This window comes from Candidatus Roseilinea sp. NK_OTU-006 (assembly GCF_012931985.1).
Taxonomy (GTDB): domain Bacteria; phylum Chloroflexota; class Anaerolineae; order J036; family Brachytrichaceae; genus JAAFGM01.
The window spans coordinates 1-57,671 of sequence record NZ_JAAFGM010000022.1 but is presented as its reverse complement, the minus strand read 5'-3'; the positions used below and the strand labels follow the sequence as shown (position 1 = coordinate 57,671).

52 protein-coding genes, 2 tRNA genes and 1 riboswitch (1 of these 55 running past the window's edge) are annotated in these 57,671 nt (G+C 64.0%); of the genes, 27 read left to right on the top strand and 27 right to left on the bottom strand.

The genetic code is table 11. From position 1 onward, the window contains the following. The 4 genes from fusA to GXH28_RS11370 form a co-directional block, all read right to left on the bottom strand. On the bottom strand, positions 1-1,610 hold the 5' portion of the coding sequence (fusA, locus tag GXH28_RS11385) for an elongation factor G (protein WP_169239148.1). Its footprint begins 487 nt before the window's first position; 1,610 of the gene's 2,097 nt are visible here — the first part of the coding sequence; its start codon is at positions 1,608-1,610; the stop codon falls past the left edge of the window. 117 nt (positions 1,611-1,727) lie between these two features. Then, the gene (rpsG, locus tag GXH28_RS11380; protein ID WP_169239147.1) at positions 1,728-2,198 is read right to left on the bottom strand and encodes a 30S ribosomal protein S7; all 471 of its coding nucleotides are present in this window, start codon (positions 2,196-2,198) and stop codon (positions 1,728-1,730) included. Positions 2,199-2,253: 55 nt separating this feature from the next. After that, positions 2,254-2,712, bottom strand: a complete 459-nt coding sequence (gene rpsL, locus GXH28_RS11375; protein WP_169239146.1) for a 30S ribosomal protein S12 — start codon at positions 2,710-2,712, stop codon at positions 2,254-2,256. A gap of 889 nt (positions 2,713-3,601) precedes the next feature. Then, positions 3,602-4,570 carry a carbohydrate kinase family protein gene (locus GXH28_RS11370; RefSeq protein ID WP_169239145.1) on the bottom strand — a complete coding sequence of 323 codons (969 nt, stop codon included), beginning with the start codon at positions 4,568-4,570 and terminating at the stop codon, positions 3,602-3,604. Positions 4,571-4,665: 95 nt separating this feature from the next. Between GXH28_RS11370 and GXH28_RS11365 the strand changes: the two genes are divergently transcribed. Next, positions 4,666-5,739, top strand: coding sequence for an LCP family protein (locus GXH28_RS11365; protein WP_169239144.1), 1,074 nt, complete (start codon positions 4,666-4,668; stop codon positions 5,737-5,739). Positions 5,740-5,898: 159 nt separating this feature from the next. On the opposite strand, the gene GXH28_RS11360 is transcribed toward GXH28_RS11365, so the two are convergent. Continuing rightward, a complete protein-coding gene (locus GXH28_RS11360) occupies positions 5,899-7,122 on the bottom strand; it encodes an MFS transporter (RefSeq protein ID WP_169239143.1) in 1,224 nt (407 codons plus the stop codon). A gap of 6 nt (positions 7,123-7,128) precedes the next feature. After that, on the bottom strand, positions 7,129-7,983 hold the full coding sequence (locus tag GXH28_RS11355; protein ID WP_169239142.1) for an aminotransferase class IV: 855 nt from the start codon (positions 7,981-7,983) through the stop codon (positions 7,129-7,131). Between the two features lie 31 nt (positions 7,984-8,014). Here GXH28_RS11355 and GXH28_RS11350 point away from each other — a divergent pair, with 31 nt between their 5' ends. Together GXH28_RS11350 and GXH28_RS11345 are read left to right on the top strand one after the other, a co-directional pair. Continuing rightward, complete coding sequence (locus GXH28_RS11350) at positions 8,015-8,650, top strand: phosphatase PAP2 family protein (protein WP_169239141.1); 636 nt, start codon at positions 8,015-8,017, stop codon at positions 8,648-8,650. Positions 8,651-8,662: 12 nt separating this feature from the next. Further along, positions 8,663-9,694, top strand: coding sequence for a polyprenyl synthetase family protein (locus GXH28_RS11345; RefSeq protein WP_169239140.1), 1,032 nt, complete (start codon positions 8,663-8,665; stop codon positions 9,692-9,694). A 1-nt stretch (position 9,695) separates the two neighbouring features. Here the strand turns inward: GXH28_RS11345 and GXH28_RS11340 are convergent, their stop codons facing one another. Further along, a complete protein-coding gene (locus tag GXH28_RS11340; protein ID WP_169239139.1) occupies positions 9,696-10,121 on the bottom strand; it encodes a GNAT family N-acetyltransferase in 426 nt (141 codons plus the stop codon). A 63-nt stretch (positions 10,122-10,184) separates the two neighbouring features. On the opposite strand from GXH28_RS11340, the gene GXH28_RS11335 reads away from it, so the two are divergent. From GXH28_RS11335 to GXH28_RS11320, 4 genes are all read left to right on the top strand, one after another. Next, positions 10,185-10,988 (top strand): alpha/beta fold hydrolase, encoded by an 804-nt coding sequence (locus GXH28_RS11335; RefSeq protein WP_169239138.1) that lies wholly within the window; start codon positions 10,185-10,187, stop codon positions 10,986-10,988. Next, a complete protein-coding gene (locus tag GXH28_RS11330; protein ID WP_169239137.1) occupies positions 10,985-12,433 on the top strand; it encodes an FAD-linked oxidase C-terminal domain-containing protein in 1,449 nt (482 codons plus the stop codon). The genes GXH28_RS11335 and GXH28_RS11330 overlap by 4 nt, the downstream gene beginning before the upstream one ends. A 314-nt stretch (positions 12,434-12,747) precedes the next feature. Further along, positions 12,748-13,863 carry an FAD-binding protein gene (locus GXH28_RS11325; RefSeq protein WP_169239136.1) on the top strand — a complete coding sequence of 372 codons (1,116 nt, stop codon included), beginning with the start codon at positions 12,748-12,750 and terminating at the stop codon, positions 13,861-13,863. Further along, on the top strand, positions 13,841-15,106 hold the full coding sequence (locus GXH28_RS11320) for a (Fe-S)-binding protein (RefSeq protein WP_169239135.1): 1,266 nt from the start codon (positions 13,841-13,843) through the stop codon (positions 15,104-15,106). Before GXH28_RS11325 ends, GXH28_RS11320 begins: the two co-directional genes overlap by 23 nt. A gap of 10 nt (positions 15,107-15,116) precedes the next feature. Here the strand turns inward: GXH28_RS11320 and GXH28_RS11315 are convergent, their stop codons facing one another. Continuing rightward, positions 15,117-16,997: a RecQ family ATP-dependent DNA helicase gene (locus GXH28_RS11315; protein WP_169239134.1), complete on the bottom strand. Its 1,881-nt coding sequence runs from the start codon at positions 16,995-16,997 to the stop codon at positions 15,117-15,119. Positions 16,998-17,087: 90 nt separating this feature from the next. Here GXH28_RS11315 and msrP point away from each other — a divergent pair, with 90 nt between their 5' ends. Both msrP and GXH28_RS11305 read left to right on the top strand, forming a co-directional pair. Then, positions 17,088-18,062: a protein-methionine-sulfoxide reductase catalytic subunit MsrP gene (gene msrP / locus GXH28_RS11310; RefSeq protein WP_169239133.1), complete on the top strand. Its 975-nt coding sequence runs from the start codon at positions 17,088-17,090 to the stop codon at positions 18,060-18,062. An 80-nt stretch (positions 18,063-18,142) separates the two neighbouring features. Beyond that, positions 18,143-18,862 carry a sulfite oxidase heme-binding subunit YedZ gene (locus GXH28_RS11305; protein ID WP_169239132.1) on the top strand — a complete coding sequence of 240 codons (720 nt, stop codon included), beginning with the start codon at positions 18,143-18,145 and terminating at the stop codon, positions 18,860-18,862. A gap of 121 nt (positions 18,863-18,983) precedes the next feature. On the opposite strand, the gene GXH28_RS11300 is transcribed toward GXH28_RS11305, so the two are convergent. Continuing rightward, on the bottom strand, positions 18,984-19,841 hold the full coding sequence (locus GXH28_RS11300) for a sugar phosphate isomerase/epimerase family protein (RefSeq protein WP_169239131.1): 858 nt from the start codon (positions 19,839-19,841) through the stop codon (positions 18,984-18,986). Between the two features lie 152 nt (positions 19,842-19,993). On the opposite strand from GXH28_RS11300, the gene GXH28_RS11295 reads away from it, so the two are divergent. Beyond that, positions 19,994-20,899, top strand: a complete 906-nt coding sequence (locus GXH28_RS11295; RefSeq protein ID WP_169239130.1) for a DnaJ C-terminal domain-containing protein — start codon at positions 19,994-19,996, stop codon at positions 20,897-20,899. A 24-nt stretch (positions 20,900-20,923) separates the two neighbouring features. Here the strand turns inward: GXH28_RS11295 and GXH28_RS11290 are convergent, their stop codons facing one another. Next, positions 20,924-21,835 (bottom strand): GNAT family N-acetyltransferase, encoded by a 912-nt coding sequence (locus GXH28_RS11290; RefSeq protein WP_169239129.1) that lies wholly within the window; start codon positions 21,833-21,835, stop codon positions 20,924-20,926. 99 nt (positions 21,836-21,934) lie between these two features. Between GXH28_RS11290 and GXH28_RS11285 the strand changes: the two genes are divergently transcribed. Then, positions 21,935-22,585: a bifunctional 4-hydroxy-2-oxoglutarate aldolase/2-dehydro-3-deoxy-phosphogluconate aldolase gene (locus GXH28_RS11285; protein ID WP_169239128.1), complete on the top strand. Its 651-nt coding sequence runs from the start codon at positions 21,935-21,937 to the stop codon at positions 22,583-22,585. Positions 22,586-22,600: 15 nt separating this feature from the next. After that, positions 22,601-23,851: an MFS transporter gene (locus GXH28_RS11280; protein WP_169239127.1), complete on the top strand. Its 1,251-nt coding sequence runs from the start codon at positions 22,601-22,603 to the stop codon at positions 23,849-23,851. An 86-nt stretch (positions 23,852-23,937) separates the two neighbouring features. Here the strand turns inward: GXH28_RS11280 and GXH28_RS11275 are convergent, their stop codons facing one another. The 6 genes from GXH28_RS11275 to GXH28_RS11250 form a co-directional block, all read right to left on the bottom strand. Further along, positions 23,938-24,951, bottom strand: coding sequence for an aldo/keto reductase (locus GXH28_RS11275; RefSeq protein ID WP_169239126.1), 1,014 nt, complete (start codon positions 24,949-24,951; stop codon positions 23,938-23,940). 11 nt (positions 24,952-24,962) lie between these two features. Next, positions 24,963-25,796, bottom strand: a complete 834-nt coding sequence (locus GXH28_RS11270) for a transporter substrate-binding domain-containing protein (protein WP_206156819.1) — start codon at positions 25,794-25,796, stop codon at positions 24,963-24,965. Between the two features lie 20 nt (positions 25,797-25,816). Beyond that, the gene (locus GXH28_RS11265; RefSeq protein ID WP_240550348.1) at positions 25,817-26,530 is read right to left on the bottom strand and encodes a L,D-transpeptidase; all 714 of its coding nucleotides are present in this window, start codon (positions 26,528-26,530) and stop codon (positions 25,817-25,819) included. Positions 26,531-26,609: 79 nt separating this feature from the next. Beyond that, positions 26,610-27,491 (bottom strand): N-acetylmuramoyl-L-alanine amidase family protein, encoded by an 882-nt coding sequence (locus GXH28_RS11260; RefSeq protein ID WP_169239124.1) that lies wholly within the window; start codon positions 27,489-27,491, stop codon positions 26,610-26,612. Next, complete coding sequence (locus tag GXH28_RS11255; protein WP_169239123.1) at positions 27,488-28,327, bottom strand: GNAT family N-acetyltransferase; 840 nt, start codon at positions 28,325-28,327, stop codon at positions 27,488-27,490. The genes GXH28_RS11260 and GXH28_RS11255 overlap by 4 nt, the downstream gene beginning before the upstream one ends. Positions 28,328-28,367: 40 nt before the next feature. Beyond that, the gene (locus GXH28_RS11250) at positions 28,368-29,588 is read right to left on the bottom strand and encodes a hypothetical protein (protein ID WP_169239122.1); all 1,221 of its coding nucleotides are present in this window, start codon (positions 29,586-29,588) and stop codon (positions 28,368-28,370) included. Between the two features lie 98 nt (positions 29,589-29,686). Beyond that, positions 29,687-29,847: riboswitch (SAM riboswitch) on the top strand. A gap of 161 nt (positions 29,848-30,008) precedes the next feature. On the opposite strand from GXH28_RS11250, the gene GXH28_RS11245 reads away from it, so the two are divergent. The 4 genes from GXH28_RS11245 to GXH28_RS11230 all read left to right on the top strand — a co-directional run bounded on the left by GXH28_RS11245 (position 30,009) and on the right by GXH28_RS11230 (position 33,330). Next, entirely contained in the window at positions 30,009-31,337 is a 1,329-nt protein-coding gene (locus GXH28_RS11245; RefSeq protein WP_169239121.1) for an O-acetylhomoserine aminocarboxypropyltransferase/cysteine synthase family protein, read from the top strand. A gap of 74 nt (positions 31,338-31,411) precedes the next feature. After that, a complete protein-coding gene (metX, locus tag GXH28_RS11240) occupies positions 31,412-32,524 on the top strand; it encodes a homoserine O-acetyltransferase MetX (protein WP_320447954.1) in 1,113 nt (370 codons plus the stop codon). A gap of 115 nt (positions 32,525-32,639) precedes the next feature. After that, positions 32,640-33,233 (top strand): methionine biosynthesis protein MetW, encoded by a 594-nt coding sequence (locus GXH28_RS11235; RefSeq protein WP_169239120.1) that lies wholly within the window; start codon positions 32,640-32,642, stop codon positions 33,231-33,233. Between the two features lie 23 nt (positions 33,234-33,256). Further along, a tRNA-Asp gene (locus GXH28_RS11230) sits at positions 33,257-33,330 on the top strand. A 141-nt stretch (positions 33,331-33,471) separates the two neighbouring features. On the opposite strand, the gene nikC is transcribed toward GXH28_RS11230, so the two are convergent. The 5 genes from nikC to GXH28_RS11205 all read right to left on the bottom strand — a co-directional run bounded on the left by nikC (position 33,472) and on the right by GXH28_RS11205 (position 38,630). Beyond that, positions 33,472-34,302, bottom strand: coding sequence for a nickel transporter permease (gene nikC / locus GXH28_RS11225; protein WP_169239119.1), 831 nt, complete (start codon positions 34,300-34,302; stop codon positions 33,472-33,474). Continuing rightward, complete coding sequence (locus tag GXH28_RS11220) at positions 34,299-35,309, bottom strand: ABC transporter permease (RefSeq protein WP_169239118.1); 1,011 nt, start codon at positions 35,307-35,309, stop codon at positions 34,299-34,301. The genes nikC and GXH28_RS11220 overlap by 4 nt, the downstream gene beginning before the upstream one ends. Next, positions 35,306-36,964 carry an ABC transporter substrate-binding protein gene (locus GXH28_RS11215; protein WP_169239117.1) on the bottom strand — a complete coding sequence of 553 codons (1,659 nt, stop codon included), beginning with the start codon at positions 36,962-36,964 and terminating at the stop codon, positions 35,306-35,308. Before GXH28_RS11215 ends, GXH28_RS11220 begins: the two co-directional genes overlap by 4 nt. Before the next feature lie 312 nt (positions 36,965-37,276). Then, positions 37,277-37,349, bottom strand: a tRNA-Glu gene (locus GXH28_RS11210). A gap of 15 nt (positions 37,350-37,364) precedes the next feature. Next, the gene (locus GXH28_RS11205; protein ID WP_169239116.1) at positions 37,365-38,630 is read right to left on the bottom strand and encodes a CCA tRNA nucleotidyltransferase; all 1,266 of its coding nucleotides are present in this window, start codon (positions 38,628-38,630) and stop codon (positions 37,365-37,367) included. 16 nt (positions 38,631-38,646) lie between these two features. Between GXH28_RS11205 and GXH28_RS11200 the strand changes: the two genes are divergently transcribed. Continuing rightward, entirely contained in the window at positions 38,647-38,832 is a 186-nt protein-coding gene (locus GXH28_RS11200) for a hypothetical protein (RefSeq protein ID WP_169239115.1), read from the top strand. On the opposite strand, the gene GXH28_RS11195 is transcribed toward GXH28_RS11200, so the two are convergent. Continuing rightward, positions 38,813-40,072 (bottom strand): alanyl-tRNA editing protein, encoded by a 1,260-nt coding sequence (locus GXH28_RS11195; RefSeq protein WP_169239114.1) that lies wholly within the window; start codon positions 40,070-40,072, stop codon positions 38,813-38,815. The two genes, GXH28_RS11200 and GXH28_RS11195, sit on opposite strands and share 20 nt — an antisense overlap. Positions 40,073-40,186: 114 nt before the next feature. Between GXH28_RS11195 and GXH28_RS11190 the strand changes: the two genes are divergently transcribed. Together GXH28_RS11190 and GXH28_RS11185 are read left to right on the top strand one after the other, a co-directional pair. Beyond that, entirely contained in the window at positions 40,187-40,537 is a 351-nt protein-coding gene (locus GXH28_RS11190; protein ID WP_169239113.1) for a hypothetical protein, read from the top strand. Between the two features lie 58 nt (positions 40,538-40,595). Beyond that, the gene (locus GXH28_RS11185) at positions 40,596-41,510 is read left to right on the top strand and encodes a phosphohydrolase (protein ID WP_169239112.1); all 915 of its coding nucleotides are present in this window, start codon (positions 40,596-40,598) and stop codon (positions 41,508-41,510) included. Positions 41,511-41,587: 77 nt separating this feature from the next. Here the strand turns inward: GXH28_RS11185 and GXH28_RS11180 are convergent, their stop codons facing one another. Both GXH28_RS11180 and obgE read right to left on the bottom strand, forming a co-directional pair. Further along, a complete protein-coding gene (locus tag GXH28_RS11180; RefSeq protein ID WP_169239111.1) occupies positions 41,588-42,709 on the bottom strand; it encodes a trans-sulfuration enzyme family protein in 1,122 nt (373 codons plus the stop codon). 48 nt (positions 42,710-42,757) lie between these two features. After that, positions 42,758-44,089, bottom strand: a complete 1,332-nt coding sequence (gene obgE, locus GXH28_RS11175) for a GTPase ObgE (protein WP_240550347.1) — start codon at positions 44,087-44,089, stop codon at positions 42,758-42,760. Positions 44,090-44,330: 241 nt separating this feature from the next. Here obgE and GXH28_RS11170 point away from each other — a divergent pair, with 241 nt between their 5' ends. The 3 genes from GXH28_RS11170 to GXH28_RS11160 all read left to right on the top strand — a co-directional run bounded on the left by GXH28_RS11170 (position 44,331) and on the right by GXH28_RS11160 (position 46,850). Beyond that, on the top strand, positions 44,331-44,801 hold the full coding sequence (locus GXH28_RS11170; RefSeq protein ID WP_169239110.1) for a DUF454 family protein: 471 nt from the start codon (positions 44,331-44,333) through the stop codon (positions 44,799-44,801). Between the two features lie 5 nt (positions 44,802-44,806). Next, positions 44,807-46,435, top strand: a complete 1,629-nt coding sequence (locus GXH28_RS11165; protein WP_169239109.1) for a hypothetical protein — start codon at positions 44,807-44,809, stop codon at positions 46,433-46,435. Between the two features lie 154 nt (positions 46,436-46,589). After that, entirely contained in the window at positions 46,590-46,850 is a 261-nt protein-coding gene (locus GXH28_RS11160; RefSeq protein ID WP_169239149.1) for a stage V sporulation protein S, read from the top strand. Between the two features lie 165 nt (positions 46,851-47,015). Here GXH28_RS11160 and ilvD read toward each other — a convergent pair whose 3' ends face one another. Further along, on the bottom strand, positions 47,016-48,713 hold the full coding sequence (ilvD, locus tag GXH28_RS11155) for a dihydroxy-acid dehydratase (RefSeq protein WP_169239108.1): 1,698 nt from the start codon (positions 48,711-48,713) through the stop codon (positions 47,016-47,018). Positions 48,714-48,860: 147 nt separating this feature from the next. Here ilvD and GXH28_RS11150 point away from each other — a divergent pair, with 147 nt between their 5' ends. Together GXH28_RS11150 and argJ are read left to right on the top strand one after the other, a co-directional pair. Then, complete coding sequence (locus tag GXH28_RS11150; protein WP_169239107.1) at positions 48,861-49,934, top strand: Gfo/Idh/MocA family protein; 1,074 nt, start codon at positions 48,861-48,863, stop codon at positions 49,932-49,934. A 75-nt stretch (positions 49,935-50,009) separates the two neighbouring features. Beyond that, positions 50,010-51,206 carry a bifunctional glutamate N-acetyltransferase/amino-acid acetyltransferase ArgJ gene (argJ, locus tag GXH28_RS11145; RefSeq protein ID WP_169239106.1) on the top strand — a complete coding sequence of 399 codons (1,197 nt, stop codon included), beginning with the start codon at positions 50,010-50,012 and terminating at the stop codon, positions 51,204-51,206. A gap of 63 nt (positions 51,207-51,269) precedes the next feature. Here the strand turns inward: argJ and GXH28_RS11140 are convergent, their stop codons facing one another. Continuing rightward, positions 51,270-52,715, bottom strand: coding sequence for an NADP-dependent isocitrate dehydrogenase (locus GXH28_RS11140; RefSeq protein WP_320447953.1), 1,446 nt, complete (start codon positions 52,713-52,715; stop codon positions 51,270-51,272). A gap of 256 nt (positions 52,716-52,971) precedes the next feature. On the opposite strand from GXH28_RS11140, the gene icd reads away from it, so the two are divergent. The 3 genes from icd to GXH28_RS11125 are packed head-to-tail and all read left to right on the top strand — an operon-like array spanning position 52,972 to position 57,456. Next, complete coding sequence (icd, locus tag GXH28_RS11135; RefSeq protein ID WP_169239104.1) at positions 52,972-54,384, top strand: NADP-dependent isocitrate dehydrogenase; 1,413 nt, start codon at positions 52,972-52,974, stop codon at positions 54,382-54,384. Further along, positions 54,385-56,340, top strand: a complete 1,956-nt coding sequence (locus GXH28_RS11130; RefSeq protein WP_169239103.1) for a S9 family peptidase — start codon at positions 54,385-54,387, stop codon at positions 56,338-56,340. 6 nt (positions 56,341-56,346) lie between these two features. Beyond that, on the top strand, positions 56,347-57,456 hold the full coding sequence (locus GXH28_RS11125) for an epoxyqueuosine reductase (RefSeq protein ID WP_169239102.1): 1,110 nt from the start codon (positions 56,347-56,349) through the stop codon (positions 57,454-57,456). Between the two features lie 9 nt (positions 57,457-57,465). Here the strand turns inward: GXH28_RS11125 and GXH28_RS11120 are convergent. Then, positions 57,466-57,671, bottom strand: a 206-nt coding sequence (locus GXH28_RS11120) for a transposase (RefSeq protein ID WP_169239101.1), incomplete at its 5' end; no start/stop codon positions are given.

Below are 57,671 nucleotides of genomic sequence, written 5' to 3'. Positions count from 1 at the left end.
TATTCCTTAGGAATCGCGCCGCCGACGATCTCATTCAGGAAGATAAAGCCCTTCCCCTTTTCGCTAGGCTCGATCTCAATGGCGACATCACCATACTGGCCTTTACCTCCCGACTGGCGCTTGAACACGGTGCGCTGCTTGGCCGGGCGCGTAATCGTCTCGCGATAGGCCACCATGGGGCGACCGACGCGCACATCTACGTTGTATTCGCGCTTCATGCGATCCACGATCACCTCCAGGTGCAGCTCCCCCATGCCCGCCAGCGTGGTTTGTCCGGTTTCCTCGTCGGTCGCCACGTGCAACGTGGGATCCTCATCGCTCAACGCCTTGAGCGCTTTGCTCAGCCGATCCTGGTCGGCGACGGTCTTCGGCTCAATTGCCAATTTCACCACAGGCTCCGGGAAGGAGATCGCCTCGAGCAACACCGGATTGTTCGGATCGCACAAGGTATCGCCGGTAATCGCCTCTTTCAGCCCCTGCGACACGCCGATGTTGCCGGCAGTCACTTCCGTGATCGGCTCGCGCTTATTCGCGTGCATCTGATAGAGGCGCGCCATGCGCTCGGTCTTCCCTTTTGTCGAGTTCAGCACCGTATCGCCCTGGTTGACCCTGCCGCTGTAGACGCGGAAGAACGAAAGTTTGCCCATGCCCGTCGGGTCGGTGATGACCTTGAACACCAGGGCGGCGAAGGGCTCCTTCGGGTCGGCGCGACGAATGACCGTTTCGCCGGTCTTAGGGTTGATGGCCTCTTGGGGCGGGATGTCCAGCGGCGACGGCAGATAGTCGCACACCGCATCCAGGACCAGTTGAACCCCCTTGTTCTTTAAGGCTGAGCCACAGAAGACCGGGAAAAATTTGCGCGCGATGGTGCCGCGGCGAATTGCCGACTTCAGCTCGTCAATGGTCGGCGTTTCGCCGGCGAGATACTTCTCCAGCAACCCGTCATCAGCCTCCGCAACCGTCTCGATCAGCTTTTCGCGCGCCGCGCGCGCCGCCTCGAGATACGCCGCCGGCACTTCATGCGCAACCACCTGAGCGCCTTTCTCGCCCTCGAAGGTGTAATACTTCATCTCGATCAGGTCAATGACGCCGCTGAAGTCGGCTTCGATGCCAACGGGTATCTGCATGACCAGCGGCTTGGCAGCGAGGCGATCCACGATCATCTGCACGCAGCGCTCCAGGCTGGCGCCCGTGCGGTCGAGCTTGTTGACGAAACAGATGCGGGGAACGCCGTATTTGTCAGCTTGACGCCACACCGTCTCCGACTGCGGCTCGACGCCGGCGACGCCATCAAACACGACCACGCCACCATCGAGCACGCGCAAGCTGCGCTGTACTTCGGCGGTGAAGTCAATGTGCCCAGGCGTGTCAATCAGGTTGATCTGATAATCCCGCCAATAACATACAGTGGCAGCCGCCGTGATGGTGATGCCGCGCTCTTGCTCTTGCTCCATGTAGTCCATGGTCGCAGCGCCTTCATGCACCTCACCGATCTTGTAGGTCCGGCCGGTGTAGTACAGGATGCGCTCAGACGTGGTCGTTTTGCCCGCGTCAATATGCGCAATGATCCCAATATTCCGAACTTTCTCGAGTGGATATTCCTTAGCCATCGCAACCCCGGTTCTCGTCCTGAGCCTTCAAACTCTCACCTGCGTGATTTTCTGATCCTTCAAACCATTACCTGGCTCAAGCCCAAAACCCCGAACACAAACTCGCATGCCGACGGGTCACCAACGGAAGTGCGCAAAAGCGCGGTTGGCTTCCGCTGCTTTGTGTGTTTCCTCACGCCGCTTAATCGCATTGCCGGTGTTGTTAGCCGCGTCCAACAACTCGGCTGCCAGCTTCTCGGCCATGGACTTGCCCGGCCGCTCGCGCGCGGCATGGATCAACCAGCGCATGGCCAAGCTCTCCTGCCTGTAAGGGTTGACTTCGACCGGCACTTGCAAGGTCGCGCCGCCTACGCGCCGCGGCTTCACCTCAACGGCGGGCAACAGATTTTTGATTGCCTCCTCGAAGACCTGAATGGCCGGCTTCTTGGCGCGATCCTCGACGATCGCGAAGCTGGTATAGACAATGCGCTGCGCCGTGCTCTTCTTGCCGCGCATCATGATCCGATTGATCAGCCGCTGCACACGCTCGCTGCCATACTTGATGTCCGGCGGCACAACTCGCTTCGGAGGTGAATTTCGTCTTGGCATATCTCCTCGAATAAAGCTTTTGCTTCTCTCGTGAGCCAAACCGGCGATCGCGCAGCTACTTCTTGCCGCCTTTGCCGGCTGCAGGCGTCGCGCCAGCCTTGGGCCGCTTGGCGCCATACTTCGAGCGCCCCTGCGCCCGCTTTTCGACACCTTCCGCATCGAGTGCCCCGCGCACGATGTGGTAGCGCACCCCCGGCAAGTCCTTCACGCGGCCGCCCCGCACGAGCACAACGGAGTGCTCTTGCAGTTTGTGGCCCTCACCCGGAATGTAAGCCGTCACTTCCGCGCCGTTACTCAGGCGCACGCGCGCAACCTTGCGCAACGCCGAATTCGGCTTCTTGGGCGTTTGCGTACGCACCACGGTACACACGCCGCGCTTTTGCGGCGCGCCCTTCGGCTGAATCGTCCGCTTACCACCCTTTAGCGAGTTCGTCGTGAACTGTAGCTGCGGCGCTTTGCTTTGCGAGCGCTTCGGTTTGCGGCCCTTGCGAACCAATTGGTTGATCGTCGGCATGCTCTTCTTAACGATTTGAATTTAACGATTTGAATCCAGATTACTTCCGTCGAGCGTCATCGCCCGGACTCCGTTCAGGCGACAAGAGAGGCTACTGCGTGCTACAGTAGCCTCTCGCTTCATTCAATTTGGGCTAGCGCGTGCTTTCGCACCTAACCAGCAATCCAGCCTTAGAATTATACATAGCAGCGGATTTGTGTCAATGTTTCTGAAAGCCGGCGTGCTGTCTCGGTTAACGTGGGCGAGTTTGAGCAAACGCCTCCCTGATAGGCGCGAGGCGGTCTCTAGGCCGGTTGCACGAACGACCACCCCATCGCCCGCTCCGGTCCTGCCACGCACTTTACCCCGCGCATCCTCACCAGGCGCCGCCGAATCCGCCTAATCATCCGCTCAACACGATGGTTCGTCGCCGGCGCCTCCGCCCGCCTTCGATCCAGCACATACCGCTCCCACCGATTCGACAGCCGCAGCGCGCTCTGCGCCAGCGCCCCGCGCTGCCGACGCCCCAACGGTCCGACGATGCGCTCATCCAAGGCTTCGCCGCCGTCGGGCGCGTTTGCACCCTCGCCCAGACTTGCTGCGCCGGCGTCAAGCCGGACTCGTCAAGCTCGCGCCCCAGGGCTGCCGGCGCCCACCCCACCCACTGCAGCATGGGAAAGGCACACACCTGATGCTTCTCACCACCAACGACTAGCCGCACGGGCGCGCCGATGGACGTTGCGTCGGCTCTTGCCCAACCCAAACTGGGCCTGGGTAGGTGAAGTCAAGACCAGGCGGATGCCCACGGGGCCGAGCACGGTCAAGCCGATACACTTCTACGAAAGTTGCTCTTCATCTTGCTTCTCGTGAAGGATGATGAAGAGGAGTCCGAGGAAAGTTGAGCTGATTGCTAAGAAACGTATGAGGTCACGCCGGCGCAGACGGCAGCAACCTCCGCTGCTGTCGGGCACTGCCGGCCGCTGCCGAGCTTCTGCACCTTCGCTGCGCCGACACAATTGGCAAACTCCGCCGCTCTGCGCACGTCACGATGCTTCAGCCAGGCCACGGCAAAACCAGCCGCAAAGGCATCGCCCGCCGCGGTCGTATCGCGCACCGGCACGGGGATGCCCGGGACGACATATTCGCCGTCCATTGTGAAGACGATGCATCCTGCGCCGCCCCGCTTGATGACGACGTGACGCGTCCCTTGCGCCAGCATCCACCGCGCTGCGCCCGCCTGAGTGCGTTCGCCGGTGAAGCGCATCGCTTCATCCGCGGTCAACAAGCTCACCTCGCTCAGCCGGACAATCTCGAGCGCTGCCTCGCGCGCGCCGGTTTCGGAGACGATCGGGCCGAGGTCGTTCATCACCGGCACGCCGGCTTCGGCCGCGAGGCGCGTCGCTTCAACGGCAGAACCCGCCACGCGCCGCTCGTGCAATGCGTAGCCCGGCATGAAGAACAGATCGGCGCTCCGAATCAATGCGACCGAACGCGCATCCAGCGCGAACGGAGGGCCCATCCCATCGCGAACGAGAAAGACGTGCTGGGCGGCGTCATCCACGATCACCAGCACCAGCACATTCACGCTGCCGGTGCCGCGTTGCGCGTAGCTCACATCCACACCTTCGGCCTGCAGCGTGTCATACACAGCCTGGCCGTAGGCGTCCTCGCCGACCGCGCCAAAGGCGACGGCCCGCGCGCCCAGGCGCGCAGCGGTGATGAGGAAATTGCCGGCGCCGCCCGGCTCAACGCTGATGGCATGAATGCGTTGCACGCGCTCAGGCTCAATCGGCAAGCGCTCAACGGCCATCACCAGATCAGTCACCAAATCGCCATAACACACGACCAGCGGGGCATTGGGTTGCGACACTTCGGACATAGACGCGCATCGTAGAGGATTCACCCGCCCGGCGCAAGGGAGGCGTATACAACCGGTTCGGGCGAGGTGGTATATTGAATCTAAACCAGCGAACGATGCCACGCAAACCCCTCGTCATTGGATTCATCGTCCTCGGCCTGATCGCAACCGCGATCGGCGCCAGCTTCTACGCCTACCGGCGCGCCTACGAATACTTCGCCAACGAACTGCCCATTTTGCCGGAGATCCTCAGCCAACCCCGGCCGGTAAGCATCGCCACGCCCAGCGCCTCGCAAGACGAGATCATCGTGTTGCCGAAGGCCTGGGACGGCAAAGAGCGGGTGAACATCTTGCTGTTGGGCATTGACCAGCGCGCCGGCGAAAGCGAGCGCGCCTATCGCACCGACACCATAATCGTATTCACGCTCGATCCGATGGCGATGGAAGCCGGCATTCTATCTATCCCGCGCGACATCTGGGTGCCGATCCCGGGAGAGTTCGAACAGCCGAACTACCGCATCAACCAGGCGAACTTCCTGGGCGATGCCTACGACTATCCCGGCGGCGGCATCGCCTTGGCGCGCAAGACGGTTGAGAACTTCCTGGGCATCCCGATCCACTTCGTCGCGCGCATCAACTTCACCGCCTTCGAAAACTTCATAGATCGTATCGGCGGCATCACGATTGACGTACCCGAGCCGATCTATGACCCTCAGTATCCGACGGAAGACTACGGCGTGGAGGTGTTCTCGCTACCGGCCGGCCTGCAGACGATGGACGGCGCCACCGCGCTGAAATACGCGCGCACGCGCCATTCGCACAACGGTGACTTCGACCGCGCCCGCCGCCAACAACAAGTGATTTTGGCGGTGCGCGAGAAGCTCAAGAACCCACAAACGCTGGCGTTGCTCATCGCCAGCGCACCGGATATGCTGCGCGAACTCGGCTCCTCGATCAAGACGGACATGACGCTCGACCAGATGCAACAGTTGGCCGTGCTCGCACAGAACCTCGAACGCGACAAGATCAAGTCCGAGGTGCTCGACCAGCGCTATACCGAGTTCGCGACGACGCCGGACGGCGCGCAGGTGATCATCCCGATCCGCGCGCGCATCGCCGAGTTGCGTGATCGCTTCTTCAGCAGCCCGGTAACCGTCAAAGCTGCCGAGATCCGTTCCACCACGCCTTGATCCGATTCAGCGCGCGCTTGACCTGCTGCCCCCCATGCGCGAGCGCCTCGGTCGGCGCAAACCCCGGCAAACGGAACGCATCGTTCGTTGGCCAACGAACGATGCGCGCACGATTGTCGCTGGCATGTGGCTGTTGTGCAGCGTAATTCAGCCGCCGCATCATCGCTGCGCTGGAGCCTCCTCCTTCACTTGCACAAACCAGAAAGCGCCGACGGCTATCACCGTGGAGATGGCCGCCACCGTCATCACCCCACCCAATCCGGCCAGGCCGAACAACGGCAGGGCGATCAGTGAAGCGACGATGCGGCCAATCGAGTACGTCGCGACGACGAAGCCGCCCATGGTAGCGCGCGCACCAGGCATCGCCTCGCTCGCCACGGCGAGCGACGCCACCAGAGCATATTCGAACGTCAAGAACAAGAGGAAGAGCGCCGCCATCAGCGGTCCCAGGCTCTTGCTGAATGCGATCACCAAGACGAAGGCGGCTGCATAGAGCGTCGTCGCTGCAAGCACCGAGCGACGCTTGCCGATGCGATCCACCAGCACGATCGCGCCGACTTCGGCGACGACATCGGCCACACCGAGCACGATGGATATCAACCCGAGCTGCGCCGGCGTCAAGCCGAACTGCGCGACGAGCCACGGCGCATAGGTGAGCGTCGCCAGTTGCGAGGAGAAAGAGATCAACAGCCCCAAAGCCAAGACCAGCACCGCTGCCGGCGTCGTCCACACGCGCCGCATGCTGCCCAGGTCGAACCGAGGCGTTGCTCGCCCACACGGGGTCGCATCACGCACAATCGCGAAATGCAACACCAGCGCCAATCCGGCTATACCGGTCAGGCCGAAGGCGATGAACGGCGCCCACCAGGTCGCCCATTCGATCAGCAGGCCAAAGACCGGCACGCCGATGATCCAACCCAGCGCCCAGGATAATTCGACGAAGCCGATCGCGGTACCACGCCGCTCATAGGGCACGGCATCGCCGATGAACGCCTGCACCTGAGGCGTGAACAGCGCCTTGGCCACACCCAAAGCCAGATAGAGCGACAAGACGGCCGAGTAGCTCGGCGCAAAGGGCATGATCATGCACATCCCAATAAATGCGCCGGAGGCGACGATCGTCGTCCTTCGGCGGCCCAGCCAACCCTCCAGCGGGCCGACGATCGGCGCGACCAGGCCAGCCGTGCTCAGCGCAACGGCCAGCCAGCCGGCCTGCGCCGGATCGGCGCCAAAGGCCGCAGCGATGTAAACGAGAAACGGCAGCGGCGCGCGATAGGCAGCGTCCATTGCCCCGCGCAGCAGCACCAGCGAAGCAATAGCCGGCGCCAGGCGGATTGTCGGTCGCGCTGCGCTCCCTGCCGGCACGGCAGTCGAAGTGGCCATGATCCGTTACAGCAGGGGTTCGGCTTCGCGCTCCACCAGCGCGCGGAAGCGTTGCATCAACGCGCGGGTAATCGGTCCGGGGAATCCATCACCGATGGTGAGCTGATCCACCTTCACCACGGGTAAAATCTCGCGCGAGACGCTGGTGATGAAACATTCGCGCGCCCGCGGCAGGTCGCTATAGGCTACCGCCTCGGTTGACACCGGCAACACCTGACGGGCGACCTCTAACACCAGCGCGCGCGTCACGCCGGCCAAGACGCGCGCCTCTTCGGTGCGCAGCACGCATGGTGCCTCCGGCGCAGCAGCCGAGGGCATGACCGCAAAGAAGTTGCTGCTCAGCCCCTCTAGCACGGCGCCATCCTCGCCGATCATCAGGCCCTCATGTGCGCCGGCGGGCAACGCGCGATAGGCATCTGCCGCCGAAGCGATGAACGTCGTGCTCTTGGCGTGCGGGTTGTCGCGATGGAGCGACACGCTCACGCACCAGACGCCGGACTCGTAGAGCGACGGCGGGTAGGGCGTGAACGGCTCGATGCTGACGAACAACATCGGCGGCGCGAAGGTCAGCCGGAAGCGCGATTCGGGATAGGCGGTCGCGCGCAGGGCGTGCGCCACAGCCCGGCGCGTCGCAGCCTCGTCGAGATGGGCAGGATTGCCGAGCAACGCAACCGACTCCTCCAGGCGCTGGACGTGCTGGCGCAACCGCAGCACGCGGCTGCCCTGATAGGTGCGGAAGGTGGTGTAGGCCCCGTCGGGCAACTGGCCGGACGCTTCGCCGAGCGAGGTGTGCGTGCCGAACAAGACGATGCGACTGTCGTCGGTTGGGCCACTCGTGTCGAGTTGAAATGTCGTGACCATGAGGACAAAACAGTGTAGCATTGTTGCATCCATGCGCTCGCGCTGGGCGTTCGTCGCGCTCGCCATACTTACGGCATGCGTCGTGGTCGCCGGCCCGCTGCCTGGGGAATGGGCGCTGGTGCGTTGGGCGTTGACTACGCGCAGCGATGCGCTGACGCGCTTGATCTGGTGGCTGACCTTCATCAGTTCTGCGACCCCGGCGTTGCTGATATGCGCTTTTGCCAGCAGCGCCCACCTGGCGCAGCAGCGCAAACGTCGCGCCGCTTTCGACATCGCGCAAATCACCAGCGCAACCTGGCCGTTGACCGCTTACGTTGGCGCGTTGATCAGCAACATCGCGATGCGCATCGCCATTGGACGCACGCGGCCAAGCGTGGACTACATTCCGCATGGCTTGCCTGAACTGCAGGCCGATTTTCAACGCTTCTCATACCCAAGCGGCCATGCCGGCGCAGCGACGATCGCGCTGTTTGCCCTCGCCGCGCTGAGCGCGTCGCATCCTCGCCTGCGCATACCCGCCATGCTCGGCGCAGCATTCCTCATGCTTGGCGTAGGCTTCGGGCGGGTGTACCTGGGCGTGCATTGGCCCAACGATGTGCTTGGCGGCTATCTGCTGGCTGCCGGGTGGATCGGCATCGGGTTGCATCTGCGGGACAAATTAGGTTAAAGTTGCGCATGTATGTCCAGCGTCGTGAACACCCTCAGCGCAGTCTTCCAGCGCTACATCCCCCTGATCGAAGCGGAGATGCGCGCTGTCATCAACGCGCCGGCACAGCCCCGGCCGTTCAACGTGATGTTGAACTATCACCTCGGTTTCACCGATAGCGCCGGCGCGCCGGCATCCGCGCCGGCGGGCAAGCGCATCCGACCGGTGCTCACGCTGCTGTGCTGCGAAGCGTGCAGCGGGGATTACCGCCCTGCCATTCCAGCCGCAGCAGGCGTCGAACTCTTGCACAACTTCTCGCTCATCCATGACGACATCGAAGACCGCGACGAGCTACGGCGGGGCCGCCCGACGGTGTGGAAGCTGTGGGGCGAGGCACAAGCGATCAACGCCGGCGACGCCATGTTCGCGTTTGCCCACCTCGCGCTGTTGCGCTCGGCCGAGCGCGGCGCGTCGGCCGAGCGCGTGGTGCGCGCAATGCGCGCCTTCGATGCGATGTGCATCCGGCTGACCATCGGCCAGCACCTCGACCTGAGTTTCGAGTCGCGCAGCGACGTGACCGCCGAGGAGTATCTGCGCATGATCGAGAGCAAAACGGCCGCGCTGACGTCGAGTGCGTGCGAGATCGGCGCATTGCTGGGCGGCGCAGACGACGCGACGGTGCAGGCGTTCGCCGACTTCGGGCATTGGCTGGGCGTTTCGTTTCAGTTGCAGGACGACGTGTTGGGCATCTGGGGCGATCCGGCCATCACCGGCAAGCACGACAGCGACCTGGCGCACGGCAAAAAGACCCTGCCAGTGCTCTACGCCGCCGAACGCGACGCGCGCATTCGCCAGGGCTACCTCGAGGCCGGCGCGCTGAGCAACGACGCGGTGCGAACGATCCGCGAGATGATCGAGGCTGCCGGCGGCAGGGCGCACGCCGAACAGGCCGCCGAAGAAGCTTACGCCCACGCGCTTGCTGCCCTCGACACAACCGGTCTGGACAACGCCGCCAGCCACGCGCTGCGCGAATTGGCGCGTAGCTTGCTGGGGAGGACGAATTGAATCACACCGCGCGCTTCATGGCCACCACGCGCGCGCCGATCACACGGCAGAACGAAGCAAAACGCAACTTGCGGCGCAAGGTTGCGGGCGCCTGGCGGTCATCAATGAGCGCGAAGCCGAACCTGGCGTAATACGGCGCCAGGGTGGACACACACAAGAGATAGACTTCGCCGCGCTCACGCTGCAGCAGCGCTTCGATCAGCCGGCCGCCGATCCCTTGGTTGCGATAGGTCGGCTTCACCACCAAGCTGCCCAACTCGCGGCAATCGGCATAGGGCTTGATCTGTGCCACGCCGACGATTTCCCCATCGTCAACGGCGACGATAAAATTCCTCCAGTTCAGCGACGTCGGATCGAGGCGCGCCGCGAAGACCATGCGGCGAATCACGTTCTGGTCTGCTTCGGTCGCCGGACGCAATGACACCATACGATAAGTGAACTGACCGAATGAGCGCGCCTGGCGCTGCCGGACAGATCACAGGACAATTCTATGTATGCAGAACTCAACGGCCTCCGCATGTTCTACGAGGATCGTAGCAGCAGTGATCCCACGGGCGTGATCGTTTTCCTGCACGGCTTTCCGCTCGACCACAGCATCTGGCGGCACCAACTCGACTACTTCTCGACCAGCTACCGATGCATCGCACCCGATCTGCGTGGTTTCGGCGCATCGAGCGAGTTAAAAAAGCCGGCCGAGCCAACGCCGCTCACCGTGGATACCTTTGCCGCCGACATCGTCGCCTTGCTCGAACATTTGCACATCAAGAGCGCCAACTTCGTCGGGTTGTCCATGGGCGGCTACATCGCGTTGGCCATTTGGCGCCGGCTGGCCACCCGCAAACTCGTGCGACGGCTGATTTTCTCGAACACACGCGCCGCCGGCGACACGCCGGAGACGAAAGCCAATCGAAAGCGGCAGGCTGAACTGGTCAAGACGCAGGGCACACGACCCTATGCCGACGAGATGTTGCCCCGGCTGCTTGCGCCGGAGAACATCGAACGTTGCGGCAACGAAGTGCGCCACATGATCGAGCGCACTCACCCCGACACCATCGTCGCCACGCTCGAGGCGCTGGCCGCGCGTAAGGATATGACCGACTGGTTGCGCCGCGTGCAGGTCAAGACGCTCGTCATTGCCGGCGAGAAGGATGTGATCTCCCCTCCCAGCGACTCCGAGCTCATCGCGCGCGAGGTGGATAGCGGGAAGCTCGTCGTGATTCCCAACGCCGGCCACCTCACCCCGCTCGAACAGCCCGACGCCTTCAACGAGGCGATGTATGCTTTCCTCAGATGAACCAGGCCGCTTTCCTCGCTGCGTTGCGAAAGATATTCCCCGAGCATCGGCTGCTGACCACGCCGGCGGCGCTGGCCGCTTACGAATCCGATGGACTCACCGCCTTCCAAGCGCGTCCGCTTGCCGTCGTCATCCCCGAAACGCAGGAAGAGGTGATCCAGACGGTGAAGGCCTGCTACCAATTCGGTGTACCGTTCGTCGCGCGCGGCAGCGGCACCAGCCTGAGCGGCGGGGCATTGCCGGTAAAGGAAGGCGTCGTCCTGGCGCTCAATCGGCTGAACCGCATCCTCAAACTCGACCCACAACAGCGCATCGCCGTGGTCGAGCCCGGTGCGGTGAACATCGAGATCACCAAGGCCGCCGCCCCCTACGGCTTGCTCTACGCGCCCGACCCCTCCAGCCAGCCGATTTGCACCATCGGGGGCAACGTGGCCTTCAACAGCGGCGGCGCGCACTGCCTGAAATACGGCATGACCAGCAACCACGTGCTGGGGTTGAAGGTGGTATTGCCCGATGGCGAAGTGGCCGAGCTGGGCGGCGACAGCCTAGAGAGCGTGGACGCGGACTACACCGGCCTGTTCGTTGGCAGCGAGGGCCTGTTCGGCATCGCGCTGGAGATCACCGTCCGGCTGCTGCCGAAACCGGAAACCTACCGCACGCTGCTGGCCGCATATCGCAGCCTGGAAGCCGCCGGCGACGCCGTCTCCAGCGTGATCGCCTCCGGCCTGCTGCCCGGCGCATTGGAGATCATGGACAATCTTTCGATCCAGGCTGCCGAGGCTGCGGTGAAGCCCGGCTATCCGCTGGACGCCGCCGCATTGCTCATCGTCGAATTGGAAGGCGAGCGCGCGCAGGTCGAAGCAGAATGGGCGCGCCTGAAGGAAGTGATTGACGCATCGCGGCCCTACCTGGTCAGGATCGCGCGCGACGACGAAGAACGCATGAGGATATGGAAGGGACGCAAGAGCGCGTTCAGCGCCGTGGGGCGGCTCAGCCCCGACTACATCGTGCAGGACGGTGTGGTGCCGCGCCGTCGGTTAGGCGAGGCGTTGGCCGAAATCGAGAAACTCAGCGCCAAGTGGGGCATTCGCGTCGCCAACGTGTTTCACGCCGGCGACGGCAACCTGCACCCTCTGATCATGTTCGATGGCCGCGAGCCTGGCGCGCTGCAGCGCGCCGAAGGCCTGGCCAGCGAGATTATTGATCTATGCATCCAGCTCGGCGGCTCGATCACCGGCGAGCACGGCGTAGGGATGGAAAAGCGCCAATACATGCCGCGCCAATTCAGCGAGACCGACATGGACGCGATGTGGGCGCTGCGCAAGGCGATAGACCCGCTCGAGTTGGCCAACCGAGGCAAAGTCTTCCCCGGCAGCGAAGCGCCTGCCTTGCATCAGGTGGGAGCGCATCCTTTAGAGCGGGCCGGCGTGATCTCACGGGAGTAGCGGGTATGAGTGCCCCGCGTCACATGGCGATGTGAGGAAGGGTAGCCATGCGCACGCTTCGATTCACTCGCATCGCAGCCCCGAGCCGAGCGCGTACGCGCCGCCGGCTATTCCTTCGCCGCCAACGCCAAGAACTGAGGACGCTTCGCTCGTGGGCAGGACGCCCGCGTGCGCCGGCTGAACGACGCGCAACGACGTCCAGCCACCCTCGTCCAGAGCATCGTGAGATCGGCATCGGCGTCGCCCGTCATACGGCGTCTGGTAACTGCGTATTCGTTGTTGACTACGCTGCGCCGCGATAGCGCGCTTATTCTATGTCTATTGACCTCGTGGACGAACTCCGAGCAACGATCCAATCGAGCGCTTGCGTGCGTCCGCGCGGCGCGGCGACGAAGCTGCGCGCGCCGGCCAACGGCTGTACAGCGCTCGATATGCGGCGGCTGGCCGGCGTAGTGGATTACCAGCCGACCGAATTCATCATCACGGCCTGGGCCGGCACGCCCGTGGCCGAAGTGCAAGGCCTGCTGGCCGCGCATGGACAGTACCTGCCGTTCGACCCACTGCTGACCGAACGCGGCGCGACGCTGGGCGGCACCGTCGCCGCAAATGCATGCGGGCCGGAGCGCTACCGCTATGGCGGCGTGCGCGACTTCATCATCGGCGCGCGCTTCATTGACGGCAACGGCAACCTGATCCAGGGCGGCGGCAAGGTGGTGAAGAACGCCGCCGGCTTCGACTATCCCAAGCTCATGGTCGGCAGCCTGGGCCGACTCGGCGCGCTCGTGGAAGTGACGTTCAAGGTCTTCCCCAAGCCGGAGGCCTACGCGACGCTGCGTGTGGATCGCCCCTCGCTCAGTGCCGCCCTGGCGCTGCTACCCAAGCTGACCAATTGCCCCTACGATCTCAACGCGATTGATCTGGTCATTGGCGCAGCCAACGAGGCGGCGATCTTCGTCCGCGTGGGCGGGCTAGCCGCCAGCCTGTCGCAGCGCATGGACCGTGTTCGGTCGCTGTGCGGCGGCGGCGAAATCGTCACCGGCGATGCCGAAGCGCAGCTCTGGCGCAACGCGCGCGAATTCGCCTGGGTTGCCGAAGGCGTGCCGGTCGTCAAGGTGCCGCTGACGCCCAGCCGCATCCCCGCGCTGGACGCGCGCGTCCCATCGGCGCGCCGGCGCTACAGCGTAGGCGGCAACGTCGCCTGGATCGCGACCTCTGCGCTCGACGAACTCGATGCAACGCTCAGGTCGCTCGATCTCGCCGGCTTGATCTTGCTGAATGCGCCCGACGATCCACGCATCGGGCGACGCACAGGCCACCCTTTCGCCGAGCGCGTGATACACGCGCTCGATCCCCAAAATAAATTCGGCCCCGCCGCACCCTTAAGACCCCGTGTAAACTCTCCGGCAGATGCAACACGCGATCCCCGTTGACCAACTTGGCCCCAACGGACAAACCATGGCCGATGCTGTCGCCGCCTGCGTGCATTGTGGCTTCTGCCTGGCCGCCTGCCCAACCTACAAAGTGCTGGGCGAGGAGATGGATTCGCCACGCGGGCGCATCATCCTGATGCGCGACGTGCTGCAAGGCTCGCTCACCGCAGAGGAAGCGGCTCCCTACCTCGACCGTTGCCTGGGATGCGTCGGCTGCGTGACGGCGTGCCCCTCCGGCGTGAAGTACGGCGAGCTGATCACCGCCTACCGCGCGTATGTCGAGCCGCGGCGCACGCGCCCGGCGATGGACCGCCTGACGCGACGGCTGGCGCTCGAGACGCTGCCCTACCCCGGTCGCTTTCGCGCAGCAGCAATGCTCGGCAAGCTCGCGCGGCCATTCAAGGGCGCATTGCCCGGCCAGCTCGCAGCGATGCTCGCCCTGCTCCCGGAAGACATCCCGCTCAAGAGCGAGCCGCTGGCAGACATGTATCCGGCCATTGGAACGCGCCGGGCGCGTGTGGCGTTGCTGGCCGGATGCGTGCAGCAGGTGCTTGCGCCGCAGATCAATCGCGCGACGATCCAGGTGCTGACCGCGCATGGCGTGGAGGTCATCATCCCGAAGGGCCAGGGCTGCTGCGGCGCACTGGGCATGCATATCGGCGATGCCGAGGGCGCCCGCCGGCTCGCGGAGAGGAACCTGCACGCCTTCCCACGCGACGTGGACGCGGTCGTGTCTAATACCGCCGGTTGTGGGTCGGCCATGAAGGAGTATGAGCTGCTCTTTCGCGGCGCGCCGCTGGAAGCGATTGCGCGCGCGTTCGCGCATCGGGTGAGGGACGTCAGCGAATTTCTCGACGAGCTGGGCCCGCGCGCGATGCGACCGCTGCCGCAGCCGCTGCGCGTCGCTTACCACGACGCCTGCCATTTGGCGCATGCGCAAGGCGTCTGGGGCGCGCCGCGCCGGTTGTTGAAAGCTATCCCCAACCTCACGCTGGTCGAAATCCCCGAAGGTGAGACCTGCTGCGGCTCGGCCGGCACCTATAACATTGAGCATCCCGACATCGCCGACCGGTTGGGCGAGCGCAAAGCGCACGGCATCCTGGCCACCGGCGCCGAAGCCGTCGCCACGGGCAACATCGGCTGCCTGGTGCAAATCCGAACGCACCTGAAGCGCGCCGGCCGGCCGCTGCCGGTGATGCACGCGATGGAAATCCTGGCCCAGGCCCTGGGAGCAGCCGCGTGACTGCGCACGCTCAGCCGTCGCGAGCGCCCGGACCGTCGCCGGACTTCGCCTGCGCCAATTGGGCCATCACGCAGCGAATCTCGCCATAGTCAATCGTGTCGGGCAATAGCGCCTTGATCGGCGCCAGCCGCTCCGTCGAGTTCACCTGGGCGATCGCACGACGAATCTCCACTTCAGCCGATTCGCTCACTACGCGGCGCAGCGCCAGCCGGCCAGCAGCGATGAGCTGTGCGGCGTGCATATACACTGTGCTCAGGCTCAGGCCGCGCCGGGCAGCCACTTCTCGAACGCTCAGGCCGGCGTCGAATAGTTTCGCCGTCGCATCCAACGAGTTCTGCTTCTCGAACTGCCCTTGGGCTTGTGCGCGTGGCAGGGCAGGCAACTTAAATTGTGGATGTGGCTCGCCGCGCGCCTCGCGCACGTGAAAGTCGCAGCACGGCCAGGCGCGCACTTCGCTCGCGTCGCCGAAGTGCTCGACGAGCATCTGCTGCCGGCAGCGCGTGGTCGTCTCAGCATAAGCAATCATCTTATCAAGCTGGACGCGCTTGTGCGCGCGCCAGCGCCGGACGTCGGCCTCGATCTGGCGCAGCGCATCTTCGTGCAGCTCGCCCGGCGCAAAAGACGTGACCTGAACATCCTCATGCCACGTTTCCAACGCGCCAACGCGCTCCAGGTGCGATAGGCCAACGCGCAACTTGACTTCAGACAGGCGCGCCTCGCGGCACAGCGCATCGAGCGACAGTCGGGCCGCTCCCTTTTCCACACACGAGGCGATCACCCGATGGAGTCGCACCAATTCATTGCGCGACGGAGCATCGTTCTCGATGAACCACTCCTGCAGTTGGCGATCCTGAGGCGCATAAAGCAACATGCACTGCGCCGGCTTGCCATCGCGCCCAGCGCGACCCGCCTCCTGGTAGTAGGCTTCGAGTGCGCCGGGGATGTTGTAATGCACGACGAATCGCACATCAGGGCGATCCACGCCCATGCCGAACGCATTTGTGGCGACCATAATGGCGTCTGCCCGGTCGAGGAAGGCATCCTGCGCCAGCACGCGCTGGCTGCGCTCCATGCCGCCGTGATAGACGTAGACTGGCGCCCGGTGTTCCGACTCAATCGTGGCGGCCAGCTCCTCGGCCTCGCGACGCGTGCCGACGTAAATAATTCCCGCGCCGCGCACCGCGCTCAGCACTTTGCGGATCGCGCGATACTTCGATGCCAAGTCTGGCGTGAAGCGAACGTGAAAGACGAGGTTGGGACGCGCAAAGCCGGTGATCACGCGCTCGACCGCGGGTAACCCGAGCTGGCCGACGATGTCATCCTGCACTTCGGGCGTAGCCGTCGCGGTGAGCGCGACGGTGACCGGCTCGCCCAGCGCCTTGCGCATGGCGCCGATGCGCAGGTAATCCGGGCGGAAGTCGTGCCCCCATTGCGAGATGCAGTGCGCCTCGTCCACCGCCAGCAGCGACACCCGCGCGCGCCGCAGCGCATGGACGAACGCTGCGCTGCGCAGGCGCTCCGGCGCAATGTAGACCAGCCGCCACTCGCCGCGCTCCAGCCCCTCGATGCGCTGCTGCTGCTCCGGCATGCTGAGCGAGCTGTTGATGAACGTGGCCGGGATGCCGATCGCGCGCAGGCGATCGACCTGATCCTTCATCAGCGCGATGAGCGGCGAAATCACCAGGGCCGTGCCCGGCAAGGCCATCGCGCAAAGCTGGTAGATCAGCGATTTGCCGCTGCCCGTCGGCATCACCACCAGGGTGTTCCGTCCGGCCAGCAAATGCGCAATCGCGGCCCGCTGTCCGTCGCGAAAGCAGGTTAACCCAAAGCGCTCACGCAACAAGCGCAGCAGTGCAGATTCATCGAACGACGCGGCCGGCGATTCGGGCATCGAGCAGAAGTGTAACACCGGCGCCGGCGCGGCTCAGACGGCTGTAATGTTCAAGGGATACGATCAACGTTGGTTTCACGGAGGCGGGATATGCAAAAAATTCGTTCGTCCGAAATCACGCCGGAGCACGTGTATCTCTCACGACGACGGTTCATGCGACTCGGCGCGCTGGCGCTCGGTTCAACCGCGTTGACGGCCTGCGGCGGCCAACTCGGCGAGACGCTCGCCGGCCGGCCGGCACCCGCCGCGCCGACCAAGCCGGCAGACGCGGCCGCCGATACCCTCGGCATCAGGCGAGATGAATTCGGCGACCCGGCCAATTCGTTCGAGACGATCTCGACCTACAACAACTACTACGAATTCACTGAAGACAAAGAGGGCGTTGCCAAACTGGCGGCGAACTTCAAAGCCGAGCCCTGGAAGGTGACGGTGGGCGGCCTGGTGAGCAACCCGCGCACCTACGATATAGACGACCTGCGCCGCAAATTTGACCAGGAAGAGCGCATCTACCGGCTGCGCTGCGTCGAGGGCTGGTCCATGGTCATCCCGTGGATCGGCTTCCCCTTGCACAAACTGCTGGCGGAAGTGCAACCGAAGGCCGAGGCAAAATATGTGCGCTTCGAGTCGTTGCTCGATCCCAATCAGTACCCCAACCAAAGGCCTTTGAGCCTTTACCCTTGGCCTTACACCGAAGGGCTGCGTCTGGATGAAGCGATGCACGACTTAACGCTGATGGTGACCGGCTTGTACGGCAAGCCACTGCCGAATTCCAACGGCGCGCCGTTGCGCCTGGCCGTGCCGTGGAAGTACGGCTTCAAGAGCATCAAGGCCATCGTGAAAATCGAGCTGACGGCCGAGCAGCCCAAGACGCTGTGGAACACGCTTGCGCCGCACGAATACGGCTTTTACTCCAACGTCAACCCGCAGCGCCCACACCCGCGCTGGTCGCAGGCCACCGAGCGGCGCATCGGCGAATCCGGTCGGCGCCCCACCCTCATGTTCAACGGCTACGCCGACAGGGTTGCCGGGCTATACGCCGGGATGGATCTGCAGGCGAACTACTGAAAGGACGGTGCCGGGCAAAGGCAGGGCGGGGTTGATGGGCGAAGGCTTGGCCTTCGCCCACCCGGCCTCCAGGCTAAGCCATGAGCTGGCTAAGGACGAACGGGTTGCGGTTAGCGGTGCACATCGGCGCGCTTGTGCCGCTGGGCGTCATCATCCTGGACAATTATCGCTACAACCTCACCGCCAACCCGATCCAAGAGATCACCGTGCGCACCGGCAAAGCTGCGCTGGTGCTGCTCGTGCTGTCGCTGGCCTGCACGCCCCTGAACACGGTCTTCGGCTTCCGGCAGGCGCTCCGCGTACGGCGCGCGTTGGGGCTATATGGCTTCATGTATGTCGTGCTGCATTTAGCCGTCTTCGCCGTGTTGGACTACGGGCTAGACCTGCAGATGATCGGGCAAACCATCGTCGAGAAGTACTACATCATCGCTGGATTCCTGGCCTTCCTGATCCTCATCCCACCGGCGGTCACTTCCACGCGCGGCTGGATGGCGCGCTTGGGCAAGCGCTGGAAGTCGCTGCACAAGCTCGTTTATCTGGCCGTTCCGCTGGCCGTAATGCACTTTGCGCTGCTGGTTAAATCGCTGAGCAGCCGGCCCGAACCGCTGATCTTCGGCGCAGCCACCATCGCGTTGCTGGCCCTGCGCATCTCTGGAGTGCGCAGGGCCAGCGCGCATTGCGCCTCAAAAGCACGCTACTATTTTCGCAGCACAGTTAAGCCAACGCCGCGACAAGCCGGTTGGCCAACCGGCAACCGATCTGGGCATCCACCCGAAGATGCCATATCGAGGACAGCGTGAGAGGCGCGAGGGCCGCATGGCCGGGACGCGCGTTGCGCCGGGCAACGGTCGCGCAATGACGCCGGGCGCAACGCAAGCGCGAGTTGGCGCGCGACATTGTGGCGTGACTTGGGGCCGAAATTCAACTGCTCAGCACCCGGTCCAGCGCCTCGCCGGTGACGCGCACCGCCTCCTCAACCGACATGGCACGGATCGCCTGGTTGAACGGCTCCACGGTAACCGGGCCGTCGTAACCGATCTTGCGCAACGCAGACAGGAAACCTCGGATGTCAATGACGCCGCTGGCACCCACCATCTGGCGCTCGCCGTCTATTTGCTCATCAGGGGCGCGCCCAGCAATTGCGTCGTTGACGTGTACGTACACCACCTCACGCGGGTCGAGGCGTTCGAGGTCGCGCACCGCCGCATGAGCGGTATACCAATGGAAGCAGTCCAACAACAAGCCGACATTGTGCGTATGTGCGCCTACGACCGCGGCCAGTGCGCGCATCCCGTCCATAGTGTGGACGAAGTCGTGCTTGAAGCTCGCGCGCAGCGTGGCCGGACCGATAAACTCCATACCGAGGCGCAGGCCGTGCTCGGCCAGCACAGCAGCCACGCGCTGTAGTCGCGGGACCACGAAGTCCCAGTGTTGGTAGAAGTTGAGCGTGTTCGAGCCGGGCGAGATCCACGTCACGCAGCGTGTGCATCCCAACGCCGCAGCGAGGCGCGCCTCCTCGGCCAGCCGCATCAGGCTCTCCTCAAAAGCGGCGTCACTATCGCCCTCGCGCCACTTCGCGCCCAGGCCGATTGCGCCCGGACGCAAGCCGGTCTGCGCGAACCACTCCTGGGCGGCTTGGAGCGACTGCGATTCGGCCAATTTCATCAAGTAACCCACATCCAGATCCACGCCGGCGAAGCCATACTGCTTGGCTAGCGCACACGTCCGGTCGAACGGGACCGCATGTCCTAGCGCTCCGGTGTTGAGATTTTTGAACATGCGATGAGTTTAGCGCGAGGCCGGATCCCCTCAGGTCTAAAGCATAGGGTATACAATCGTCTTGTGAATGTAGCTTTATAAAAATTGAAAGGCATACTTGCTCGTGCTGTGCCGTGCATCCATGCAACGGGTGCAATGCTGAGTTCTGCGCTATGGAGTACAAGGACTATTACAAGACGCTCGGGGTAGACCGCAACGCCGATCAGGAGACGATCAAGAAGGCGTTTCGCAAGTTAGCGCGTCAGTACCACCCGGACGCCAACAAAGGCGACAAAAAGGCCGAAGAGAAGTTCAAGGAGATTAACGAGGCCTACGAAGTGCTCAGCGATCCGGAGAAACGCAAGCTATACGATCGGATGGGCACCAGCTACCGGGAGTATCAGCGCGCCGGCGGGAACCCACGCGACTACGACTGGAGCCAGTGGGCGAACAGCGGCGACTTCCCCTTTGGCTTCGGCCAGGGCGCGCGCCGCGTATACGAGCAGGATATTGACCTGGGCGAGTTTATCCGCCAGATATTCAGCGGCGGGCAGACGGTCAGCCAGCCGCGCGATTTTCAACAGGGCGTGGAGATCACGCTGGAAGAGGCGTATCACGGCACGACCCGGCTGGTGCAAACGCCCGGCCAGCCTGACATCGAGGTGAAAATCCCGCCCGGTGTGAAGACCGGCTCGCGCGTGCGTGTGCGCGGGCATGGCGGCAAGAACGCGCGCGGGCAAGCCGGCGACCTCTACCTCGTGATTGAAGTCAAGCCGCACCCGACCTACGAGCGCAAAGACGACGACCTCTATCGCGATATGCCGGTGGACGCCTTCACCGCCATGTTGGGCGGCGAAGCGCAAGTGGACACCCTGGCCGGGCCGATCGCGGTCAAAGTGCCGCCCGGCACATCGTCCGGCAAACTCATCCGTGTGCGCGGGCGCGGCATGCCGAAACTCAACAAGCCCGGAGAATATGGCGACCTGTATCTGCGCGTCTCGGTCACCGTGCCCACCGACCTCACCGATGCGGAACGAGAGCAACTGGCAAAGATCGCCCGTCGTCGCGCCGGCCGCTAACACGATGCGAGCGACGACGTTGGCCTAACCCACTCGCTTGGCCATGATCACCCGCTCACGCAACATCGGCTTGAAACCCAGCGCTTTGTAGGCCGGCGCCGACGCGCGCAAGTGTCCCCCGCTGCCCAGCTCTACGTCCAGCGTGGACGACGCGTCGGCTGCGGCATCCAGCACCGCCTTCAACACCTGCATCTCGTACGGCGTGCTCCACAGGGCCTGATCCAGCCAGAGCGTGATGACACAATGCGCCGGCCCGCCTCGCAGATGGGCTACACCCACTTCATCGGGTGGGCGAATCAGCAAGTAAATCTGGCCGCCGTTCAACAGCGCCGTGTGCCAGGGGAGCAGGTCGGCCTGGACGAGGTCGCTGCACCAGGCATCCCCCTGATGCGCTGCCACGCCGACCCAGTAGCGCAACTGCGCATTGGCTTCGCGGCCGGCGAGCGGCTCAACGCGGGCACGGTCGGCGCGGATGGGGAGCGCATGGCCAAGTTGGCGACGCATGAACTGCGGACGATAGCGCCGGTAGCCACACGCCAATGCGCAGCGCGTCGCCGGCAGGTTATCTGAAGGCACGGCCATCCATACCCAGCGCAAGCCAGCTTGGCGCACGATGCTCTCTGCGCGCTCGAGCATCGTGCGCGCCAGGCCGCGACGCCGCAGATCCGGCGCAACAGCTAATAGGCGAATGCGCGCCGCTACGTTGCCGCGCTCGATCAACATCAGGCCAGCCGGCTCGAAGTTCAGCATGCACATGTAGGTCGAGCCGGAGACCGGCAGCACCATACCGGCCAGCGCTTCGCGCCCTAGCGGACGACGCATCCACTGACCTAACGACTCATCGAGCGCCCCCACGTCGTCGGCATCGAGCTGGGTCAGCAGGTGCCTCAGCTCCATGATTCTGGCCGGGACGACCTGCGCACCGATCGTCGGCATACGGGTGACGAATCTATCACACACCGTATGTGGCGATAGGCGCCGGTTGTGTACGTCCGGCCGATCGGGAGCTTGAGGGATGAGCATATACTCAGCCCCGTGAACGCACAACACGCCAAATCCATGATCGAGGCCGGGCGTGTCATCGCCATCCTGCGCGGTGACTACACCGGATACTTCCGACAGATCGCGCGCGCCCTGGCAGACGCCGGCATCGCTGCGGTCGAAGTCACCCTGAACTCACCTGGCGCGCTCGACGGCTTGCACGCAATGAAAGCGGAGCTAGGCGACCGGTTCTTGATCGGCGCGGGCACCGTGTTGAACGAGTCGCAGGCATTCGAGGCCATCAGCGCCGGCGCGCAGTTCATCGTCGCGCCGAACACCAATCCGCGCGTGGTTTCGATATGCGTCGAGCGCGACATCTGCGTGATCCCCGGCGCATACACACCCACCGAGATCATGAACGCCGTCGAGTTGGGCGCGCACTTGATCAAGCTCTTCCCAGCCGAACTGGGCTACTTCAAAGCGGTGCGCGCGCCGTTGAACCATGTGCCATTCGTCGCCACCGGTGGCGTATCGCTGGACAACGCCGCCGAGTACATCAAAGCCGGCGCCGTCGCCGTCGGGATGGGTAGCCAGCTCATCGGCGAGTATGTCAAGCAAGCCGGCGGCATCGCCGCGCTCGGCGAACGCGCACGCCGGTTGGTGCGCGCGCTGACGTTCGAGTCGCCAGAGGTTCGAGTGAGTTAGGAGCGACTGGCCGCATTGACTGCCTCTGCACTCACACGCGCGCAGCTCACCTATCGCTACGACCGGCTACGCGCCCTCCCTCAGGGCGTCATCGAGACTGCCAGCACCACCTTTCTGCTGCTGATCGCCGTCAAAGCCTTCGACGCCGGCCCAACCCCAAAGTCGCTAATTGCTGCCGCCGGCAACATCGGTTTGCTGCTGTCATTGTGGCTGGTGCCATGGGTAGAACGCTCAGGCCAGCCGATCATGCGCGTCGCAGCGTGGATAATGGCCGGCGGGGCGCTGGCGATGCTGTGCGCCGCCGCTTTGCCGACGCTCGCGGTATTGGTCATCGCCACGGTAGTCGCCATCGGCGGGGCCAACGCCATCATCCCACTCCTGACGGCAACCTACCAGGACAACTACGCCCCGCGGGAGCGCGGCCGATACGTCGCGCGCGCCTTCGTCATCCGCGTGGCCGCAGCGGCAGCCTTCGCCGAGTTGGCCGGGCGACTGCTCACTACCGATCTCGCGCGATTCCGCTGGCTGTTGGCCGCATTTGCCATCGCCTTCGCCGCTGCCGCCTACTGCCTATCCCGCATCCCATCGCGCGCGCTGCACAGCACGCCGGCCCAGCCGCGCAGCAACACCTCCGCCCGCTTCGACATCGTCTCGCGCGGCGCGTTCTTCGGCGCATTTGACTCACTCAAAATCCTGCGCACCGACCGAACGCTGCGCTGGACGTTGGCCTCATGGATGCTGATGGGCTTCGCCAACCTGATGATGTGGCCGCTGCGCGTCGAGTTTCTGGCCCATCCGAAGTACGGCCTGGCCCTCAATCCACAGCAAATCGCCCTCTACACAATCTTGATCCCCAGCGTAGCCCGGCTCACGCTCATGCCGCTATGGGGCCAACTATTCGACCGGATGAACTTCTTTCTGCTGCGCATCACCCTGAATGTTGGATTCGCGCTGGGCATCGTGTCGTTCTTCACGGGGGGCGGCGCGTTCGGCTTAGCCGCCGGCGCGGTCATCTTCGGCGCGTCGAACGCCGGCGGCGAGATTGCCTGGAGCCTGTGGGTGACCAAGTTCGCGCCGGCAGATCGCGTGGCCGAATACATGAGCATTCACACGTTCTTCACCGGCATGCGTGGGATTGCGGCGCCGATCTTGGCCTTTCAGTTAACCCAGACTTTGGACATCGGCGCCATTGCGCTGATGTGTGCCGCGCTCATCCTGTTGGCATCCTTGATCCTCGTGCCGGAGATGAAGGGGCGCGCACGCTGATGCCACCGCTGGTTCAAGTCGCGCTTAAGCGCCGGTAGGGTTCACGCGCACATGCGCGCCGGCATCCAGGGATGTTGAGCGCGCCGCTACACCCGAAACAGATGGGGCCCGAAGTCGGCCTCGTAGTATGGCGCGACCATCCCCCCCTTGGGCACAGTCGCGTCTACTTTAGCCCGGTCTTCATCGGTGATCTTCACCTCCAGCGCCTTGAGGTTGTCTTCGAGTTGTTCCATGGTGCGAGGGCCGATGATGGGTGAGGTGATGCCGGGCTGGCTGATGCACCAGGCCAGCGCAAATTGCGACAACGTGCAGCCGCCGCGCTCTTGCACATAGGCCTTATACACCTCCGTCGCCGCGAGCGCTGCATCGTTCCAACGCCGGGACAGGACTGGGTTCTCTTTGTAATCGAAAAAGCGCGTGCCTTCTGGAGGCGGCGCGTTGCGATCGTATTTGCCGGTCAACAGGCCGCCGGCCAGCGGGCTCCACGGGATCAGCCCAAAGCCATAGGTCTGCGCGAAGGGGATCAGCTCACGCTCGATACGCCGGTCGAGCAAGTTATATGGCGGCTGTTCGCATACGAAGCGGTTCAACCCCAGCTCGCGCGAGACCATCAGCGACTCCATCAATTGCCATGCGGCGAAGGTGGTTGTGCCGATGTAGCGCACCTTGCCCGCGCGCACCAAGTCATCCAGCGCGCGCAGGGTCTCGTCAATTGGAATGGATGACTGCGGCCGGTGAATCTGATACAAGTCAATCCAATCGGTTTGCAGTCGTCTCAGGCTCGCTTCGCACTGCTGGATGATGTGTCGGCGGCTGTTGCCGCTCATGTTGGGATCGTCGTCGGCCATGACTCCGTGAACCTTCGTGGCCAGCACGATGCGGTCGCGCTTGCCATTGCGTTTGAGCGCTTCGCCGACAACCGCTTCACTGCGGCCGCGCGTGTAGACGTTGGCCGTGTCGAGAAAGTTGATGCCGGCGTCTATCGCGCGGTCGATGATGGCATACGAGTCTTCAGGTGAGGTCTTGCCGCCGAACATCATGCAACCCAGGCCCAAGACGCTCACTTTGACGCCTGTGCGTCCAAGGGGTCGGTATTCCATCGAGTTTCTCCTTATCGGTTAGTGTCATTCGTGTCGTTGGCGTCGGTGTCAGCAGTATCGGCGGTCCTGTTCGTGAGCCACTTTCGGGCGATGCGCGTTAGGGTGCCGTCGTTGCTCATCTGCAACAGGATGCGATTGAGTTCACTCGCCAGCCGTCCATCTGCGCCCAGCATAGCTATCGTGTGCTCAACTGGGCGAAGCCGGAGGCAGCGTATCGCTGCTGTGTTGTCCCATTCGTCAATTGGCGCGCATCCCTCCCGAACGGCTATTTGCCCGCTAACGACTGCCACCTCACATCTGCCCATGCGAATTTCCGTCAAGACCTCCTTTTCATCCGCTGCCACGCGGCGCGTCATGCCCGGTGTGCGTCGCTCCAACCAGCGCGCCAGGCGGTCAGCCTCGCTGCCCAGCGCAGCGACGACGCAGCGCCCGCGCAAATCCTCGGGGCGATCCAGACGCAACGCCGCAAACGTCACCGCGCGCAAGCCGGCGTCGAAATACGGGCGGCTATAGCGAAAATCGGCCGTCCGCATTGGGTCCACGACCAGGGCCGACATCGCGACATCAGCGTAGCCGGCAAGCAGCGCATCGTAGAAGCCATCGTAGCCCACCGGCACGGCCTCCACACGCAACCCCAGACGACGCGCCGCCTCATGCGCCACGTCGGCATCCATCCCCTCCCAGCCATCCGCGCCATAGAACGAAAACGGCCGGATCCCCGGATCAATGCCGACGCGCAACACGCCACGCGCGCGCAGCGCCTGCCAGCGCTGCTCAGACTCCACAGCCGGACGCGACACGAGAAAGACCGCCGTCGCGACAACCAACACTGCACAAAACGCCACAGCACGCCGCCGAAGGATCTTCAATGCACCACCACGACCGTGCCTTGTGGCGCCCAGCCATACAACCAGGCGGCCTTGCCAATGGGAATATTGACGCAGCCGTGACTCATGGGCTGGCCAAAATTGTTGTGCCAATATGTGCCGTGCAAGGCATAACCCCCCTTGAAGTACATCACATAGGGCACGTTGGGCAAATCGTAACCTCTGCCCCGCATGTGTTGCGAATCAAGTTTGCGATAGATGCGAAAGATGCCGCGCACCGTCGGCGTATCCTGCGCCCCGGTCGAAACCAGCGTGGTCATCACCATCCGGCCATCCTCCCAGGCGATCAGCCGCTGCTCGTCCAGGATGACTTCAATCCATTTCCCCCGGCGCGTCGGCACGGATTTCGCGTCATACACCGCCGCGTCCGGCGCATCCTGCGGCAAGGATGCAGCCACCGTCGGTTGGACGTGGACGGGTTGCGCCGGCGCTTGTGCCACCGCCGCAACGCGCGACGATGGAGCAGTTGGAGGCGTCGGGGCCGCAGCAAGGACCGGCGCCGAAGCAGCCGGGCGGGCATCTTCTGGCGCCGTGACCTGTCGGGATTGAGGCTGCGCAGCTTCGCGGGCTAAGCGCTGGGCCGCCGGTTGCGCCCGGCGCTCCGCCGAGACGACCAGCGGGACGGCGGCCAACAGCAGTGCCATCATCACGCACAGCGCAACTAACCGCAGCAGCCCGGCGAGAAACGCCATCACCGAAGTATTCTAGACCAACCGATACGGTTCAAGGATCAAACGCACAGAGCAGCCGTCCGCCCCGTCCTTAAATTTTTCATGGGGTCTCGCCGCGCAGAAAACACAGCATCCCCTCGACGATACCCTGAGCCACCACCTGCGGCCGGCCTTCCAGCAACTGCCGGTCGAGATCCATGAAGCCGGTCTCGATGATCGCAGCCGGCGTCTCAGGCGCAATCTCATCAAAGGCGTGATACTGCGTCATGTCGCGCGTGACGGTGTTGGCATGGAAGCGCAGGCCGGTGCGCGCCCCATAACGCGCCGTCAAACAGGCGACTAGGCGATCCGCCTCATCCGGCACTCGGCTGTGCGCGGCGCGCGCCACCTTGAAGCCGGTGGCGAAATCGTTAATGCGCGCGCACGAGTCGGCATGGATGCTGAGCAAGGCGCGCGCCCGATAGCCGCGCAACCGCGGATCAAACTCATCCAGCACATCCACGATGTAGCCTTCGGCGCGTAACACCTCGGCCACGCGAGTCGCATGTGCAAAATTCAGCGCGGCCTCGGTCAAGCCGTCGTCGCACACGGCGCCGCTGTCGTGGCCGCGATGCCCGCTGACGATGCCGATGCGCACTGCATCCTGCGCCGCAACGGCCGCGCTGCGCGTCGCCTCGCGCCACGCTGCATCGGCTGCAGCTTGCGCCTGCGCATCTGCCGACGGCCAGCGCGGCGCATCCCGCAGCGCGATGATCGCCGCACCGGTGAGCGCCATCGCCAACGCCAGCCCAATCAACCGGCGGCGAGCTGCGCGTGGAAAGATGGCCGCCGTCTCATGCGCCGGCGCAGGAGCGGCGCCGGTTATCGCGACCCGCCGCGACTGTGCGCGCGCCCGGCTTTTGCCGGCGGCTTGGGTGCGACGGATGTTGCTGCGCTGCACGCGCTGATCCTTGGCGCGCTTGCGCGTCGGAGCGCGCTTCACGCAATCCCTCCCGGCGCTTCGCGCGTGAGCACCTTGCGCATGACCGGCAGCTTCTCGCCCACCGGCGCGAACCCCAGCCGGCGATACAGCCGCTGCGCCACGCGATTGCCGGCCTGCGTATTGAGCGAGACCGAGCGCGCGCCGGCCTGCGCCAACCGCATCACCACGTCACAAAGCAATCCCGCGCCAATTCCCCGACGGCGCAGTTCCGGCTGAACGGCCAACCGCACAACGTGCCCCTTCTCTCCATGCAGGACCGCACACGCATAGCCCACCAGCGCCCCGCCGTACACGGCCACGGTGGTTGCGAACGCCCGCGCCACTGCGCGTTGCATCAGCACAGGTGCATAGCGCCATGGCTCATCAAAGGCGCGCACATCCAAGGCGCATAACGCTTCGAGATCGGCCGTGCGCGCCAAGCGCACCTGCAAGCCGGTAAGGGGCGGCATCGTTTTCGAGATGCGCCGCGGCTCGACCTGGAAGGTGAGCAATCGCTCAACGACGCGATAGCCTAGATCGCGCAGATAAGGCTTGATCCACTCAAACGGATGAACGATGCACCACACCTCGCACACACCGTGCGCTGCCAGTCGCGCTTCGGCCTCACCGAACACATTGGTCAAGTGCGTCGCTGGCGACAGGCCATCGGCGACGGCGCACCAGCGCAGCCAAGCCACCCCGGCGCATGTCGCATCGAGCGCATCGGCCTCGGCCAGGTCGAGCGGCGTGAGCAGGAGCGCCGCATTGCCATCGTCAAACGACCACAGGTCGCTGGCGATCCACTCATCCCAATCCCACCAATCGAGGCGATCGAAGATGTGCCGCGCACGCCGCAAACGGGAGAGCCTGGCGCTGCGCGCGGCCGACGCGCTGACTTCATGGTTTCTTGTATACGCGGAATTCCAATTCCACTCGCTGAAAGTAGCCATCGGGATCACCATCGAGCGGCAGCAACTGCAGATCCCGCACCTCAACTTCGACGCGCAGTGTGGAGGTGGCGATCTCGAAGATGCCCGGCCCTGCCTGCACCAGCTCGCCGCGCGCCGCCAGCTTGCTGCGCATCACGTTATTGCGATAGGCGTAGGGGGTGAGCATCACCTTCGTCGTGCTCTGGAAGTCGTTCTTATCGAACGTCCAGATCGCCAACGCGATCACCCGCGAAGGCGACGTCAGGCTGACGCGATCGGCGACCGATGCGCCGCACTCGCCGATCAATTCGCCGCTCGTCGCGCTGATCTGGAACCCTTCATCGAAGTTCTCGTTGCCATGCTCATAAACAGCGCGAAAGGTGTTGATGAGGGATTCACCGGGCAACGGCGAACCGACGCGCACCGGCGCCGGCGCATAGACGGCGGGGATGGTGCCAGGCTCAGTGGGGGCGGCCGCCGGCGTCGCCGCGGCAACCTGCCCATCAGCGGGGTTGACATTGATCACAGTCCCCGGGCGCGCTTCGGCTTCGCCGGCGGCGCGAGGCGCAACGACCGATGCAGTGGCAGACACCGGCGCGGGCTTGAGCAAACGCACGACGAGCAGCAGCAGGCCGGTCAACACAGCGATCCACAACAGCAGCAGCAATCCGCCGAGCAACGCGGCATTCCGGCGCGCCTCGATCACCGACTGAGCAATCACAGGCGGCTGGTCTTTCACCTGCTCCAGACGTTCAGCCAGTAAAGTGAGGCTGTTCTGATCTGCCAACGTGAACCATCCCTGGTCGGGATTGTCGCCTTCGCGGGCGTTTTCGTTGCGGGCGACCTGCTCGGCGCTGCGAACCATGGCCAGCGCCTCGATCGGCGTGGCATCGCCGGTCGTCACACCCAGCGCCTGTTGCGCTTGGGTCAAGGCGGCTTCGGGTTGACCGATCTGCACGCCTTGGGCATAGCGCGCCGCGACGCGGGCGACGTACACATCGCGATAGTCGGGCCGGTCGCCGGCGGGATCGAAGCGCAAGAAGCGCGGCGGCGCATCCCGCAGGATGACATCGGCCGGCACCCAGGCATACACCAGATAGGCGACGCAGGCGACGCCGATGAGAAAACCAATGACCAATGCGACGGTGACGATGAACCAGCGATTGAAGCCCCAAGCGTCGCTCTTCATAATGAGCGATTCTACTTGTGAATTGGGGCTTGACAAGCACTGCGCAAATCGCTATATTCTGCAGCCGTTCGGAAAAGAGAATATCGCCCGATCGCGCACTCTTATCCAGAGAGGTGGAGGGACCGGCCCTGTGAAACCTCGGCAACCATCCAGGTGCGGATCGCAATTGCCAATCTCAGATTGGCGCGAAGCTGGCCAGCGTTGCGATCTTTTGCCTGAAACGGTGCCAATTCCGGCAGCACAGACTGGAAGATGAGAGGCAGCGGCAGCTATGAATTGCTCACGCCCTCTTGTCTTACCGCGCAAGAGGGCTGTTCACTTTTCCGCAACACGCATAAACGGTTGCGCATTGCGTGATGCGCATCGCGCGAAGGGATGTGCCATACGCATGAGCGCCAAAAAGGAGTAACTGGATAAACCATGTCTAACCATCCGTTCCATTTCGACACACAAGTTCTGCACGCCGGGACCAGACCCGATCCGACGACGAACGCGCGCGCGGTGCCGATCTATCAGACCACGTCGTACCAGTTCCGCGACACCGACCACGCGGCCAATCTGTTCGGGCTGAAAGAATTCGGCAACATCTACACCCGCATTATGAACCCGACCAACGATGTGGTCGAGCAGCGGCTGGCCGCACTCGAAGGCGGCGTTGGCGCGCTGGTGACGGCATCCGGCCAGGCAGCGGAGACGTTCGCCATCCTCAACCTTGCCCAGGCCGGCGACCACATCGTCAGCTCGGCGTCGCTCTACGGCGGCACCTACAACCTCTTCCACTACACCCTGCCCAAACTGGGCATCGAGGTCACGTTTGTGGATCCTACCGACCCGGAGAACTTCCGGCGAGCCATCCGCCCAAACACCAAGGCGATTTACGGCGAATCGGTTGGCAACCCCAAGCTCGACATCTTTCCTTTTGAAGAGGTGGCAGCCATTGCGCACGAAAACAGCCTGCCGCTGATCATTGACAACACCACGCCGACGCCCTACTTGTTGCGACCGATCGAGTGGGGCGCCGACATCGTGGTGCACTCAACCACCAAATACATCGGCGGACACGGGTTGAGCATCGGCGGCGCAATTGTGGATTCCGGCAAGTTCGACTGGAGCAAGAGCTGGCGCCACGACGCCTACTTCAACAAGCCCGATCCCAGCTACCACGGCTTGGTGTATTCCCAGCTCGGCGCGCCGGCCTACATCCTGAAGGCGCGCCTCACCCTGCTGCGCGACATCGGCGCGGCGCAAAGCCCGTTCAACTCTTTCTTGAACATCATCGGCCTGGAGACGCTGCACGTCCGCATGGAGCGCCACATCCAGAACGCCAACGCAGTGGCCGAGTGGCTCTCGAAGAGCCCCTATGTCTCTTGGGTGACCCACCCCAGTTTGCCCAGCCACCCGCAGTATGAAAAGATCAAGCGCATGGCGCCCAAGGGATTGACCGCGCTGGTGGGCTTCGGCATCAAGGGTGGACGCGAGGCCGGCCGACAATTCATCAACAACCTGAAGCTGTTCTCGCACTTGGCCAACATCGGCGACGCCAAGTCGCTGGCCATCCATCCCGCCACCACTACGCACTCGCAACTGACGCCCGAAGAGCAACGGGCCACCGGCGTGACCGACGACTTCATACGTCTGAGCATCGGCCTGGAGGATATCCGCGACATCATCTGGGACCTCGAGCAGGCGCTGGAGGCAGCCGTAGCGGCGGTGAGCAACGGTCATAAAAAGGACGTTGTGACGGCCTAACACCGGCCGATCGGCCAGTTCGGAGATCGCGGGGCGGCGCTCGTCGCTGCCCCGCGCTCCCGCATCTAAGTATCGTGCTCGTCAAAACGCAATACTTTCACTACGACGGCGAGATCCGGCTACAGAGCGGCGCGACGCTCGGCCCCATCACGCTGGCGTATGAAACGTATGGCCGGTTGAATAACGATCGCAGCAATGCGATCCTCATCTGCCACGCCTGGAGCGGCGATGCGCATGTCGCCGGCCGGCACTCGCCCGACGATCCCAAACCCGGTTGGTGGGATGACGCCGTCGGGCCGGGCAAAGCCTTCGACACCGACAAGTACTTCGTCGTCTGCTCAAACGTCATCGGCGGGTGCGGCGGGAGCACCGGCCCGTCATCCATCAACCCGAAGACCGGCCGACCGTATGGGCTGAGCTTCCCCATTGTGACCATTGCGGACATGGTCGAGGCGCAGCGTTTGCTGACCGATCACTTGGGCATCGAGCGATGGCTGACGGTCGCCGGCGGCAGTATGGGCGGAATGCAGGCCCTGCAGTGGACGGTCTCGTATCCCGCTCGCGTACGCAGCGCGATTGTGTTGGCGGCGACCGCGCGCCTATCGCCGCAAACCATCGCCCTGAACGAAGTGCCACGCCAGGCCATCTATGCCGACCCAAACTGGAACAACGGCGATTACTACGGCAAGACGCCGCCGAACGCTGGGTTGGCCGTAGCGCGCATGATCGGCCACATCACCTTCCTGAGCGACACCTCAATGCGCGAGAAGTTCGGCCGACGCTTGAGCAACGGCAGCGAAGGCTACGGCTGGCGCTTCGACCCGGAGTTCGAGGTGGAGCGCTATCTGAACTATCGCGGCCACTCATTCACCAAGCGCTTTGACGCCAACTCGTTCCTCTACCTGAGCAAGGCGATGGACTATTTCGATCTATCCTATGGCCTACCCTCGCTGGCCGACGCCTTTCGCAAGGTGACGGCCAAGTTCCTGGTCGTGAGCTACACCTCAGATTGGCTCTATCCATCGTGGCAGTCGAAGGAACTGGTGCGCGCGCTGCTGCAGAACGACATTGACGTCACCTACGTCGAGATAGACAGCCACTACGGCCATGACGCATTTTTGCTAGAAGTGGATAGGCTGGCGGAGCTGACGCGCGATTTCTTGAAACGTGTTGAGTCAGCACACTAATCGGCCGCCTGCGCGCGGCGCCACCGGCGGCCCAAGCCGGTGCTTCGTCCTGATTTGACATCCAGCAGCATGATCCTTGGCGAAGGTTCGCATAGCGCCTCGCAGAGCAGCACCTATGACCCTCAACGGAAAACGTCCCGATCTCGACGCCATCATTGCGCTGATCCCGCCCAAAGCCCGCGTGCTCGATCTGGGCTGCGGCGACGGCGAATTGCTGGCGCGGTTGATCCACGAGCGTCACGTCCTGGCCCGTGGCGTGGAATTGAGCGAAGCCAATGTGCGGGCTTGCATCGCACGTGGGCTATCGGTGCGCCAAGGCAACATCGATGAAGGACTGGCCGACTACCCCGATGGCGCCTTCGACTACGTCATCCTCAGCCAGACCCTGGCTTACCTGGATCATCCCGCGTCGGTCGTGAACGAGATGTTGCGCGTGGGGCGGCGCGCAGTGATCTCGTTTGAGAACGCCGGCTACTGGCGCGTGCGCTGGCGCGTATTGCGCGGCCAAGGCGTCGGCAGCGACTTGTGCTCTGGCGAGGGGCGCGCGCGGGCGATCACGCTGCCGCAATTCGAAGCGCTGGCGGCGTGCGTCCAGGCGAAAATCGAGTCGGCCCGATTATTCGCAGACGACAAGCCGGTGCGCGCCTTTCCCACCTGGCAAGCGCGCATCGCCATCTACGTCTTGAGCCGGGCGCAAGCTATGGTATAGTTGCGCTTTGCTGGCAACAGCGAGGAGGCGTGGTGTAGAGGCCTAACACGCTGCCCTGTCAAGGCAGAGACCGCGGGTTCGAATCCCGTCGCTTCCGCTCGTGGAATATGCCGACCGTAGCCGGTCGGCATATTCGCTTTTCGGCCCAGAGCGACGCGCCCAAGTCAACCGCGCATGGTTCCAATGCCCCGCGCGATGGCGGTTCGCTCCTGCCCGGCGGTCTTGCACCGAAATGGGTTTACCCGCGCGCAGCGCGCAAGCGTGGGTCGAGATAGTCACGCAAGCCGTCGCCCAGCAGGTTGAACGCCAGCACAGTCACGGTGAGCGCCAGGCCGGGATAGAACATCGTCCACGGTGCGGTTTGTACGAACTTGCGGCTGTCGTTGAGCATCAGCCCCCATTCCGGCTCCGGGCGTTGTGCACCTAGCCCGAGAAAGCTCAGCGCTGAGGTATACAGAATGACGTAGCCCACGTCGAGGCTAATCTGCACCAGCAAGATCGGCAGGATGTTGCGCAACATGTGACGGCTGAGGAGCTGCGGCGCGCCCATGCCGACGGCGCGCGCCGCTTGCACAAACTCGCGCTGCGAGAGCGCCAGCACTTGCCCGCGCGCCAAGCGGGCATACCAGGGCCAGTACACGACGCTCAGCGCCAACATCGTATTGGTCAGGTTGTTGCCCAGCGCCGCGCCGATGGCCGAAGCGAGGATCAGCGCCGGGAAGGCTAGAAACACATCCGTCAGGCGCATCAGGGCGGCGTCCACCCAGCCTCCCAACAGTCCGGCGACCGCGCCGATCAGTGTGCCGGCCGTCACGGCCACGCTCAGCACCACGACTGCCACCTGTATCGAAATGCGCGCGCCGCTCAACACACGGCTAAAGATATCCCGGCCGAAGTCATCCGTGCCGAACCAGTGCGCCACAGAGGGCGGTTGTAGCCGCCGAGCCAGATTTTGTTTGCGCGGGGGATGCGGGGCAAGCGCTTCGCCGAATATCGCGGCCAAGAGGATAAGCGCGCACAGCGCGACGGCCAAGCTGTTCAGCCGGCTTTGGCGTAAAAACCGCCTCATGTCACCTTCAAGCGCGGGTCGGCTAGGCCATAGGCGATGTCCACCACGGCGTTGGCAACGGTGTAAACCGTCGCCAGGACCAACGTCACTCCCATCGTGGCGTTGTAGTCGGCGGCCAACAGCGCATTCGCCGCATATAGCCCTAGGCCTGGCCATTGCAGAATGCTCTCGATCAGAAACGAGCCGCTCATCAGCAGGCCGATCTGCAAACCCAGGATGGTCAGCGTAGGGATCATGGCGTTGCGCACGGCATGCCGCAACACCACGGTGCGATGGGTCAAGCCTTTGGCGCGCGCGGCGCGGATGTAATCCTGCTGCAACACCTCCAGCAGGCTCGCGCGCATGATGCGCAGGAACACGGCGATCACCCCAAAACTCAGCACAAATGCAGGCAGCAGCAAGTGCCACAGCGCATCGGCAAACGTGGCCCATTGGCCGGCCAGCGCGCTGTCCACCGTGTAGAAGCCGGTCAGCGTCGGTGGCGGCGCGACTTCCTGGCTCAGCCGACCGCCTACCGGCAGCCACGACAACACGTAGTAGCCCACCAACTGACCTACCAGCGCCACCCAGAACGGCGGCAGCGACACGCCCAACGTGGACAAGAGGCGCCCGATGTAGTCGAAAGGTGAATTTCTCCAGGCAGCGCTCAATATGCCTGCCGGCAAGCCGATCAGTAAGCTGATGCACAACGCGGCCAGGGTCAGCTCGGCAGTGGCCGGCAGGAAGGTCTGAATGTCCTGTAGCACCGGTCGTTTGGTGCTGAACGACCACCCGAGATCGCCTTGGAGCAGCCCGGCCATGTAACGGGCATACTGCTCAGGGAGCGAACCGTTCAGGCCGAGCCGCTCGCGCAGCGCTTCGACGGCCTGCGGGTTGGCGCGCGGCCCGGCGATCAAGCGCGCAGGATCCTTGGGCACCACGCGCGCCAACACGAACGTCGCAACCGAAATGGCGGCCAGCACGGCCAACAAACCGAGCAGGCGACGCAGGACAAACTGGCCGATCACTCGCGGTAGAGGCCGTAGAAGTCAAACGTCTTGACGTGGATGGGGTTCCACGGATGCCCTTTGACGCTGTTGGCGATCAAAATCTCCTCCTGCGGTTCGGCGGCGTATAGGCCGGCAGGGTCCTCGAACATCAGGATTTGATGCGCGCGCTCGTAGATCGCTTTTAGCTTAGCAGGGTCGGTCTCGGTCTTGCTTTGCTCGATCAACGCATCCAGCTCAGCATTGCTGTAGAGCGCGCCATTGCCCAGCCCATCGTTTTGATCGTTGCGCGTGTGAAAGACGGGATTGACGTAGTTGTAGAAGTCATCGTAATCCGGCCACCAGGCGTAGCCCATCAGATCGGGCAGTTCTTCCACCGGGCGCGAGCCATAGAAGATATCGTTGAAGGTCGCCTCGTCGCGCTCCTCCAGCTTGAGCTTCAGCCCGATCTGCTCCAGGCCGGCCTGAAGCACCTGCCCCATGCGCTCGTAGTAGCCATAGCCGGTGGCGTAGAGGTAGGTGAGCTCTGTGCCTGGGGGCACGCCGGCTTCCTGGAGCAGCGCCTTCGCTTTGTCCAAGTCGAAGGTGTACTGAAAACCGCGCGTCCCGACCGCGCTGCTCATGCCGCTGGGCCAGGGGGAGGTGCCGCGCTTCATCAGCCCACCTTCGACGTTATTGGCGTAGCCGTCGTAATCGAAAGCATACGAGATCGCCTGACGCACGCGCGGATCGACCAACACGCCGCGTTTGGTAAACGTGATGTAATTGATGCGGAAGAGCGGCTTATCGCTGCCCTGGAAGCGCCCCGTCTCGCGCAGCGCCTTGTAGTCCTCTACGGTCGAGATCAGCGCGATGTCGGCGTCGCCCTTCTCCAACAACTGGCGGCGCGTGCTAGGCTCGGGGACGTTGCGAATAATGATGCGCTCGAAGCGCTGCTTGCCATCGTTCCACCCTCGCCAGTAATTCGGGTTACGAACAAAGACGATCTCTTCGTTCGGCTTGATGCTCTCGACCATATACGGCCCGGTGCCGGCTGCGTTGTTGGCGAACCAGGCTTGCGCATAGTCGCTCTTGCCATCGGCGACTTGCTCATGCGCCTTCATCGCTTTTGGAGACACAAACAGCGTGCCGTAGGCTGTGCCCAATGCCTGAGGCAGGTTCGGACAGGAAAATCCACAACGCCACTCCAGGGTGTACTCGTCCTTCACGATCAGATTATTCACCGGATCGCCGCCGGTGAAGCGGTTGATGGTATTCCCCAACAGGCCGATGTCCACCATGCGCAAATAGCCCATCTTGGCCGCTTCGGCGTTAAAGTCAGCTCCGTCGGTGAACTTCACGCCACGGCGCAACTTGAACGTCCACACACTTTGGTCGGCGTTGGCTTCGAATGACTCGGCCAGCACCGGCTCGACCTCGGTAGTGCTTGAGCCCTTGAAATTCACCAACCCTTCGTACAGCGCGCGATGCAGCATGTTCTCTGCGCCGCTGGTGGCCACGCCGGGATCGAGGTTGGTGGGCAGCGAAGGCATGGCCAAGATCAGGGTGCGCGCGCGGTCGGCAGCCGGCTGCACTGCGGCATCGGTAGACAGCGCAGGCGAGGCAGGTTGCGGCGCGCCGCACGCCGCCACAAGCATGACACATGCGGTAAAAAAGATCAATGCACGACGATTCATGAGGCTTTCTCTCCCTCGGCGCCGAAGAGCCCGCATCAGCGCGGGCAACGCGGCTGGATATTAGCGCAGGATAATACTCCACCTTGCCCGACTCTTGCAACACGATGTTGGGTATCGTTGGCAGCCCGACGCCAAGCCCCGAATGTTTGAGTGAGACTTCCGTTCACCCGTGCGTCAGTCGGGCGAAAGCACGAATCGGGGGGCGTCGCAGCCACGTGTGGCCTATCCAAAAGCTGCGCCACAAGAGCGCGCTTTCGCAACCCGTAAAGCAAAAACCAGACTTCTTGAAGAAGCCTGGTTTCTCATCTTTCATGACCCCTACGGGACTCGAACCCGTGTTTAAGCCTTGAGAGGGCTTTGTCCTAGACCACTAGACGAAGGGGCCGCAAGGCGAATCTTATCACATTCCTTCCGTTTCGATCAACCGTTGCAGCAGGCGCTGCTCATCGGCGTAGGACTGCACCTCATCATCCAGCCATGCCCTGCGCAGCCGGCTCAAAATGCGGCCATATGCCGGGCCGGGGGGCAGGCCGAGCGCGCGCAAATCATCGCCTGTCGTCACCGGTTTCACCCAGCGCCAATCCTTCCACTCGCACAACAAAGCGTCGCACTTCAGTTTGTTCGTCTCGAACAGATAGGCCAGGAAGAGCGACAAGCCGCTGAAGCCGCGCAACAATTCCGACAGCCGGCTGCGCCGGGCGCGGAAGGACGCCGACGACAAACTGCTCAACGGGCCGAGGTCAATCAGCGCATCGCGCACAGCATGCTCGAACGGGATCCACTCCACCCAGCGCGCAATGCCGAGTTGGCCCATGTTGTAGGTCAACGCGCCCCATCCGACCGCATGGAGCAGATCGCGCGCGCCGATGTGCAGCGTCTCGACCGGCCATTCGCCCGACCACAACACCGCGCGCGCTCGGCGAAAGCGATGCACCAATGAGTCGGCCGGCGGCACAGGAATACCTGCAGCCTCGAAGAAGCCCCACTCCCGAAGCAGGGTCAGCGCGCCTTCCGGCTCGCGGTCTTCGAAGTTCAACTCCAGATCGTATTTCACGCGCTCGCCGCTGAGCGCGCGCACGTAGGGCAAGCCGGCTTCCAGGGCAAGATGTGTCTCCGCGTCCAGCGCAAACTTGAACCGCGCAGCGTAACGCGCCCCGCGCAACATGCGCGTCGGATCGTCTACAAAGCTGCGGGGATGAATGACGCGCATGACGCCGCGCCGCAGGTCATCCTGGCCGCCCAGCGGGTCAATCAGCGTAAAGTCGTCCAGGCGCATCGCAATGGCATTGATGGTGAAATCGCGCCGGAGCAGATCGGTCGGCAGGTCGCTCGGCTCGACTACCGGCAACGCCGCCGGCCGAGGATAGGACTCGCGCCTGGCCATGGCCAGGTCCACCGCCACACCGTTCATGTGCCAAGTGGCCGTGCCGAACTTGGGGTACGCCTGCACCTCGCCGCCATGACGCCGCCGGAGGGATTCGGCCAGGGCCATCGCGTCACCCTCGACGACGAAGTCGAGATCATCAATCTCGGGCAACTGCAACAGCCAGTCGCGAACCGCGCCGCCGACCAAATAGGCCGATATGCCGGATTCCTGCGCCGCATCGCGAATCGCATCCAACATGAAGCGCTGCTTGGGGTTGAGCAGCGATGTCACGTCAGTCATCTCCTGCAATTCTCAGGTGAAGGGACCGAAATTGCAACACATCGCCGTCTTCGCGCTGCGCCGGATGCACGCAGATGTCACGGACGCGTTGCGCCTGGCCGACGCGCTGGGCGTGGCCGTCCCAACCGGCGCGCTCACGCGCGAGCCGTTGCGCATGGCGATGCAGCGCGGCCCCTGGAGGATCAGGATGTGTCGGCGTTGACCGAAGCAGCGCGCGGCTGACCGCGCAGCCACGCGCGCGCCGCAGCAATGGCGGCCTGCACCTGCGATGGATCGGCGGGCGCGCCGCCGCCCTGCGCGAACGCCGGCGCACCCCCGCCCTTCGCCGCGCCATCCGGCGAGAGCACGGCCAAAGCGCAGCGCAGCGCCGCGGCCATGTCGCCGGTAGCATCCTGCGCGCGGGCAAAGACCAGTTGCGCTTTGTCGCCCGACGCGCCAAGCAACACCACGACGCGCGACGCGGCTGCAAGCTGCTTGGCCAACGCGCGCAGCTCGGCCGGGTCGCGCCCGACGAACGTCCGCGTAACCCAGCGCCGTTCACCATCCTCCGCGGCGCCGGCAAGCAACTCGGCAGCCTCGTAAGCGATCAGCCGCGCCCGGGCTTCTTGCAGGGCCTTGCGGTCGGCGCGAGATTCGGCGATCAGCTTCTGCACCGCTTGCTCCACCTCGTAGCGTCCGGCGCTCAGCGCCTCCATCAGGCGACCGGTCGCGGCACTCAGGCGCACATAATCGTCGAGCGCCCGGCCGCCACAGCGAAAGGTAATCCGCGTTTCCGCCCCGCGCTTCTCGGCTTTGATGATTTTGACCAGGCCGATCTGCGCTGTGCTGCGCACGTGCGTGCCGCCACATGCCGACCAGTCGTAGCCCTTCACCTCGACGATGCGCACTGCGCCGCTCACCTTGGGGGGACGGCGCAACGGGATTGACGGCAGGTCGGCATCGCCCACCTCATAGGCCAAGATCGGCCGGTCCTCCATGATGATGGCGTTGGCTTCCCGCTCAGCGCGTTCGAGCGCATCGGACGGCAGCGCCGCGGTTGGCAAGTCAATCGTGCAATCGCCGCGGCCGATGTGCATGGCGATCGTGTCTAAGCCGACGGCGCGGATGAACGCCTGGGATAACACATGCTGGCCGCTGTGCTGCTGCATGTGGTCGAAACGGCGCCCCCAGTCCACACGCCCCCGCACCTCATCGCCGGGTCGTAGAGAATCCACGACATCGCCCTCGAGGATATGTACGATTTCCCCTTCGGCATCCTCAATCACGTTCGCGACGCGGGCATGGGCGATGCTCCCCACGTCGTGGGGCTGGCCGCCTGCTTCGGGATAGAACGCCGTCTGATCGAGGATGAGCGCCGGCGCGCCGTTGTGCGTCACACGCGCAACGACCCGCGCCGTGAAGCAGGTGAGATACGCATCGGTGCGGTAAAGGCGAAGGGCCATGCGCGGGGATTATAGAGAACCGACCGACCCGGTGGATGATACGAACTTGGTGAGGCGCGTTTTCACAACGCGCCCGACCACCCTGCCGGTGAGGTGCTATGATTTGAACGCACGTTGATTAGCAGACCTGACCCAAAACCGGCCATGTATCCCGACAGCGAAATCCTCTTCCCCGCCCGCTCGATCCCTGAGATCCGCAATGCGCGCCCCGGGGTCGCTTGGCGCAAGCTGATTGATAAACTGAGCCAGTTGCCGGAGACCAGCGAGGATGTGCTGGCCTTCTCGCTCATGATGATCAAGCTGGGCAATTGCTTAACCTGCGACCTGGACAGCTATCGCGCCAGTCTGGGTTGCACGCAGTGCGCGCGCCGCACCGTGCAAAGCTTCAAGCAGAGCGACGAAGTGCTGATACAGAAAATGGAAGAAGCGCGCAAAGAGCTGAAGGCGTATTTAAAGAAGGCGTGAGCCAAACCTAAGACGCAAGATTCGACGCCGATTACGCGCCAACACGCTGCCTCCAGTGATGTCTCGCATCATCCTGCCTCATCCCCCTTCGCGCGATGGCGCCAAGCTGAACACGCCGCTGCCAGACGACTACGGCGAGCTGGCCATGCGCGCCGACATCGTCATCCGCGCACTCGCCGCGCCCTACCCACGCACGGCGCGAATGTATGAGAAGCTCATCGCCAACCCGCGCGTAGATGCCCACTGGAACCTGTCGAACTACACCACCGTGGGCAAGCTGAATTACAACGACCACGGCCCGATCCACGCCCGCGTCACTGCATCCTACGCCCTGCAGATCATGCAACTCCTCATCGAGGCCGATGTGCCGATGGATGTAGTGAAGTCCGGCGCCGGCGATGTGGACGATGCCTGCTTGGTCGCGCTTGCCGGCGTGATGCTGCACGACATCGGCAACGCCACGCACCGCCTGGGACACGAGCTGATGAGCGTCATCCTCGCCCAGCCGATCTTGGCCGATGCGCTGGCCGAGTTATACGACGATGCCGAACAACAGGCGCTGATCAGCGATTTCATTTTGTCGGCCGTCCAATGTCACGACATGAACCCACCGCCGTTGTTCATGGAAGGCGGCGTGGTCGCCGTGGCGGATGGTTGCGACATGACCAAGGGCCGGGCGCGCATGCCGTTCGACCTGGGCAAGCTGGACATCCACGCCGTGTCCGCCCTGGCGATCGAAGAGGTGAACATTCGGCCGTCCAACTATAGTCAGATGCCGGTGGAGATCGAGGTGCGGATGAGCAACTCGGCCGGCATCTTCCAAGTCGAAGAGACGCTGGTGAAAAAGATCAACGCCACACCGCTGCGCCACTACGTGATGGTGCATGTGACCTCGATCCATCCCGAGCAGCAATTTGAGAAACGCATCCTGAGCAACGCGATGCTCGAGAACGGGCGGCTGAAGCCGGTATGAGGGTGAGCGCCTTGCGCGACTCAACGGGCGCGCGCTTCTGAGCGTCGCGTCATGAGCGTTTGCGCGGCGCGCAAACGTCACGCCATCGCCTGTGCGAGATCAGCGATCAGGTCGTCGGGGTGCTCTAGCCCGACCGAGAGGCGCAGCAGGTTGCGCGGCGTCGGCGTATCCGGCCCCTCGACCGATGCGCGGTGCTCGATGAGGCTCTCCACGCCGCCCAGGCTGGTGGCGCGCACGATCAGCCGCACGCGCGCAGCAACGGCCATCGCCTCGGCCTCGCCGCCGACCACTTGGAAAGACAACATGCCGCCGAAGCCGCCCTGCATCTGCCGACCTGCAATCGCATGGCCGGGATGCGCGGGCAAGCCGGGATAATGCACACACGCCACCCGCGGATGCGCGGCCAGGAATGCCGCCACGCGCATCGCGCCCTCCGACTGCGCCCGCACCCGATACGGCAGGGTGGGGATGCTGCGCAACAGCAGCCAGCAATCGAACGGCGACGGCGCCGCGCCGCCGAACACCTGATATGCCCGCACGCGCTGCATGAAATCATCATTGGCGTTGGCGATCACACAGCCGCCCAGCACATCGCTGTGCCCGCCGATATATTTCGTCGTGGAGTGCACCACGAGATCGGCGCCGCGCGCCAGCGGCCGTTGAAGCACCGGCGTAGCAAACGTGTTGTCGCAAACCAACCGCGCACCGCCAGCATGGGCGATCGCTGCTGCCGCCGCAATATCGGTCAGCCGCAGGCGGGGGTTCGACGGCGTTTCCACCCACACCAATCGCGTGTTCGGACGCATGGCGCGCGCGATGTTCGCCGGGTCACTCATATCCACAAAGTCCGCCTGCAAGCCCCAGCGCCGCAGCGCGCCCGTGAGCACAGCGCGTGTGCCATAGTACGTCTCAATCGAGGCAATCACGTGGTCGCCCGGCGTCAGCGCCTGCAAGACTGCCGAAGTCGCTGCATTGCCGGAGGCGAAAGCCACTGCAATGCCGCCGCCCTCCAATGCGGCCAGCGCGCGCTCCAGCGCGTCGCGGTTGGGATTGCTGTTGCGCGTATAAATGTGCCCGCCGGGAAAGGCGCCATCCTGGGCGCGCTCGAAGGTGGTCGAAAGCGTAATCGAAGGGGTAATCGCGCGCGTCGCCGGCTCCACCTCACGGCCGGCATGTACGGCAAGTGTTTCGAGTTTCATGACCTACGACGCCGGCGCCGTTTCACGATTCGTCATTCACCATTCGTTTCACCCTTCGCCCCACTCCAGCACATGATCGCCGATGTACACCACATCACCGGGCCGGATGCCGAGCCGTTCGAGTTCGGGGCCGATGCCGCTGCGCTCCAGAAAGCGTTGGAACTGAAGCACCGCGTCATCCAAGTCCCAGCGCGTGATCTGCACGCGGCGCTCGAGCAGCGGCGAGATCACGCGAAAGCCATTGCCTTCGCGGACGACTTCAAAGGAGGTCTCCGGCTCCGGCAATGCGTCCGGCTCCGGCTCAACTGCTGGGAGCGGCGGCAGCGCCTCGAGCACACGCACCGCACGGCTGAGCAGCTCACGTGTGTTCTCGCCGGTCGCTGCGGAGATCGGCAGCACGCAGAGCGGACGGCCAGGCGCAGGGAGAAACGCGTCCGGTTCATCCGGCGGCGCACCGCGGGCATCAGCGATCCTGCCCTCGCCGACGAACAGCTCGAACGCCGCGCGCGCATCCGGCAGGTCCATCTTAGTCATCGCCACCACCTGGGGCTTATCGGCCAAGCCGTGGCCGAAAGCGGCCATCTCGCGGTTGACCGTCTCATAATCTGCCAACGGATCTTCGCTCAGGCCGTCGAGCAGATGGATAAGCACGCGCGTGCGCTCAATATGGCGGAGGAAATCGTGGCCCAGGCCGGCGCCCTCACTCGCGCCCTCGATCAAACCCGGGATGTCGGCCAGCACGACCGTCCGCTCATCGTCCAGAGAAGCGACGCCCAAGTTGGGGCGCAGCGTGGTGAACGGGTAGTCGGCGATCTTCGGCTTGGCAGCCGTGAGCGCAGAAAGCAGGGTGCTCTTGCCGGCGTTGGGCAAGCCGATGATACCGATATCGGCGATGAGCTTGAGTTCAAGCCGGAGCGTACGGCGCTCGCCCGGCTCACCGTTCTCGGCGATCTGCGGCGCTTGGTTGGTAGGCGTCGCGAACATCGCGTTGCCGCGCCCACCGCGGCCACCCTTTGCTACGATGAGCTGCTGGCCGGGCCGTGTTAAGTCGCCCAACATCCGGCCGGTTTCGGCATCGTACACGAGGGTGCCGGGCGGCACCTCGATATACTTCGGCCGGCCGCTGCGCCCTGTCTTGTTCTGGCTTCCGCCATTGCGGCCATCTTCAGCCTCGAACTGACGTTGGCGCTGAAAGCGCATCAAGGTATTCAGGCGCGGGTTGACGACGAGGATGACATCGCCGCCGCGGCCGCCGTTGCCGCCATCCGGCCCACCGCGCGGCACACGCGCCTCGCGCCGGAAGCTCATCATGCCATCGCCGCCCCGCCCCGCCTTGACCGTGATGGTGGCCAGGTCATACATCGTTGATCGTTCTGCCATGCGACTTTCCAAAGGCGACTATTATCACGCTTTTATCACCGTTGGGCCACACGCTTCAAGGCCATATCTGTCGTGTGAGCATTTGGCAAATTGCGGGAGCCCTGAAGAGCAGATTCCCGCGCTATGCTTGCGGCCGAGCGGGATGACTCGGCCCCAATCAGTCCGCCCCCAGGCCCACCACTCACTCTCACCAGATTCTTATCCTGGCTTGCTAAGAATTGTCCGGGTGCGAATACGAGAAATGAACACGGATCGTCCGCGAGGCGTCGGCCATGGGCACTGGATCGAGCGGCTCTTTGGCGAGCTGCTGCGCGAGGTCAAACACCACACCGACCCGGCCAATCACCGGCCGATCCACATCGCGCCCGTCACACATCCCGTTAAGCGCGCGCTGGTGATCTTCGCCGGATTCGGCGCGCTGGGCTTGGCCGGCATCGGCGCAATCACGCCGGTCATGCCGGTCTGGCCATTTGCGCTGGTCGCGCTTTTCTGCTTCGCCCGTAGCTCGACGCGGGTGGGGCACTGGGTGAGTCGCAACCCTATCATCAAGAGCGCGATGAGCTTTATCTGGTCGCGCCCAGAGCGGCCATTCGCCTGGGCGCGCCGATGCATCGAACTGCTGAGCGGCGCCGGCGGCCGCACGACCTCGGAATGTGGGATGATAGGCAGCTATAAAAGGGAGCGGTGGATCACCGAATTGCCGCCCCAATGAAGACGATGAACGAACTGACGGAGATCATACGGGCATGGTCGCGTCGCGCGCGCCTGCAACACAGCATCCGTCTGGCCTTCTTCGGGCTGGCCTGTGGCTTGGGTGTAGCGCTATTGATCGCCCTCGCCTCGCGCGTGTTCCCCCTGATGAGCACGGCGACCCTCATCGGTCTGTCCATCGCGCTGGCCATCGCCGGCCTGGTCGGCGCGCTCGCCTACCCCTGGCTACGACACGCGCGCACCTCGCCGATGCAGTGGGCGCGCGTCTTCGATCAACGCTTCGGCCTGCAAGAGCGAACGTCCACTGCGCTTGAGATCGGCGAGGGCCACCTCAGCGCCAGGAACGACCTGATCCGCAACATCCAGCGCCAGGACGCCGAGCGCGTCACCGAGAGCGTGGACGCCCGCAAGCTCATGCCGTTGCACATCTCGCGGCGCGACGCCATCCTCTCGCTCCTTTTCCTGATGGCCCTGGTCCTCGCCATCTTGCTGCCTAACCCCCAACAGCAAGTGCTGGCCCAGCGCGAGCAACTGCGCCAGACGATTGCCCAGCAGATCGAGCGGCTAGGGCAAGCCCAGCAGATGATCGAGAACTCGGCGCTGAGCGACGCGCAAAAGCAGGCCGCCCTCCAAGCGCTAGATGAAGCGCGCCGCAAGCTGGAAGATCCGAACGTCACCCCAGAGGAAGCGCTGGCCGCGCTGAACGAGGCCCAATCGCAGCTCGACGCCTTGAACGACCAGGCCGCCCAACAGCAAGCCGAAGACCTGCGGCGCGCCGGCGAGAGCCTCGCGCCCGACGCGTTGACGAATGCGCTGGCCAATGCGCTGGCCAACGAGCACTTCGACCGCGCCGCCAACGAGATGCGCCGTTTGACGGATTCGAGCGAAACCGGCCAACCGTTGAGCGAGGAGGAAATGCAGCGCGCTGCCGATCAACTCGACCAGCTCGCCCGCAGCGTCCAAAATAGCGACCCGGAGCTGGCGCAACGGCTGCGCGAAGCGGCCCAAAATATGCGCGAGGGCAACATCCAGGCGGCACAACAGCAGCTCGACCAGGCTGCGCAATCGCTCGAGCGCGCCCAAGAAACGCGCGAGGCATCTCAAGCGCTGGACCGCGCGCAATCCCAAGCCGAAGCCGCGCGTCAAGCCATCGCCCAGCAGGCATCGCAATCACAATCGCAGCGGCCTGGTCAGAGCCAAGCCGGGTCGAACACCCCGGCCGGTGCACAGGGGCGACAGTCCAGCCAGAGCCAGGCCCAAACGTCCGGCCGCGGAGAGGCCGACAACGCGTCGGCGCGCGACAGCACGACGGCCAGCGACGAGCGCAGCGGCGCAAGCTCCTCGCGCAAGAGCGACGATTTCGGCTCGGACGATACAGTGTATGCGCCGCGCCGCATCAGCGGTGAAGGCCGGCCGGTCGTGCTGCCCGAAGCGCAGAACCCGACTGCGCCTAATCCCGACGGGCGCACCTCCACCGCACCGGGCGGCGGCAGCAGCGTGCCCTACGAACAGGTCTACGGCGACTACTCGAAAGCCGCCGACGAAGCGTTGCGGAGCGGCCGCGTGCCGCCCGACATGCGCGACTACGTGCGCGACTACTTTAGCTCACTCGACCCCAATCCGGGTAACCGATGATGCTTCGCATCCCGCCCGAACACCGCTTGAGTGATAACCGCCATTTGCAAAAGATGAACAACTATCCAAAAATCGTCGAGACGTAAGGTCTGAAGAATACGCCACGATGACGTGCTCGATGGAGGGCCACGACAGCAAGGAGGAAGAAGCAAACTTGGAACTCATCAAGGTATCTGCCACATCGCGTTCAACGGCAGTCGCGGGGGCGATCGCCGGCGTGGTGCGTGAACACGGACGAGCCGAAGTTCAGGCCATCGGCGCGGGCGCGGTCAATCAGGCCGTCAAGGCAGCCGCCATCGCGCGCGGTTATTTGCTGCTCGATGGCATTGACGTGGTGTTGATCCCTTCGTTCGGCGAGGTGAACATTGACGGCGTCACGCGCACCGCCGTCAAGTTCACCATCGAACCGCGCTGACCAGCGCACACCCTGAATTTCACCCACGCCCGCCACATGCTATTGGCCCGGCGGATATGCGTTACTCCCCTTGCCTCGCGCAGAAGCAAGGACAAACCCGCGCGCAGCACAAAGCCGGCAATCGCCACGGTGCGTGAGCCCCCTGCGCCGATGTGAGCACTGCGCCTAGTGCGTCACAGCGCCGTCGCAGGCGCGGCCTACCAAGCGCGCATACTTGGCCAACGCGCCGCCGGCGTAACGCGGCTTGGGCTGCTTCCACTTCTTCAGGCGTTGGGCGATCTCCTCACGACTGAGCTTGACGTTGAGCTTGCCCCTGGCCGGGTTCGAGGCGTCAATTTCGATGATGTCGCCATCGCGCAGCGCGGCGATCGGCCCGCCGACGAACGCTTCGGGGCCGATGTGCCCGACCATGAGGCCGGTCGTCGCGCCGGAGAATCGCCCGTCGGTGAGCAACGCCACATCGTAACCTAACCCTTGACCGCGAATCGCCGCCGTGACGGCAAGCATCTCCGGCATGCCGGGCGCGCCCTTCGGGCCGACGTAACGAATCACCACCACATCGCCGGGCTTGATCTCACGGCGCGCCACTGCCTCCGCGCAGGATTGTTCATCGTCGAACACCCGCGCCGGCCCAACGTGTCGCAGGTTCTTCACGCCGGCTACTTTCACCACACCGCCCTCCGGCGCCAGGTTACCCTTCACGATGACTATGCCGCCACTCTCGCGCAGGGGCTTGCTCACCGGATAGACCACGTCTTGCTTGGTGAGTTGCTCGGCGTTCTTCACTTTCTTCAAGTTTTCGGCCACCGTTTTGCCGGTGACGGTCATGCAGTCGCCGTGCAATAAGCCGGCATCGAGCAGCGTCTTCATCACCACCGGCACGCCGCCGATGCGATGCAAGTCTTCCATCACATACTTGCCGCCGGGGGTCATGTCGGCAATGTGGGGCGTCCGGCAGGTGATGCGCGTAAAGTCGTCGAAGGTCAGCTTGATGCCTAACTCGTGCGCGATCGCCGGCAGGTGGAGGGCCACGTTGGTCGAGCCTCCCATCGCAAGCACCACGGCGAGGGCGTTCTCGAACGCCTCTTTGGTCATGATGTCGCTGGGTAGGATGCCACGCTGCATCAGGCGCATCAACGCCTTACCGCTCTCGAAGGCGATGACCTTGCGTTCTTCATCCACAGCCGGCGGCGAGGCATTGCCCGGCAGCGCCATGCCCAGCGCCTCACTCACACTGGCCATCGTGTTGGCGGTGAATAACCCACCGCACGAGCCGATACCCGGGCAGGCCGCGCACTCCAACTCGTGGAGGTCCTCGTCGGTAATCAGGCCGGCTTCACGTTGACCAACCGCCTCATAGACGGTTTGGATGGTCACATCGCGCCCGCGGAACTTGCCGGGCTTGATCGTGCCGCCGTAAACGAAGATGCTGGGCAGGTTCAACCGCGCCATGGCCATCAGGGTGCCGGGCAGGCTCTTGTCGCATCCGGCCATGCCGTAGAGCGCGTCGTAGCAATGCGCGCGCATCATCAGCTCGATCGAGTCGGCAATCACCTCGCGGCTGGGGAGCGACGCTTTCATCCCCTCGTGGCCCATGCCGATGCCGTCGCTGACGGCGATGCTGACGAACTCGCGCGGCGTGCCGCCCAACTCTCGGATGCCGCGCTTGGCTTCCTGCGCCAGGAAGCTCATGGACATGTTGCACGGAGTCGCTTCGTTCCAGGTGTGTGCTACACCGACTAACGGCTGTCGTAGATCCTGATCGGTCAAGCCCATCGCGCGCATAAACGCGCGATGCGGCGCACGGGCGATGCCCTCCAATTCTCGACTGCGAGTCTTGAGATGTTCGGTTGACTTTGCCATGAGTGAATCACGCCTCTTTTTGTTGCTTTATGATTCTATGCCCGATGGCGAGAGATTGCACATCGAATGGCGCGCGACCTTAGGCGGCTGCGCGAGTGCTAAACTAGCACGTAGCATCTTCCCATCATCGAAGGAGCACACACCGCGTTGAGCACACATCGTCTGCGCGCCGGCGTCATCGGGGCCGGCGCGATCGGCCAACAAGGCCACATTCCCGGATTTCAGGCCGCCGGCGTCGAAATCGCCGCGGTCTGCGATTCGAACTTCGCACGCGCGCAGGAAGTCGCGCATCGGTTCAGCATCCCTAAGGTCTTCGCCGATTACCGCGAATTGTTGGCGCAGCCGGAGATTGACATGGTGTCCGTCGGGCTGCCCAACAGCCTGCATGCGCCGGTGACGATCGAGGCGCTGAACGCCGGCAAGCACGTGTTGTGCGAAAAGCCGATGACCACGTCGAGCGCGCTGGCCGCCGAGATGATCGCGGCTGCGCAGAAGAACGGCCGGCTGCTCAGCGTCAATCAACACATGCGCTTCGACCGCACCGCACGCGCCATGCGCGACATCATTGCAGCCGGCCACCTCGGGCGCGTGTACCTGGCCGAGTCCAAATGGGTTCGCCAGCAGGGCATCCCCGGCTTCGGCAGTTGGTTCACCAACAAAGACCTGGCAGGGGGAGGCGCCCTCTACGACATCGGCGTGCACTTGCTCGACCTGATCTTGTATTTGCTAGACTTCCCTGAAGTCGTCGCGGTGAAGGGTTTTCTGAGCGGCGAACTGGGCAAGCAAAAGATCGGGCTAGGCGGATGGGGCGCCGACCGTTTCACCGACGGCCGCTTCGACGTGGACGATACGGCCTTTGCCGTGCTGACGCTGAAGGACGGCGCACAAATCCGCCTGCTGGCGACGTGGGCCGCCTTCGGCCCCGGCGAGGATCGCGTCACGCTCTACGGCACACAGGGCGGACTAGATCGCAGCGGCCTGTTCAGCGATTCGCCGTCGCTCAAATACTATTCGGCGCAGGATGGCAAAATCGTCGCCGAGGAACCCGATCTTTCGCCTTACCCCAACGAGCGAAGCTGGTTGCAATCGGTGGGCGCATTCGTCAGCGCGGTGCGCGGCGAAGCCCCCCTCGCCGTCCTGCCGGAGCAGGCGTTGCAGGTCGTGCGCATCTTGGAAGCCACCGCGGCCTCTGCGACGAGCGGGCGAGAGGTGAGCTTGTGAGACGCGATACATGATGCACAAAAACACAAGGCGCAAGACGCTGCGCGTAGTGCATTGTGCGCATGCGACCGAACGATGTTGAATCCCAAACTTCCCGAAGGCTTTCGCGCAGCCGGCATCGCCGCCGGCATCAAGAAGAACGGCAAGCTAGACCTGGCGTTGATCGCCAGTGAGACCGATTGTGTGGCTGCCGCGGTCTTCACCCAGAACCAGGTGAAGGCCGCGCCGGTGATCTATGACCAGCGGCTGATGGCCGAAGGGCACAAGCTGCGTGCGGTGGTGATCAACTCCGGCTGCGCCAACGCCTGTACGGGCGAGCCAGGGCTGCGCGACTGTGAAGAAATGGCTCGCCTAACCGCCGAGGCGCTCTCGATTGAGCCGCATCAGGTTTTCGTCATGTCCACCGGCGTGATCGGCGTCCCGCTGCCGATGGACAAGCTGCGCGTCGGCATTCCCCTCGCGGCGCAGGCGTTGTCGGAAGGCGGCCTGGAGGCCGCTGCACACGCCATCATGACGACCGACACCGTTCCCAAGATAGCTGCCGACGACATCACCGTGGCCGGCGACGAGAAGCAAGGCGGCCCGCGCATGGCGCATTTGGTCGGCGTCGCCAAGGGCGCCGGCATGATCCATCCCAACATGGCCACCCTGCTGGCCGTGGTGACGACCGATGCCGTCGTCGCGCCGGAGGTGCTGAAGAAGGCGTTGGCCAACGCCGCACGCAAGTCGTTCAACCGCATCAGCGTGGACGGCGACACCAGCACTAACGACACGCTGGTGGTGTTGGCCAACGGCGCCAGCGGCCTGCAACCCACGCCGCTGGAGTTCGAGATCCTGCTCACCAGCATCTGCACCAACCTGGCCAAGCAGATCGTGCGCGACGGCGAGGGCGCGACTAAGTTCATCACCATTGAGGTCACCGGCGCGCGCGACGAGCGCATGGCCGAGAACGTGGGACGGACCATCGCCCGGTCGCCGCTGGTGAAGACGGCGTTCTACGGCGAAGACGCCAACTGGGGGCGCATCATCGCTGCGGCCGGCTATAGCGGCGAGGACGTGCAGCCGGACAAGATGTCGCTATGGTTCGGCGGCGTGCTCGTGTTCGCCAAAGGGGCGCCCACCCAATACGCCGAAGCGGCTGCCACCGCCGCGATGAAGCCGCGCGAGATCGTCGTGCGGCTCGACCTGGGGCTGGGCAACGCCGGCGCGACGGTGTGGACGTGCGACCTCTCCCACGACTACGTGACGATCAACGGCAGATATCGCACTTGACAAATCATCACGTCACCTTGTCCCCCTGTCCCCTTGTCCCCTTGTCACCCCTGTCACCTTGTCTCATTCGCCTTGTCCTAGCGAATAGCCGCGCTCGCCGTCGAACGTGTAGAGGTTCTCCGTCTTGATGATCTCGAAGCCGGCGGCGTGCAGCGCGTTGAGGAGCGCCAACGACTCGGCATAGGTGATCGGTTCCTGCACGGCGACAAACCGGCAGCGCCAGTGGTCGGTGCAGAACGTCTCGGGCAGGCCGTCGGGATAGACCTTCACGCCACGATTGGTAATCATCTTGAGCTGCCAGCCCGCAGGCGCATGACGTGTCAATGCCGCGCCAAGCACGTTCGGGTCGCGCCCATCGTGATCCCAGTCAAGGAAGACATCCATGCCGACCAGCGCCTTCGCCGGCTTAGGCATCTCACCGATCGTCGCGTGAATGCCGGTCGCCTGATAGTGCACCGGCTGCAACTGGCGCGGCGTGCAGCCCAGCCGTTCGATGACCGCGCGGGCGAAGGCCGCCGTGCCGACCAGTTGGTTGCTCAGCTCGGGCCGGTAGATGTCAGCGGTGTGAATACCATCCTCCAAAGTGCACAGCCAGGCATTTTTGATGCGCTCGGCGCTGTCGGCCAGGCCCAGGTGAACCAGCATCTGCGTGGCCGCGACCAACAACCCGGAAGGATTGGCCACGCCCTTGCCGGCGATGTCCGGCGCGCTGCCGTGTACCGCCTCGAACATCGAGACGCGCGGCCCAACGTTGGCCGACCCAGCTAGCCCGATCGAGCCGGCGATCTGCGCCGCCACGTCGGACAAGATATCTCCGTAGAGGTTGAGCGTGACGATGACGTCGAACCGCTCCGGCTGCGCCGCCAGCCGCGCCGTGCCGATGTCAATGATCATGTGCTCGGCCTGGATGTCGGGGTACTCGGCGGCGATGCGCTCGAAGGTACGATGGAACAGGCCATCGGTCAGCTTCATGATGTTGTCCTTGGTCATGCAGGTGACCTTGCGGCGGCCATACGCGCGGGCGTATTCGAACGCATAGCGCACGATGCGCTCGGTGCCCGGTCGCGTGATCAGCTTGAGCACCTGCGTCACCTCGCGCGTTTGCTGATGCTCGATGCCGGCGTAGAGGTCTTCTTCGTTCTCACGGATGATGACCAGGTTCATGCCCGGATGCGCCGAGGCGACGAACGGCGCATACGACTTGCACGGCCGGACGTTGGCGAACAGGTTGAGGGCCTTGCGCACCGTAACGTTGAAGCTCTTGCCGCCGGCGCCGAGTTGGGTGGTGATGGGCGCCTTGAGGAAGGCCGGGTTGCGACGGATCACGTCCCACGATTCCGGCGCGATGCCGGCGGTATGCCCCTGGTCGTAGAGCTTTTGGCCGACCTCGACGACCTCATAGCGCAGCGGCACCTGTGCAGCGTCGAGAATGCCGAGCACGGCCTCCATGATCTCGGGGCCGATGCCATCGCCGTAGGCGACGGTGATAGGGATAGCCGAATTAGCCACGGCGCGCATTATCCACGAACAAGGCGCCCTCCGACAATGGCTTCTTCCCGAGACCGATGAGCCGAAGGGCAGCCGCGCGTGTCCTACTGGATACGCCAGCCCTGTGCACCTTTCCGGCGCACCGCGCTGATTGCAATCGCTTCTCGCAGGACGGCGATCCCCTCTCTTGAAATGCACCCCGGTCAACCCCGTTGCGCTGCGGCGTTTTAGAATCAACGCTCGACAAGAGCGCACTGCAATCGAGGCTGAATCAACCATGACATACAAACTCGTACAAGTCCCCGCCGGCGGCGAGAAGATCCGCATCGAACACGGCAAGCTCATCGTGCCGGACAATCCGATCATCCCCTTCATCCGCGGCGACGGCACCGGACCGGACATCTGGGCGGCCAGCGTGCGCGTGTTCGACGCTGCCGTGGAGCGATGCTACGGCGGCCGGCGCAAGATCCACTGGATGGAGGTCTACGCCGGCGAGTCCGCGTTCCGACAGTTCGGCGACTGGTTGCCCCAAGAGACGGTGAACGCTTTTCAGGAGTTCCTCGTTGGCATCAAAGGGCCGCTCACCACGCCGGTCGGCAAGGGCATCCGCTCGCTGAACGTCGCGCTGCGCCAGTTGCTCGACCTTTACGTGTGCCTGCGCCCGGTCAAGTACTTCAACGGCGTGCCTTCGCCGGTCAAACACCCCGAGAAGGTGGACATGGTGATCTTCCGCGAGAACACCGAGGACATCTATGCCGGCATTGACTTCGAGGCGGGCGGTCCTAAGGCAATGAAGTTGCTGAACTTCCTCAAGACCGAGATGCCCGAGGAATTCAAAAAGATCCGCTTCGGCGCGGAGGCGATGGATCAGGTCGGCGTAGGCATCAAGCCAATCAGCAAGCCCGGTACGGAGCGGCTGATGCGCGCAGCGATCGAATACGCCCTGCGCTTCAACCGCCGCAGCGTGACCATCGTGCACAAGGGCAACATCATGAAGTACACCTCCGGCTCCTTCCGCGACTGGGGCTACGCCGTAGCCAAACGCGAGTACCGCGATCAGATCGTGACCCAGCGCGAGAGCTGGATCCTGGACAACGTCGAGCGCAAGCCGGGCATCAGCGTCGAGGACAACGCGCGCGCCATAGACCCCGGCTACGACATGATGACCGAGGGCCAGCAGGCCGAGATCCGCGCCGAAGTCGAAGCCGCGCTCGCGCTGCTGCCCACGCACGGCGACGGCAAGTGGAAGAAGAAACTGCTGATCAAGGACAGCATCGCCGACATCACGCTGCAGCAGGTGCTGACGCGCCCCGAGGAGTTCGACGTGATCGCCACGCCCAACCTGAACGGCGACTACCTGAGCGACGCGCTGGCCGCGCAGGTGGGCGGCATCGGCATCGCGCCCGGCGGCAACATCAACTACGTCACCGGCCACGCCATCTTCGAAGCCACCCACGGCACCGCGCCGAAATACGCCAACCTCGACAAGGTCAACCCCGGCTCGGTCATCCTGAGCGGCGAGATGATGCTGCGCTACCTGGGCTGGGTCGAGGCCGCCGACGCGATCATCGCTGCGCTGGACAAGACCATCGGCCAGCGCATCGTCACCTACGACTTCGCCCGGCTGATGGACGGGGCGAAAGAGGTGAAGTGCAGCGAATTTGCCACGGCGGTCATTGGGAATTTGTAAATGAGCACGTTCGCCCCGCGCACACCCATTGTCGCCCCTTACGGCACTTGGCAATCGCCCATCACCGCCGACCTGATCGTTGGCCAGGCCATCGGCCTTAGCCAGATCGCCTTGGACGGCGACGACACCTACTGGATCGAGAGCCGGCCATCCGAGGGCGGCCGCTACACCCTCATCCGTCTGCGCGGCGGTGCTTGCCAAGAAGAGATCACCCCGGCTCCTTTCAACGTCCGCACGCGCGTGCACGAATACGGCGGCGGCGCCTATCTCGTTCATGGCGGGACGGTTTACTTCTCCAACTTCGACGATCAGCGGCTGTATCGCGCCGCCGAGGACAGCACGCCGATGCCCATCACACCCGAAACCGGCGCCCGGCTGCGCTACGCCGATGCGGTCATGGATGCGCAGCGCCGCCGCTTAATTTGCGTGCGCGAAGACCACACCAGCAGCCGCGAGCCGATCCATACCCTCGTCGCCGTCCGCTGCGACGGCGACGATTGCGGCGGCGCGACGCTCGTCGCCGGCCACGACTTCTACGCCGCGCCTCGCCTCAGCCCCGACGGGACACGCTTAGCCTGGCTGGCCTGGAACCATCCCAATATGCCCTGGGACGGCACCGAGCTATGGCTGGCCGAAGTCAGCGCCGATGGGACGTTGAGCAACCCGCGCCGAGTCGCGGGCGGAGCGCGCGAATCCATTTTTCAGCCGGAATGGTCGCCGGACGGCGGGTTGCATTTCGTCTCCGACCGCAGCGGCTGGTGGAACCTCTACCGCTGGCGCGACGGCGAAATCCAGGCCTTGCATCCGATGGCGGCTGAGTTCGGGGAGCCACAATGGACCTTCGGCCAGCGCACCTACGCCTTCATCACGCCATCGCTGATCATATGCGCCTACACACAAGACGGCATCAAGCATCTGGGCTTGCTGGACACCGAAACGGGCGCATGGCGCGAGATTGCCTCGCCCTACACCGCCATCAGCAACCTGTGCGCAGACGGGAAGCGGCTCGTCTTCCATGCCGGCGCGCCGGATCAGTTCGCCGCCATCGTCCAGTACGACATCGCCTCAGGCGCGTTCACCCCGCTCAAGCAGGCGAGCGACCTGCAAATTGACCCCGGCTACATCTCCATCGGCCAACCGATCACCTTCCCCACCACCGACGGCCTGAGCGCGCACGCGTTCTTCTACCCGCCGCGCAATCGCGACTACGTCGCGCCCGAAGGCGAGCGCCCGCCATTGCTCGTCATCAGCCATGGCGGCCCCACCGGCGCCACCACCCACGCGCTCAGCCTCAAGGTCCAATTCTGGACCAGCCGCGGCATCGCCGTGCTGGACGTGAACTACGGCGGCAGCACCGGCTACGGGCGCGCCTACCGGGAGCGGCTCAACGGCCAATGGGGCATCGTGGATGTGGACGACTGTGTGAACGGCGCGCGCTATCTGGTTCAGCAAGGCCTGGTGGACGGCGAACGGCTGATGATCAGCGGCGGCAGCGCCGGCGGCTACACCACGCTGTGCGCGTTGGCCTTTCGCAACGCCTTCAAGGCCGGCACCAGCTACTACGGCGTAAGCGACGCCGAGGCGCTGGCCCGCGACACGCACAAGTTCGAGTCGCGCTACCTCGACCGGCTCATCGGCCCCTACCCCGAACGGCGCGATCTCTATGCGCAGCGCTCGCCGATACACTTCGCCGACCGCATCAGCGCGCCGCTGCTCTTGTTGCAGGGCCTGGAGGATGTGATCGTGCCGCCCAGCCAGTCCGAGGCGATGTTCAACGCCGTGCGCGCCAAAGGGCTGCCGACGGCCTATCTAACGTTCGCAGGCGAACAGCACGGCTTCCGCAAGGCCAAAAACATCAAGCGGGCGCTGGAGGCCGAACTGTATTTCTACGGTCGGGTCTTCGGCTTCACCCCCGCCGATCCAATCGCGCCGATTCGGATCGAGAATCTGGACTGAGCCACCATGCTGAGCGCAAGCCGGGTGCGCGAACGCGCCCTCGAGATGGGGTTCGACCTGGTCGGGTTCGCGCCGGCCGGCCCCACGCCGGGCGCAGCGCGATTTTTAGCGTGGCTCCGCGCCGGTTATCACGCTGAAATGGCCTACATGGCCCGTGCGCCGGAGCGTCGCTTGGACCCACGGCACCTCATGCCCAACGTGCGCACCATCGTTGTCGTTGGACTGAGCTACGAGACGCTGGCCGTGCCGATGGAGGTCCTCCAAGACCCCGCCCGCGGGCGCATCGCGCGCTATGCCTGGGGCGCCGATTACCACGACGTGATCACGCCGGTGCTGCGCGCCTTCGGCGACTGGCTGGCCAGAGAATCGCGCGCCTACGTAGACACCGGCCCTATCTTGGAACGCGCCTGGGCGGCGCGCTGCGGCCTCGGGTTCATCGGCAAGAACACCTGCCTGATTCACCCCAAGCGCGGCAGCTACCTGTTCCTGGGCGCAGTGCTCTTGAGCGAGGAGATCGAGGAGGCCGACCATGAGCACAGCGCCGCTGCGCCGCCGCTGAACACAGCCGGCGCGCCGCACCGCAGCACGGGCGAGGATGCGCCGTTCAGCCGGTGCGGCCGCTGCGCGCGCTGCCTCGTTGCCTGTCCGACCAACGCCCTGCCGACGCCCGGCGTGCTTGATGCGTCTCGCTGCATCTCTTACCTCACCATCGAACTCAAAGGCGGCATCCCTCTCGCGCTGCGCCCGCAAATGGGCAACTGGGTGTTCGGCTGCGACCTCTGCCAAGACGTATGCCCGTACGTCCGGCGCTTCTCACGCCCCTCGGACTCGCCGCTGGCGAAGGCGTTTCGCCCGCCCGACCCCGAGCGCATCGCGCCGCGCTTGCTCGATTTGTTGAGCATGGATCGGACGGCGTTTCACGCGCGGTTCAAAGGCACGGCCATCATGCGCACCAAGCGACGCGGCCTGTTGCGCAACGCCTGCGTGGCCGCCGGCAACTGGGGCAGCGACGAAGCCTTGCCGGTGCTGCGCCGCCTGCTCAACGACGAGGAGCCGTTGGTGCGCGAGCACGCCGTCTGGGCCATCGCCAGAATTCAGCAATCGGCATACACTTAGAGCCTATCTCTAAACCTCGCATTTGCGCCAACAGATGATGGCGCAGGCGAAAAACAGCAGGGACAGATAATTGCTCGCCTTCTTCTCCCAGCGAATCAGCAACCGACGAAAGCGATTGAGCCATGAATGAGTCACTTCGACCACCCAGCGGCGCGACTTGCGTCGGCCCGGCTTGCGTTGGCGTTTTTTTGGCCGTCCTCCTTGTCCGGCACATG

Coding starts and splice junctions, on each gene's coding strand:
- GXH28_RS11205 (WP_169239116.1), bottom strand. CDS start 38,630: ATGACTGACGTGACATCGCTGCTCAACCCCAAGCAGCGCTTCATGTTG.
- obgE (WP_240550347.1), bottom strand. CDS start 44,089: ATGGCAGAACGATCAACGATGTATGACCTGGCCACCATCACGGTCAAG.
- msrP (WP_169239133.1), top strand. CDS start 17,088: ATGCAAAAAATTCGTTCGTCCGAAATCACGCCGGAGCACGTGTATCTC.
- GXH28_RS11290 (WP_169239129.1), bottom strand. CDS start 21,835: ATGCCGACGATCGGTGCGCAGGTCGTCCCGGCCAGAATCATGGAGCTG.
- GXH28_RS11350 (WP_169239141.1), top strand. CDS start 8,015: ATGCGCTCGCGCTGGGCGTTCGTCGCGCTCGCCATACTTACGGCATGC.
- GXH28_RS11245 (WP_169239121.1), top strand. CDS start 30,009: ATGTCTAACCATCCGTTCCATTTCGACACACAAGTTCTGCACGCCGGG.
- GXH28_RS11275 (WP_169239126.1), bottom strand. CDS start 24,951: ATGGAATACCGACCCCTTGGACGCACAGGCGTCAAAGTGAGCGTCTTG.
- GXH28_RS11335 (WP_169239138.1), top strand. CDS start 10,185: ATGTATGCAGAACTCAACGGCCTCCGCATGTTCTACGAGGATCGTAGC.
- rpsG (WP_169239147.1), bottom strand. CDS start 2,198: ATGCCAAGACGAAATTCACCTCCGAAGCGAGTTGTGCCGCCGGACATC.
- GXH28_RS11130 (WP_169239103.1), top strand. CDS start 54,385: ATGAGCACGTTCGCCCCGCGCACACCCATTGTCGCCCCTTACGGCACT.
- GXH28_RS11265 (WP_240550348.1), bottom strand. CDS start 26,530: ATGGCGTTTCTCGCCGGGCTGCTGCGGTTAGTTGCGCTGTGCGTGATG.
- GXH28_RS11325 (WP_169239136.1), top strand. CDS start 12,748: ATGTCTATTGACCTCGTGGACGAACTCCGAGCAACGATCCAATCGAGC.
- GXH28_RS11235 (WP_169239120.1), top strand. CDS start 32,640: ATGACCCTCAACGGAAAACGTCCCGATCTCGACGCCATCATTGCGCTG.
- GXH28_RS11355 (WP_169239142.1), bottom strand. CDS start 7,983: ATGGTCACGACATTTCAACTCGACACGAGTGGCCCAACCGACGACAGT.
- GXH28_RS11330 (WP_169239137.1), top strand. CDS start 10,985: ATGAACCAGGCCGCTTTCCTCGCTGCGTTGCGAAAGATATTCCCCGAG.
- GXH28_RS11215 (WP_169239117.1), bottom strand. CDS start 36,964: ATGAATCGTCGTGCATTGATCTTTTTTACCGCATGTGTCATGCTTGTG.
- GXH28_RS11125 (WP_169239102.1), top strand. CDS start 56,347: ATGCTGAGCGCAAGCCGGGTGCGCGAACGCGCCCTCGAGATGGGGTTC.
- GXH28_RS11295 (WP_169239130.1), top strand. CDS start 19,994: ATGGAGTACAAGGACTATTACAAGACGCTCGGGGTAGACCGCAACGCC.
- GXH28_RS11250 (WP_169239122.1), bottom strand. CDS start 29,588: ATGAAGAGCGACGCTTGGGGCTTCAATCGCTGGTTCATCGTCACCGTC.
- GXH28_RS11345 (WP_169239140.1), top strand. CDS start 8,663: ATGTCCAGCGTCGTGAACACCCTCAGCGCAGTCTTCCAGCGCTACATC.
- GXH28_RS11300 (WP_169239131.1), bottom strand. CDS start 19,841: ATGTTCAAAAATCTCAACACCGGAGCGCTAGGACATGCGGTCCCGTTC.
- rpsL (WP_169239146.1), bottom strand. CDS start 2,712: ATGCCGACGATCAACCAATTGGTTCGCAAGGGCCGCAAACCGAAGCGC.
- GXH28_RS11320 (WP_169239135.1), top strand. CDS start 13,841: ATGCAACACGCGATCCCCGTTGACCAACTTGGCCCCAACGGACAAACC.
- icd (WP_169239104.1), top strand. CDS start 52,972: ATGACATACAAACTCGTACAAGTCCCCGCCGGCGGCGAGAAGATCCGC.
- GXH28_RS11170 (WP_169239110.1), top strand. CDS start 44,331: ATGAACACGGATCGTCCGCGAGGCGTCGGCCATGGGCACTGGATCGAG.
- GXH28_RS11370 (WP_169239145.1), bottom strand. CDS start 4,570: ATGTCCGAAGTGTCGCAACCCAATGCCCCGCTGGTCGTGTGTTATGGC.
- GXH28_RS11180 (WP_169239111.1), bottom strand. CDS start 42,709: ATGAAACTCGAAACACTTGCCGTACATGCCGGCCGTGAGGTGGAGCCG.
- GXH28_RS11195 (WP_169239114.1), bottom strand. CDS start 40,072: ATGGCCCTTCGCCTTTACCGCACCGATGCGTATCTCACCTGCTTCACG.
- GXH28_RS11305 (WP_169239132.1), top strand. CDS start 18,143: ATGAGCTGGCTAAGGACGAACGGGTTGCGGTTAGCGGTGCACATCGGC.
- GXH28_RS11315 (WP_169239134.1), bottom strand. CDS start 16,997: ATGCCCGAATCGCCGGCCGCGTCGTTCGATGAATCTGCACTGCTGCGC.
- ilvD (WP_169239108.1), bottom strand. CDS start 48,713: ATGGCAAAGTCAACCGAACATCTCAAGACTCGCAGTCGAGAATTGGAG.
- nikC (WP_169239119.1), bottom strand. CDS start 34,302: ATGAGGCGGTTTTTACGCCAAAGCCGGCTGAACAGCTTGGCCGTCGCG.
- argJ (WP_169239106.1), top strand. CDS start 50,010: ATGTTGAATCCCAAACTTCCCGAAGGCTTTCGCGCAGCCGGCATCGCC.
- GXH28_RS11185 (WP_169239112.1), top strand. CDS start 40,596: ATGTCTCGCATCATCCTGCCTCATCCCCCTTCGCGCGATGGCGCCAAG.
- GXH28_RS11340 (WP_169239139.1), bottom strand. CDS start 10,121: ATGGTGTCATTGCGTCCGGCGACCGAAGCAGACCAGAACGTGATTCGC.
- GXH28_RS11365 (WP_169239144.1), top strand. CDS start 4,666: ATGCCACGCAAACCCCTCGTCATTGGATTCATCGTCCTCGGCCTGATC.
- GXH28_RS11360 (WP_169239143.1), bottom strand. CDS start 7,122: ATGGCCACTTCGACTGCCGTGCCGGCAGGGAGCGCAGCGCGACCGACA.
- GXH28_RS11165 (WP_169239109.1), top strand. CDS start 44,807: ATGAACGAACTGACGGAGATCATACGGGCATGGTCGCGTCGCGCGCGC.